The sequence below is a fragment of the Mycolicibacterium parafortuitum genome (assembly GCF_002086815.1).
Classification (GTDB): domain Bacteria; phylum Actinomycetota; class Actinomycetes; order Mycobacteriales; family Mycobacteriaceae; genus Mycobacterium; species Mycobacterium parafortuitum.
Window position 1 is genome coordinate 343,293 of sequence record NZ_MVID01000002.1, and the last position, 56,039, is coordinate 399,331.

57 protein-coding genes (2 of these 57 cut by a window edge) are annotated in these 56,039 nt (G+C 69.5%); 20 read left to right on the plus strand and 37 right to left on the minus strand.

Translation table 11 applies throughout. The features are described 5' to 3' along the window. The 3 genes in view from BST38_RS04255 to BST38_RS04265 are tightly spaced (each overlapping or abutting the next) and all read right to left on the minus strand, a layout consistent with a single transcriptional unit that may run on beyond the window. On the minus strand, positions 1-670 hold the 5' portion of the coding sequence (locus tag BST38_RS04255) for a metal ABC transporter permease (protein WP_083141995.1). It extends 230 nt beyond the left edge of the window; the window shows 670 of its 900 coding nt (coding positions 1-670); it begins with the start codon at positions 668-670; the stop codon falls past the left edge of the window. Beyond that, the gene (locus tag BST38_RS04260; RefSeq protein ID WP_083141996.1) at positions 667-1,446 is read right to left on the minus strand and encodes a metal ABC transporter ATP-binding protein; all 780 of its coding nucleotides are present in this window, start codon (positions 1,444-1,446) and stop codon (positions 667-669) included. Before BST38_RS04260 ends, BST38_RS04255 begins: the two co-directional genes overlap by 4 nt. Further along, positions 1,433-2,368, minus strand: coding sequence for a metal ABC transporter solute-binding protein, Zn/Mn family (locus tag BST38_RS04265; RefSeq protein WP_083142107.1), 936 nt, complete (start codon positions 2,366-2,368; stop codon positions 1,433-1,435). The genes BST38_RS04260 and BST38_RS04265 overlap by 14 nt, the downstream gene beginning before the upstream one ends. 203 nt (positions 2,369-2,571) lie before the next feature. Here BST38_RS04265 and BST38_RS04270 point away from each other — a divergent pair, with 203 nt between their 5' ends. Further along, the gene (locus BST38_RS04270; RefSeq protein ID WP_083141997.1) at positions 2,572-3,687 is read left to right on the plus strand and encodes a GGDEF domain-containing protein; all 1,116 of its coding nucleotides are present in this window, start codon (positions 2,572-2,574) and stop codon (positions 3,685-3,687) included. Positions 3,688-3,691: 4 nt separating this feature from the next. Here BST38_RS04270 and BST38_RS04275 read toward each other — a convergent pair whose 3' ends face one another. Further along, complete coding sequence (locus BST38_RS04275; RefSeq protein ID WP_083141998.1) at positions 3,692-4,531, minus strand: sulfurtransferase; 840 nt, start codon at positions 4,529-4,531, stop codon at positions 3,692-3,694. Positions 4,532-4,589: 58 nt separating this feature from the next. Between BST38_RS04275 and BST38_RS04280 the strand changes: the two genes are divergently transcribed. Next, the gene (locus tag BST38_RS04280; protein WP_083141999.1) at positions 4,590-5,348 is read left to right on the plus strand and encodes a LamB/YcsF family protein; all 759 of its coding nucleotides are present in this window, start codon (positions 4,590-4,592) and stop codon (positions 5,346-5,348) included. On the opposite strand, the gene BST38_RS04285 is transcribed toward BST38_RS04280, so the two are convergent. Further along, positions 5,341-5,673, minus strand: a complete 333-nt coding sequence (locus tag BST38_RS04285) for an ArsR/SmtB family transcription factor (protein WP_083142000.1) — start codon at positions 5,671-5,673, stop codon at positions 5,341-5,343. The two genes, BST38_RS04280 and BST38_RS04285, sit on opposite strands and share 8 nt — an antisense overlap. A 112-nt stretch (positions 5,674-5,785) precedes the next feature. Here BST38_RS04285 and BST38_RS04290 point away from each other — a divergent pair, with 112 nt between their 5' ends. From BST38_RS04290 to BST38_RS04300, 3 genes are read left to right on the plus strand one after another with little or no spacing between them, the layout of a single operon-like run. Beyond that, positions 5,786-6,988: an MFS transporter gene (locus BST38_RS04290; protein ID WP_083142001.1), complete on the plus strand. Its 1,203-nt coding sequence runs from the start codon at positions 5,786-5,788 to the stop codon at positions 6,986-6,988. A gap of 9 nt (positions 6,989-6,997) precedes the next feature. Further along, entirely contained in the window at positions 6,998-7,912 is a 915-nt protein-coding gene (locus tag BST38_RS04295; RefSeq protein WP_083142002.1) for an MBL fold metallo-hydrolase, read from the plus strand. After that, on the plus strand, positions 7,903-9,144 hold the full coding sequence (locus BST38_RS04300; RefSeq protein WP_083142108.1) for an SLC13 family permease: 1,242 nt from the start codon (positions 7,903-7,905) through the stop codon (positions 9,142-9,144). The genes BST38_RS04295 and BST38_RS04300 overlap by 10 nt, the downstream gene beginning before the upstream one ends. Here the strand turns inward: BST38_RS04300 and rlmB are convergent. From rlmB to carD, 5 genes are read right to left on the minus strand one after another with little or no spacing between them, the layout of a single operon-like run. Continuing rightward, entirely contained in the window at positions 9,141-10,085 is a 945-nt protein-coding gene (gene rlmB, locus BST38_RS04305; protein WP_083142003.1) for a 23S rRNA (guanosine(2251)-2'-O)-methyltransferase RlmB, read from the minus strand. The two genes, BST38_RS04300 and rlmB, sit on opposite strands and share 4 nt — an antisense overlap. Continuing rightward, positions 10,085-11,476, minus strand: a complete 1,392-nt coding sequence (gene cysS, locus BST38_RS04310) for a cysteine--tRNA ligase (protein WP_083142004.1) — start codon at positions 11,474-11,476, stop codon at positions 10,085-10,087. Before cysS ends, rlmB begins: the two co-directional genes overlap by 1 nt. A 35-nt stretch (positions 11,477-11,511) precedes the next feature. Next, a complete protein-coding gene (locus BST38_RS29595; protein ID WP_237160659.1) occupies positions 11,512-11,763 on the minus strand; it encodes a hypothetical protein in 252 nt (83 codons plus the stop codon). A 4-nt stretch (positions 11,764-11,767) separates the two neighbouring features. Then, complete coding sequence (gene ispF / locus BST38_RS04320; protein ID WP_083142005.1) at positions 11,768-12,247, minus strand: 2-C-methyl-D-erythritol 2,4-cyclodiphosphate synthase; 480 nt, start codon at positions 12,245-12,247, stop codon at positions 11,768-11,770. Between the two features lie 8 nt (positions 12,248-12,255). Further along, complete coding sequence (gene carD / locus BST38_RS04325) at positions 12,256-12,744, minus strand: RNA polymerase-binding transcription factor CarD (RefSeq protein ID WP_011892341.1); 489 nt, start codon at positions 12,742-12,744, stop codon at positions 12,256-12,258. A gap of 298 nt (positions 12,745-13,042) precedes the next feature. On the opposite strand from carD, the gene BST38_RS04330 reads away from it, so the two are divergent. The 3 genes from BST38_RS04330 to disA all read left to right on the plus strand — a co-directional run bounded on the left by BST38_RS04330 (position 13,043) and on the right by disA (position 16,240). Further along, positions 13,043-13,588: a copper chaperone PCu(A)C domain-containing protein gene (locus BST38_RS04330; protein WP_165761554.1), complete on the plus strand. Its 546-nt coding sequence runs from the start codon at positions 13,043-13,045 to the stop codon at positions 13,586-13,588. A gap of 89 nt (positions 13,589-13,677) precedes the next feature. Next, a complete protein-coding gene (radA, locus tag BST38_RS04335) occupies positions 13,678-15,084 on the plus strand; it encodes a DNA repair protein RadA (protein ID WP_083142007.1) in 1,407 nt (468 codons plus the stop codon). A 34-nt stretch (positions 15,085-15,118) separates the two neighbouring features. Then, complete coding sequence (gene disA / locus BST38_RS04340; RefSeq protein ID WP_083142008.1) at positions 15,119-16,240, plus strand: DNA integrity scanning diadenylate cyclase DisA; 1,122 nt, start codon at positions 15,119-15,121, stop codon at positions 16,238-16,240. On the opposite strand, the gene BST38_RS04345 is transcribed toward disA, so the two are convergent. Then, positions 16,237-17,019, minus strand: coding sequence for a hypothetical protein (locus BST38_RS04345; RefSeq protein ID WP_179963914.1), 783 nt, complete (start codon positions 17,017-17,019; stop codon positions 16,237-16,239). The genes disA and BST38_RS04345 overlap by 4 nt on opposite strands. A gap of 56 nt (positions 17,020-17,075) precedes the next feature. Continuing rightward, entirely contained in the window at positions 17,076-17,696 is a 621-nt protein-coding gene (locus BST38_RS04350; protein ID WP_083142110.1) for a carbonic anhydrase, read from the minus strand. A gap of 28 nt (positions 17,697-17,724) precedes the next feature. On the opposite strand from BST38_RS04350, the gene BST38_RS04355 reads away from it, so the two are divergent. Next, a complete protein-coding gene (locus BST38_RS04355; protein ID WP_083142109.1) occupies positions 17,725-18,594 on the plus strand; it encodes an iron-sulfur binding domain-containing protein in 870 nt (289 codons plus the stop codon). Here BST38_RS04355 and BST38_RS04360 read toward each other — a convergent pair. Further along, the gene (locus tag BST38_RS04360; RefSeq protein ID WP_083142010.1) at positions 18,591-19,571 is read right to left on the minus strand and encodes a GlxA family transcriptional regulator; all 981 of its coding nucleotides are present in this window, start codon (positions 19,569-19,571) and stop codon (positions 18,591-18,593) included. The two genes, BST38_RS04355 and BST38_RS04360, sit on opposite strands and share 4 nt — an antisense overlap. A 72-nt stretch (positions 19,572-19,643) precedes the next feature. On the opposite strand from BST38_RS04360, the gene BST38_RS04365 reads away from it, so the two are divergent. Next, a complete protein-coding gene (locus BST38_RS04365) occupies positions 19,644-19,895 on the plus strand; it encodes a hypothetical protein (RefSeq protein ID WP_083142011.1) in 252 nt (83 codons plus the stop codon). On the opposite strand, the gene BST38_RS04370 is transcribed toward BST38_RS04365, so the two are convergent. Continuing rightward, positions 19,869-20,639, minus strand: a complete 771-nt coding sequence (locus BST38_RS04370) for an alpha/beta fold hydrolase (protein ID WP_083142012.1) — start codon at positions 20,637-20,639, stop codon at positions 19,869-19,871. The two genes, BST38_RS04365 and BST38_RS04370, sit on opposite strands and share 27 nt — an antisense overlap. Positions 20,640-20,663: 24 nt before the next feature. Between BST38_RS04370 and mhuD the strand changes: the two genes are divergently transcribed. Both mhuD and BST38_RS04380 read left to right on the plus strand, forming a co-directional pair. Continuing rightward, entirely contained in the window at positions 20,664-20,981 is a 318-nt protein-coding gene (mhuD, locus tag BST38_RS04375; RefSeq protein ID WP_083142111.1) for a mycobilin-forming heme oxygenase MhuD, read from the plus strand. Continuing rightward, a complete protein-coding gene (locus BST38_RS04380; RefSeq protein WP_083142013.1) occupies positions 20,956-22,314 on the plus strand; it encodes a serine hydrolase in 1,359 nt (452 codons plus the stop codon). The genes mhuD and BST38_RS04380 overlap by 26 nt, the downstream gene beginning before the upstream one ends. Positions 22,315-22,321: 7 nt before the next feature. Here BST38_RS04380 and BST38_RS04385 read toward each other — a convergent pair whose 3' ends face one another. The 6 genes from BST38_RS04385 to lysS form a co-directional block, all read right to left on the minus strand. After that, positions 22,322-22,879 carry a histidine phosphatase family protein gene (locus tag BST38_RS04385; RefSeq protein WP_083142014.1) on the minus strand — a complete coding sequence of 186 codons (558 nt, stop codon included), beginning with the start codon at positions 22,877-22,879 and terminating at the stop codon, positions 22,322-22,324. Further along, positions 22,876-23,673, minus strand: a complete 798-nt coding sequence (locus tag BST38_RS04390) for a CbtA family protein (protein ID WP_083142015.1) — start codon at positions 23,671-23,673, stop codon at positions 22,876-22,878. Before BST38_RS04390 ends, BST38_RS04385 begins: the two co-directional genes overlap by 4 nt. A 27-nt stretch (positions 23,674-23,700) precedes the next feature. After that, positions 23,701-23,910, minus strand: coding sequence for a CbtB domain-containing protein (locus BST38_RS04395; RefSeq protein WP_083142016.1), 210 nt, complete (start codon positions 23,908-23,910; stop codon positions 23,701-23,703). Between the two features lie 202 nt (positions 23,911-24,112). Continuing rightward, the gene (clpC1, locus tag BST38_RS04400; protein WP_083142017.1) at positions 24,113-26,656 is read right to left on the minus strand and encodes an ATP-dependent protease ATP-binding subunit ClpC; all 2,544 of its coding nucleotides are present in this window, start codon (positions 26,654-26,656) and stop codon (positions 24,113-24,115) included. Positions 26,657-27,007: 351 nt separating this feature from the next. Continuing rightward, entirely contained in the window at positions 27,008-27,349 is a 342-nt protein-coding gene (gene lsr2 / locus BST38_RS04405) for a histone-like nucleoid-structuring protein Lsr2 (protein ID WP_083142018.1), read from the minus strand. A 106-nt stretch (positions 27,350-27,455) separates the two neighbouring features. Then, entirely contained in the window at positions 27,456-28,961 is a 1,506-nt protein-coding gene (gene lysS, locus BST38_RS04410) for a lysine--tRNA ligase (RefSeq protein ID WP_083142019.1), read from the minus strand. Between the two features lie 23 nt (positions 28,962-28,984). Here lysS and BST38_RS04415 point away from each other — a divergent pair, with 23 nt between their 5' ends. Further along, positions 28,985-30,262 (plus strand): alanine racemase, encoded by a 1,278-nt coding sequence (locus BST38_RS04415; protein ID WP_083142020.1) that lies wholly within the window; start codon positions 28,985-28,987, stop codon positions 30,260-30,262. A gap of 1 nt (position 30,263) precedes the next feature. Here the strand turns inward: BST38_RS04415 and BST38_RS04420 are convergent, their stop codons facing one another. The 10 genes from BST38_RS04420 to ftsH form a co-directional block, all read right to left on the minus strand. Then, positions 30,264-31,076 (minus strand): type III pantothenate kinase, encoded by an 813-nt coding sequence (locus BST38_RS04420; RefSeq protein ID WP_083142021.1) that lies wholly within the window; start codon positions 31,074-31,076, stop codon positions 30,264-30,266. Positions 31,077-31,122: 46 nt separating this feature from the next. Continuing rightward, a complete protein-coding gene (gene panC, locus BST38_RS04425) occupies positions 31,123-32,067 on the minus strand; it encodes a pantoate--beta-alanine ligase (protein WP_083142022.1) in 945 nt (314 codons plus the stop codon). Next, positions 32,067-33,011, minus strand: coding sequence for a Rossmann-like and DUF2520 domain-containing protein (locus BST38_RS04430; RefSeq protein ID WP_083142023.1), 945 nt, complete (start codon positions 33,009-33,011; stop codon positions 32,067-32,069). Before BST38_RS04430 ends, panC begins: the two co-directional genes overlap by 1 nt. 78 nt (positions 33,012-33,089) lie before the next feature. Continuing rightward, positions 33,090-34,313 carry a DUF6779 domain-containing protein gene (locus BST38_RS04435; RefSeq protein WP_207569348.1) on the minus strand — a complete coding sequence of 408 codons (1,224 nt, stop codon included), beginning with the start codon at positions 34,311-34,313 and terminating at the stop codon, positions 33,090-33,092. Positions 34,314-34,390: 77 nt separating this feature from the next. Next, a complete protein-coding gene (locus BST38_RS04440; RefSeq protein WP_083142025.1) occupies positions 34,391-34,867 on the minus strand; it encodes a DUF3180 domain-containing protein in 477 nt (158 codons plus the stop codon). After that, positions 34,867-35,394 carry a 2-amino-4-hydroxy-6-hydroxymethyldihydropteridine diphosphokinase gene (folK, locus tag BST38_RS04445; protein WP_083142026.1) on the minus strand — a complete coding sequence of 176 codons (528 nt, stop codon included), beginning with the start codon at positions 35,392-35,394 and terminating at the stop codon, positions 34,867-34,869. Before folK ends, BST38_RS04440 begins: the two co-directional genes overlap by 1 nt. After that, a complete protein-coding gene (gene folB, locus BST38_RS04450) occupies positions 35,391-35,768 on the minus strand; it encodes a dihydroneopterin aldolase (RefSeq protein ID WP_083142027.1) in 378 nt (125 codons plus the stop codon). The genes folK and folB overlap by 4 nt, the downstream gene beginning before the upstream one ends. After that, positions 35,761-36,567 carry a dihydropteroate synthase gene (gene folP / locus BST38_RS04455; protein WP_083142112.1) on the minus strand — a complete coding sequence of 269 codons (807 nt, stop codon included), beginning with the start codon at positions 36,565-36,567 and terminating at the stop codon, positions 35,761-35,763. Before folP ends, folB begins: the two co-directional genes overlap by 8 nt. Positions 36,568-36,584: 17 nt before the next feature. Further along, on the minus strand, positions 36,585-37,193 hold the full coding sequence (folE, locus tag BST38_RS04460) for a GTP cyclohydrolase I FolE (protein WP_083142028.1): 609 nt from the start codon (positions 37,191-37,193) through the stop codon (positions 36,585-36,587). A 19-nt stretch (positions 37,194-37,212) separates the two neighbouring features. After that, positions 37,213-39,552, minus strand: coding sequence for an ATP-dependent zinc metalloprotease FtsH (gene ftsH, locus BST38_RS04465; protein ID WP_083142029.1), 2,340 nt, complete (start codon positions 39,550-39,552; stop codon positions 37,213-37,215). A 153-nt stretch (positions 39,553-39,705) separates the two neighbouring features. Here ftsH and BST38_RS04470 point away from each other — a divergent pair, with 153 nt between their 5' ends. Together BST38_RS04470 and BST38_RS04475 are read left to right on the plus strand one after the other, a co-directional pair. Then, the gene (locus BST38_RS04470) at positions 39,706-40,680 is read left to right on the plus strand and encodes an alpha/beta fold hydrolase (RefSeq protein ID WP_420872557.1); all 975 of its coding nucleotides are present in this window, start codon (positions 39,706-39,708) and stop codon (positions 40,678-40,680) included. A 21-nt stretch (positions 40,681-40,701) separates the two neighbouring features. Then, positions 40,702-41,436 (plus strand): SIMPL domain-containing protein, encoded by a 735-nt coding sequence (locus tag BST38_RS04475; RefSeq protein ID WP_083142031.1) that lies wholly within the window; start codon positions 40,702-40,704, stop codon positions 41,434-41,436. On the opposite strand, the gene BST38_RS04480 is transcribed toward BST38_RS04475, so the two are convergent. Genes BST38_RS04480 through dacB form a run of 5 tightly spaced genes read right to left on the minus strand, consistent with a single transcriptional unit; the run spans position 41,433 to position 47,658 of the window. Then, the gene (locus tag BST38_RS04480) at positions 41,433-43,652 is read right to left on the minus strand and encodes a molybdopterin-dependent oxidoreductase (RefSeq protein ID WP_083142032.1); all 2,220 of its coding nucleotides are present in this window, start codon (positions 43,650-43,652) and stop codon (positions 41,433-41,435) included. The genes BST38_RS04475 and BST38_RS04480 overlap by 4 nt on opposite strands. Positions 43,653-43,673: 21 nt before the next feature. Beyond that, complete coding sequence (gene hpt, locus BST38_RS04485; RefSeq protein WP_083142033.1) at positions 43,674-44,249, minus strand: hypoxanthine phosphoribosyltransferase; 576 nt, start codon at positions 44,247-44,249, stop codon at positions 43,674-43,676. A gap of 9 nt (positions 44,250-44,258) precedes the next feature. Continuing rightward, positions 44,259-45,227 carry a tRNA lysidine(34) synthetase TilS gene (gene tilS, locus BST38_RS04490; RefSeq protein WP_083142034.1) on the minus strand — a complete coding sequence of 323 codons (969 nt, stop codon included), beginning with the start codon at positions 45,225-45,227 and terminating at the stop codon, positions 44,259-44,261. After that, a complete protein-coding gene (locus BST38_RS04495; protein WP_083142113.1) occupies positions 45,206-46,279 on the minus strand; it encodes an Rv3626c family coenzyme F420 biosynthesis-associated protein in 1,074 nt (357 codons plus the stop codon). Before BST38_RS04495 ends, tilS begins: the two co-directional genes overlap by 22 nt. After that, on the minus strand, positions 46,279-47,658 hold the full coding sequence (gene dacB, locus BST38_RS04500) for a D-alanyl-D-alanine carboxypeptidase/D-alanyl-D-alanine endopeptidase (RefSeq protein ID WP_083142035.1): 1,380 nt from the start codon (positions 47,656-47,658) through the stop codon (positions 46,279-46,281). The genes BST38_RS04495 and dacB overlap by 1 nt, the downstream gene beginning before the upstream one ends. 118 nt (positions 47,659-47,776) lie before the next feature. Between dacB and BST38_RS04505 the strand changes: the two genes are divergently transcribed. From BST38_RS04505 to alc, 3 genes are all read left to right on the plus strand, one after another. After that, positions 47,777-48,262 (plus strand): inorganic diphosphatase, encoded by a 486-nt coding sequence (locus BST38_RS04505; RefSeq protein WP_083142036.1) that lies wholly within the window; start codon positions 47,777-47,779, stop codon positions 48,260-48,262. A 139-nt stretch (positions 48,263-48,401) separates the two neighbouring features. After that, positions 48,402-48,923 (plus strand): 2-oxo-4-hydroxy-4-carboxy-5-ureidoimidazoline decarboxylase, encoded by a 522-nt coding sequence (locus tag BST38_RS04510; protein WP_083142037.1) that lies wholly within the window; start codon positions 48,402-48,404, stop codon positions 48,921-48,923. Between the two features lie 62 nt (positions 48,924-48,985). Beyond that, positions 48,986-50,005 (plus strand): allantoicase, encoded by a 1,020-nt coding sequence (gene alc, locus BST38_RS04515; RefSeq protein WP_083142038.1) that lies wholly within the window; start codon positions 48,986-48,988, stop codon positions 50,003-50,005. 55 nt (positions 50,006-50,060) lie between these two features. Here the strand turns inward: alc and BST38_RS04520 are convergent, their stop codons facing one another. Together BST38_RS04520 and BST38_RS04525 are read right to left on the minus strand one after the other, a co-directional pair. Further along, positions 50,061-50,471 carry a hypothetical protein gene (locus tag BST38_RS04520; protein ID WP_083142039.1) on the minus strand — a complete coding sequence of 137 codons (411 nt, stop codon included), beginning with the start codon at positions 50,469-50,471 and terminating at the stop codon, positions 50,061-50,063. 68 nt (positions 50,472-50,539) lie between these two features. Beyond that, positions 50,540-51,595, minus strand: a complete 1,056-nt coding sequence (locus tag BST38_RS04525; protein WP_083142040.1) for a TerC family protein — start codon at positions 51,593-51,595, stop codon at positions 50,540-50,542. Between the two features lie 220 nt (positions 51,596-51,815). Here BST38_RS04525 and BST38_RS04530 point away from each other — a divergent pair, with 220 nt between their 5' ends. Together BST38_RS04530 and BST38_RS04535 are read left to right on the plus strand one after the other, a co-directional pair. Beyond that, positions 51,816-55,799 (plus strand): Pls/PosA family non-ribosomal peptide synthetase, encoded by a 3,984-nt coding sequence (locus tag BST38_RS04530; RefSeq protein WP_083142041.1) that lies wholly within the window; start codon positions 51,816-51,818, stop codon positions 55,797-55,799. After that, on the plus strand, positions 55,796-56,039 hold the start of the coding sequence (locus BST38_RS04535; RefSeq protein WP_083142042.1) for a M1 family metallopeptidase. Its footprint extends 1,100 nt past the window's final position; only the first 244 of its 1,344 coding nucleotides appear in the window; it begins with the start codon at positions 55,796-55,798; the stop codon falls past the right edge of the window. The genes BST38_RS04530 and BST38_RS04535 overlap by 4 nt, the downstream gene beginning before the upstream one ends.

A 56,039-nucleotide genomic window follows, 5' to 3' on the forward strand; every position in this document is an offset into this window, starting at 1 on the left:
TGACCATCAGTGCCGTCGCCGCAGGAGTCACCACCAGAGCGAACAGCAGCAGCGTCCCCACGGCTTGCACCGCCATGGTCACGGTCAGCCCGAGCAGCACCATGAACGCGATGGACAGACCGCGGACCGGAACACCTTTGGCCTCAGCGACTTTGCTGTTGACCGAGGTGAACAGCAAGGGCCTGAACATGAACGCGATGGACAGCGCGGTGACCAGCAGCAGCACGAAGAACGACAACAGCTGTTGCGAGCTGATCGCCAGCAGGTTGCCGAACAGCACGTTGGTCAGCGTCGAGGAGTTCTTGGTCGCCAGCGAGTTGAAGAACAGTCCCAATCCGGTCGCGAACGCGAGCACCGTGCCGGTGGCGACCTCGCGATCCGCGGCCCGCTTACCCAGCGCGCCAATGACGAGCGCTCCCCCGATACAGAACACGCCGAGACCGACCGCGACCGGCACCCCGACGAGCACCGCGCCGGTGGCCCCCGGCAGCCCGATGTGGGCCAGCGCGTGCGTCGCGAACGCGGTCTGGCGCACCACGATGAAGTACCCCATCAGGCCTGCGGCCAGCGCGACGATCGTTCCGCCCAGCCAGGCGTTGCGCATGAACGACGACCCCAGGATGTGCAGCCAGTTGTCCTGGTAGCCCAGCGCGAGCAGCGTCTCGGTCATCCCTGGCTCTTCATGTACAGCTCGCCCTGCAGGGTGTAGGCCACCTGGATGGTGGTGCCGTACATGTGTGTCAGCAGCTCCGAGTCGACGACCTTGTCCAGCGGGGCATGGTGGGCGTGCCCATCGAGCAGATAGATCGCGCTGTCCAGGACACCGAGCAGCGGATTGAGGTCGTGGGCGACCACGAGCACGGTGACCCCGAGTTCCTTCTTGAGCCGGGCCAGCACGCCGACGATCTCGTGCTGGCTGCGCACGTCCAGGGAGGCCAACGGCTCGTCGAGGATCAGCAGCCGCGGCCTGGCCACCAGCGCGGCAGCCAGCGCGATGCGCTGCCGCTGCCCGCCCGACAGGTCCGACAGGCGGCGGTCGGCGACTGCCAGCGCATCCACCCACCCCAGGGCTTCCTCGACGCGACGCCGCTCCGCGGCGCTGGTGCGCCCGAAGCCCCAGCGGTGTCCGGTCAGGCCCAGCAGCACCGCGTCGCGCGCCCGGATCGCCTCATTGGCGTCGGCGTCGTAGTGCTGTGGCACGTAGCCGATTTCGTCGTTGGCCGCGCCCGGAACGCGACCGAAGACCCGCACCGTGCCCGACGCAGGCGGCACCAGCCCCAGGATCACGTGCAGCAGGGTGGTCTTACCGGAACCGTTGGGGCCGATGACCGCGACGAAACGGCCCGGGTCGACGCTGAACGTCGACTCCGACCAGACGAGTCGGCCGCCGCGTTCGGCGCTGACGTCCTCGAAGGTCAGTGCCGCGACGGACTCAGGCGCCGACACCGAGCGCCCTGGCCAAGGAATCCAGTTGTCCCACCTGCCAATCCTGGAACGACTCGGCCCCCGGCGGCAACGTTTCGGTGACCTCGACGACCGGGATGCCGGCCTGTTCGGCCGCCGCGCGGATCTGCTCGGGGACCGAACCCTCGGTCTGGACGTTGTAGATCAGCACGTCGACACCGCGGTCCGCCAGCAGGGTCAGGAACGCGTCGAGGTCGGCAGGCGACGGCTCGCCCTCGTTGTTCGAAGCGACCTGATAGCCCTGCGGGGTCCTGTTGACCAGCCCCAGCGCGGCGGCCATGTCGTCGAAGACACCCTCGACGGCGGCGTAGCGCTTGCCCGCCGCGCCTGTTCTGATCGCCGCGACAGCGTCGTCGTAACGCTGCATGGAGGCGGCGAACTCGGCGCGCCGTTCGGTGAAATAGCCTGCCGAGTCGGCGGAGAGCTCGGACAACTTCGCGGTGACCGCATCGGCGACCGCGGTCACCACGTCCGGGCGGTACCAGACGTGCGGGTTGACCGAATGGTCATGATCGTCATGGGCAGGGTCGTCATGGTCGTGATCGTCATGGTCGTCGGCGTGACCGCCGGCCAGGTCCACGGCGTTGACGACCGCGGCGTCCGGCGCGGAGGTCTCGGCCAGTTTGGTCGCCCACTCGTCGTAATGGCCGCCGTTCACCACGACCAGCTGCGCGCCCTCGAAGGCGACGGCGTCCGACGGTGCGGGCTCGAAATCGTGCGGATCGACCGACGACCCGGCCAGCACGGTGGTGACCTCGGTGCACGCGCCGCCCAGCTGCGACACGATGTCCCCCCACTGGTCGACGCTGACGACGACGTCGAGCGGCGAGACGGGGCAGTCGCCCTGCGCGGGCGTCCGATCGCCGGCGCCGGAGTTCTCCGTACCCCCGCAGGCCGCAGCCATCAGCGACAACGATGCGGCGATTCCGACGAACGTACGGGATTTGCGGGTCGATCCGATCACCGCGCAACGATAACCGTTTTCATTACCATGTGCACATCGGGGAGTTCAGTGTCACTGCATTTATTGAAAACGACTGCCATCACAATCAGCGGTTTCGCGCAGCCCAGAGTCCATTAGGGTGAAGTCCCGGGGGGAAGGGTCGCGTGACGAGTTCCAAGGCTTCGAGTGGGCGCGAGAAGCGCCGGGTGGTTCAGCGGTGGTGGAACCAGCCCGACCAGTTCGATTGGCTCAGCGGTTACCTGCACGCGCGCGGACTCGCCCCCGCGACCCGAAGACTCGTCGCCGTCATCTCCGCGGCCCTGGTGCTGATGGCATTCGGGGTGCTGGGTTCACGCGGGCACCCCACCGTCCTGACCTATGTCGTCAGCGCCGCCGCGCTGGTGGTCGGCATCGGCTATGCGACGCTGTGGCTGCGACGCTGGCCCACCAGGCGGCAGTCACTGCTGATGGGCGTCATCGGTGCGACGTTGATCGCAATCGGATCGGCGATGCAGACCGAACCGGTGATCGCGTTGATGGGCTGCACCGGCCTGGCCGTGACCGGCGGCTACCTCGCGTTCTTCCACAACACCCGCGCGGTGATGTTCAACCTCGCCGTCGCCGCCGTCGTCGGCACCTACTGCACGCTGCGACTCTTCGAGATGCACCAGGACGAGGTCAGCGCGATCGCCGGTTTCTGGCTGGTCGTCGAGCTGAACTTCGCGGTTCCGCTGGCGATCCAGACGGTGGTGCGGACCATGGGTGCCGACGTCGTGCGCTCCGACCACGACGCGCTGACCGGCCTGCTGAACCGGCGCGCGTTCTACGAGCGGGCACGCTCGATACTGAGGGAGCCCCGCACCGGCGAGGATCTGGTCGTCGTGATGGTCGATCTCGACCACTTCAAGCACCTCAACGACACCTACGGCCACCTCGCCGGAGACCAGGCGCTCACCGCCGTCGGGTGGGCGCTGCGCAAAGCGAGTCCGGGATCGGCGATCATCGGGCGCACGGGCGGTGAGGAATTCCTCGTCATCGACGTCCTGCCTGCCGAGGAGGCCGTCGAACTTCCCGCCGCGCTGTGCCGGGCCATCGATGCCCTGCCTCATCCGGTCACCGCCAGCGCGGGGGCGGCGATCGTGGAGTCCCACCCGATCCCCGACGCCGCCGCGGCGATCGAGACCCTGATCGGAGCCGCGGATTCCGCGATGTATCAGGCCAAACGGGCAGGCGGAAACCGGGCACTGGCCCAGCGCGCCGCCGAGTTGTTCCGCAGCTGACCCGTCATTCTCCGGTGGCGACCGGTCTTGTCGGATCCGCCGACCACTGCGACCACGATCCCGGGAACAACCGGGCGTCGACGTCACATGCCCGCAGCGCGGCGACCGTCACCGCGGCCGTCACTCCCGAACCGCAGTACACCGCGACGTCCTCGGTCCCGATCCGGTCGAGCAAGCCGGTCAGTTCGGGGCCGGGCAGGAGCGTGCCGTCCGCGGCGAGCAGCGATGTGCTCGGCACGTTCGCCGCGCCCGGGATGTGACCGGCCACCGGATCGACCGGCTCGGTCTCCCCGCGGAATCGTTGCGGGGCGCGCGCGTCGAGCACCACCCCGGCGAACCCGGCGACCTCATCGGCGGTCAGGGTCGGCAGGGCGCCGTCGTACAGATCCGGAAACCGCACCGTGACGTCGCCGGGCGGCGGGGTCACCGGGCCGGATTCGAGCGCGCCCCCGCCGGCGGTCCACGCGCCGAGCCCGCCGTCGAGAATCCGGACGTCCTCGATCCCGGCCGCGGTCAGCACCCACCAGGCCCTGGCTGAGCCGGCCCGGTTCCAGTCGTCGTACACGACGGTCGGCACACCGTCGCGCAGTCCCCACCGGCGGGCGGCCTCCTGCACCGCGACTCCCGTCGGCAACGGGTGCCTGCCGCGACCTCCCACGCTGTGGTCGGTCAGCTCGTCGTCGAGCGAGACGTAGACCGCACCGGGCACGTGGCCGCGCTCGTGCGCGTCGCGACCGTCGGGCGCCGTCAACTCCCAGCGCACGTCCAGGATCGCGACGGGCGCGCCCTCGGCGAGCATCCGGGACAGCTCGGCGGCGGTGATGAACACATCTGAGCGCGACATCTGACCATGGTCGCATCGGTGCGCCTGCCGCTGCCGCTCACCGCACTAGGGTGGGGCCATGACGTCCGTCGACCTCAACGCCGACCTCGGCGAGGGGTTCGGCGTGTGGACGCTCGGCGACGACGACGCGATGCTCGACATCGTCACCTCTGCCAACGTCGCGTGCGGTTTCCACGCAGGCGACCCGGCGAACCTGGCCGCGGTGTGCCGTGCCGCCGCCAAGCGTGGCGTCCGCGTCGGCGCCCAGGTCAGCTACCGCGACCTGGCAGGCTTCGGCAGACGCTTCATCGACGTCAGCAGCGAGGATCTGACCGCCGACGTGATGTATCAGATCGGCGCTCTCCAGGCGCTTGCACGCGCCGCGGGGACCGCCGTCTCCTACGTCAAACCACATGGGGCGCTGTACAACTCGATCGTGACCAACCGCCACCAGGCGCAGGCCGTCGCCGACGCGGTACATGCCGTCGACCCGTCGCTGCCGGTCCTCGGCCTGGCTGGCTCGGTATTCTTCGGCGCCGCAGACGAACTCGGGCTACGCACGGTGCCCGAGGCGTTCGCCGACCGCGCCTACCGGCCCGACGGCCAGCTGGTGTCGCGGCGCGAACGCAATTCGGTTCTGCACGATGTCGACGAGATCGCCGATCGGGTGATCTCGATGGTCACCAAGGGCCGAGTGGACGCCGTCGACGGATCCACGATCCCGGTCACGGTCAGTTCGGTTTGCGTGCACGGGGATTCACCCGGGGCGGTGCAGATCGCGACCGCGGTGCGCGCGCGACTGGTCGACGCCGGTGTCACGTTGACGCCGTTCAGCTGACCCCGGCCTCGGCATTGGCGGTGCGCACCACGCTGTCGAGCAGGCCCGGCATCGCCGCGTCCACCTCGGCCCGGCGCAGCTTCTGGTGGGTGAGCCCGTCGATGACCAGCCGCTCGGTCAGGCCCGCATCGCGCAGCGTCTTGAAGTGATGCGTGGCCGTCGACTTGTTGATGCCGTCGTAGAGCGCGCCGCACTGCACTGCCGACCCGGCGTTGTACAGCCGGCGGACGATCTCCAGACGGACCGGGTCGTGCAACGCGGCGAGCACCTGCTGCACCGGGGCGACACCCTGCTCCGGCCCTGCCACCTGCACGTCGTCGGCCATGGGAATAACCCTCGTCTTATCCGGTTTGATCTACGTCGAACCCAGCGTACGGTCGATCGGGTTCGAGGACGTCGAAACGACTGTCATGACGCACGACTGGAGGTGACACCGCATGGTCGCGCTCGAGCGCTCGATCGGAGAGACACAGCGGTGGGCCTACCCACTGCTGCTGGTTCTCAGCGGCGTGGCCCTCGGAGTCTCGGGGCTGCCCGCCCCGCTGTACGGCATCTACGAGTCGAATTGGCACTTGTCGCCGCTGGCCACCACGATCGTGTTCGCGGTCTACGCGATCGCCGCGCTCGGGGCGGTTCTGGTGTCGGGCAAGATCTCCGACGTCGTCGGCCGTAAGCCCGTCCTGGTCGGGGCGCTGATCGCGCTGCTGGTCGGGCTCGGGGTGTTCCTGATCGCCGACAGCATGGCGCTGCTGCTGCTCGCACGCACCATCCACGGCGCCGCGGTCGGTTCGATCGTCGTCGCCGGGGCGGCCGCCCTGCTGGACCTTCGCCCCGACCACGGCGTGCGGGCCGGCCAACTCAGCGGCGTCGCGTTCAACATCGGGATGACCGTCGCCATCCTCGGCTCGGCACTGCTGGCCCAATACGCACCGCACCCGCTGCGCACGCCGTACGCGGTGGTCGCGGTCATCTGCCTGATCGTCGGCGTCGGCGTCCTCGCGCTGCGCGAACCGCACACCGAGCGCACCCGCGGCCCGATCCGGATCGCCCGGCCGGCCGTACCCGCCGAGATCCGCGCCGACTTCTGGTTCTCCGCACTCGGCGCGATGGCGTCCTGGTCCGTGCTGGGCGTGCTGCTGTCGCTGTATCCGTCGCTGGCCGCCCGCCAGACCCACATCGACAACCTCGTCTTCGGCGGCGCGGTGGTCGGCACCACGGCCTTCGCCGCGGCGCTGGCCCAGCTGGCCGCCACCCGGGTCCCCGCGCGATACGCGGCGATCATCGGTGACGCCGGCATGGCCGTCGCATTGCTGGTGACCATCCCGGTGCTGCTGACCCACCAGTGGCAGCTGGTGTTCGTCGCCGCCGCGCTGCTCGGCGCGACGTTCGGGCTGGGTTTCGGCGGCTCACTGCGACACCTGTCCGACGTGGTGCCCGCGGGCAGGCGCGGCGAGACGATGTCGGCGTTCTACCTGCTGGCGTACTCGTCGATGGCGGTGCCCACGCTGGTCGCCGGCTGGGCCGCGACTCGGTGGGACATCGCGTCGGTGTTCCCGTGGTTCGCCGGCACGGTGGCGGCGGCCTGCCTGGGCGCCGCGCTCGCCGGGCGGCGCAGTGTGCGGGCGGCACGCACTGCTTAAAGTGGCGAGATGCGCCTCAAGCACGGGCGGCCCGATCTCGCCGCCTACGCACGGTTCTTCGACCTGGCACCGGCGGCGCCGTCGGCGCCGGTGACGGTGTCGTGGGCCGGGGTCACCACCCTGCTGATCGAGGACGGCTCCTCCGCCGTGATGACCGACGGATTCTTCAGCCGCCCAAACCATTTCAGGGTCGCAACACGGCCCCTGGCGCCGTCGGACACGCGGGTCTCGGCCGCGCTGCGCCGGCTCGGGGTGGAGCAGCTCGACGTCGTGACCCCGCTGCACACCCACTACGACCACGCGCTGGACTCCGCCGAGGTGGCCCGCCGCACCGGCGCCCTGCTGCTCGGTGGGCGGTCGACCGAGAATCTCGGCCGCGGATACGGCCTGAACCGGGTCGAGGTCGCCGCCCCCGGAGTACCCGTGAGCGCCGGATCCTTCGACATCACGCTGATCGAGGGTGCGCACTGCCCACCGGACCGGTTCCCCGGCGCGATCACCGAGCCCGTGACTCCCCCGGCGCGTGCGTCGGCATACCGCTGCGGGGAGGCGTGGTCGACGCTGGTCCGCCACCGTCCGACGGGACGCTCCCTGCTCGCCGTCGGCAGCGCCGGTTTCGTCCCGGGCGCGCTGGCGGGCTACACCGCCGACGTCGTGTATCTCGGGGTGGGAGGCCTCGGGCTGCACCCCGAACGCTATGCCGTCGACTACTGGACCGCGACGGTGCGGACCGTGGGCGCCCGCCACGTGGTGCTGTTCCACTGGGACGACTTCTTCCGGCCGCTGGACAAGCCGCTGCGGGCGTTGCCGTTCGCCGCCGACGACCTCGACGTGTCCATGCGGATCCTGAGCCGGCTCGCCGGCGAGGACGGTATCGCGCTGCACCTACCGACGCTGTGGCAGCCGGCGGACCCGTGGCGCTGATCCTCTCGGTTGCCGCGCTGGCCGCGGTGCTCGGGTTCGCGCTGCTGCGCCCGCACCGCTGGCCCGAGGCGGTGGTCGCGGTGCCCGCCGCGAGTCTGCTCATCGCGGCGGGCGCGATCTCCTGGGACGATGCCGTCGAGCAGGTCGCCGGCCTCGCCCCCGTGGTCGGATTCCTCGCCGCGGTTCTCGTGCTGGCCCGGTTGTGCGACGACATCGGGCTGTTCCACGCCGCGGGCACGCTGATGGCGCGGGCCACTGCGGGAGGCCAGAACCGTTTGCTGGCTTCGGTGTTCGCGATTTCCGCGGCGGTGACCGCGGTGCTGAGCCTGGACGCCACCGTGGTGCTACTGACCCCCGTGGTGCTGGCGACTGCGCGCGTGTTGTCGGTTCCGGCCCGCCCGCACGCCTATGCGACGGCGCACATGGCCAACAGCGCGTCGCTGCTGCTTCCGGTGTCCAACCTGACCAACCTGCTGGCATTCAGCGCGGCCGGGCTGTCCTTCCTGCACTTCACCGCGGCGATGACGCTACCGTGGATCGCCGCGATCGCCGTCGAGTTCCTGCTGTTGCGTTGGCTTTTCGCCAAGGACCTGGCGGTGGCCCCGCGGCCGCGGACCGCCCCGGAGCCGGTGGAGATCCCGGTGTTCGCGCTCGTCGTCGTCGGGCTCACACTGGCCGGGTTCGCCGTGACATCGCTGCTCGGCCATTCGCCGGCCTGGGCGGCACTGGCGGGTGCGGTGGTCCTCGGGGTGCGGGCACTGGCGACCCGGCGCACCACCGTCCCGAAAATACTGGCGGCGCTGGATGTTCCGTTCCTGGCGTTCGTGCTGTGCCTGGGTGTGGTGGTCGACTCGGCGATGCGCAACGGCCTGGAACCGGCGATGCACCGGATCATCCCCGACGGGACCGGGCTGGTGGCGCTGCTCGGCATCGCCGCGGTCGCGGCCGTGCTGTCCAACATGGTGAACAACCTTCCCGCCGTGCTGGTGCTGTTGCCGCTGGTGACCGCCGCGGGACCGGCGGCGGTGCTGGCGGTGCTGATCGGGGTCAACATCGGGCCCAACCTCACCTACGTGGGATCATTGGCGAACCTGTTGTGGCGCAGCGTGGTTCGGCGTGACCTGAAAGCGGGGTTCGCCGAGTTCAGCCGGGTGGGGCTGATCACCACCCCGGTGGCCCTGATCGCCGCCGTACTCGGCCTGTGGGCGTGGATCCAGTTGGTGGGGCTCTAGCCGGCCCGGCGCTGACGGGCGATCTCGGCGAGCACCACGCCCGCGGCGACGGAGGCGTTCAGCGACTCCGTCGGGCCCGCCATCGGGATCGACACGATGTGGTCGCAGTTCTCCCGCACCAGCCGCGACAGCCCCTTGCCCTCGGATCCGACCACGACCACCATCGGTGCGGTGCCGTCGATCTCGTCGATGACGGTGTCACCGCCCGCGTCGAGGCCGACCACCAGCAGCCCGGCGTCGGCGTACTGCTTGAGCGTGCGGTTGAGGTTGGTCGCGCGCGCGACGGGAGTCCTGGCCGCCGCACCCGCGCTGGTGCGCCACGCGACCGCGGTGACCGATGCCGACCTGCGTTGGGGCAGCACGACGCCGTGGCCACCGAAAGCCGAGACCGAACGCACGATCGCACCCAGGTTGCGCGGATCGGAGATGTTGTCGAGGGCGACCAGAAGTGCAGGCGCCGCATCGGATTTCGCGTCCCGCAGCAGATCGTCGGGGTGCGCGTAGTCATACGGCGGGACCTGCAGTGCGATGCCCTGATGCAGGCCGTTGGCTGCGATCCGGTCCAGATCGTGTCGCGGCACCTCCAGAATCGAGATGCCTCTGTCGGCGGCCATCTGCACCGACTCGGTGAGGCGCTCGTCGGAGTCGGTGCCCAGCGCGACGTACAGCGCCGTCGCGGGCACACCCGCACGCAGGCATTCGACCACCGGGTTGCGGCCGAGCACGATCTCGGTGTCGTCGGTCTTCTTGTGTCTGCCCTGTGCCTGACGCGCCGCCTTGGCCGCCCGCTTGCCGGCGGGGTGGTGCGGACGTTCGTGGGCGGGCGGGGTCGCGCCGCGGCCCTCAAGCCCCCGGCGACGTACGCCCCCGGATCCGACGGTGGGCCCCTTCTTGGTGCCTGCCTTGCGGACCGCTCCGCGCCGCTGCGAGTTTCCTGCCATTACTTGTCCGCTCCGTCCACCAGTGACCATTGCGGACCGTCGGCGGTGTCGGTCACTTCGATACCCGCCTCCTTGAGGCGGTCGCGGATGGCGTCGGCCTCCGCCCAGTCCCTGTTGGCCCGGGCTTCCTCCCGGCGCCGCACCTCGGCATGCACCAGCACATCCACCGCGGCCAGCGCCGCCGACGTCTCGTCGCGGCTCTCCCAGCGCTCGTCGAGCGGGTCCGCACCGAGAATGCCCATCATCGCGCGGATCGACATCGCATGGCTCAGCGCGCTCTCGTGGTCGCCGGCGTCGAGCGCCCGGTTCCCCTCGGCACGCGCGGCGTGCACCTCGGCCAGCGCAGCCGGCACCGCGAGGTCGTCGTCGAGCGCCGCGCCGAACTTCGGCGTCCACTCCCCCGGAACCACCGCACCGACGCGCACCCGCACCCGCTGCAGGAAATCCTCGACGCCGCTGTAGGCCCTCGCGGCGTCCTGCAGCGCGTTCTCGGAGAACTCCAGCATCGAGCGGTAATGCGCGCTGCCCAGGTAGTAGCGCAGCTCGGCGGCCCGAACCCGTTGCAGCACAGCAGGAATCGCCAGCACATTGCCCAGCGACTTGCTCATCTTCTCGCCACCCATGGTGACCCAGCCGTTGTGCAGCCAGAACCGGGCGAAGCCGTCACCGGCGGCCTCGGCCTGAGCGATCTCGTTCTCGTGGTGCGGGAACACCAGATCCATACCGCCGGCGTGGATGTCGAACTCGGACCCCAGGTAGCACTCGCACATCGCCACGCATTCGGTGTGCCAGCCGGGACGGCCCCGGCCCCACGGCGTCGGCCACGACGGCTCACCCGGTTTCGCGCCCTTCCACAGCGTGAAGTCGCGCTGATCGCGTTTACCGGTCGCGACGCCCTCACCCTGGTGGACGTCGTCGATACGGTGACCCGAGAGCTTGCCGTAGTCGGGCAGGGTCGAGACGTCGAAGTAGACGTCACCGTCGCCGGTGTAGGCGTGACCGCGCTCGATGAGCCGCTCGATCAACTCCACCATCTGCGTGATGTGCCCGGTGGCGCGTGGCTCCGCAGACGGCGGCAGCACGCCCAGCGCGTCGTAGGCGGCCGTAAACGCCCGCTCGTAGGTCGCGGCCCACTCCCACCACGGACGGCCGGCGTCGGCGGCCTTGTTGAGGATCTTGTCGTCGATATCGGTGACGTTGCGGATGAACGCGACGTCCAGGCCCTTGGCGGTCAGCCAGCGCCGCAGCACGTCGAACGCGACACCACTGCGGACATGCCCGATATGCGGCAGGCCCTGCACCGTGGCGCCACAGAGGTAGATCGAGACATGGCCGGGCCGCAGTGGCGCGAAATCGCGCACACCGCCAGACAAAGTGTCATAGAGCCGCATGACAGCTGCGGGGCGTTCGGTCACGACGGGCCAGCTTACCGGCCAGTTCGCCTTAAACCCGCATCGGTGCTCGTCGGCTCTTCGCGCGAGCGCTCATCGGTGCTCGTCGGCTCTTCGCGCAAGCGCTCATCGGTGTTGGTCTGCTCTTCGCGCAAGCGCTCATCGGTGTTGGTCTGCTCTTCGCGCAAGCGCTCATCGGTGTTGGTCTGCTCTTCGCGCAAGCGCTCATCGGTGTTGGTCTGCTCTTCGCGCAAGCGCTCATCGGTGTTGGTCTGCTCTTCGCGCAAGCGCTCATCGGCGTTCGTCTGCCACCACCAGCGACGTGGCGATCGCCGCCAGCCCCTCCCCGCGACCGGTCAACCCGAGACCGTCCGTCGTGGTGGCCGACACCGAGACCGGCGCATCCAGCAACTCGGAGAGGACGCGCTGCGCCTCGGCACGGCGCGGACCGATCTTCGGGCGGTTGCCGATCACCTGTACCGCGGCATTGCCGACGCGCAGCCCCTGCGCGCTCAGCAGCGAATGAACATGCCGCAGCATCTCGGCGCCGCTGACACCGCGCCACTCCGGCTGGTCGGTACCGAAGACCTCGCCGATATCGCCCATGCCCGCTGCGGAGAGCAATGCATCGCAGAGGGCATGGGCGGCGACATCTCCGTCAGAGTGTCCGGCGCAACCGTCTGCATCGTCGAACGACAGACACAGCAGCCGGCACGGACGACCGACCTCGATGGGATGAACGTCGGTCCCGAGACCGACGCGGAACGTCATTACCGCCTTCAGGAGGCGGCGGCCAGAACCTCGTCCAGGATCGTGGAGGCCTTGGCGTCATCGGTGTTCTCGGCGAGTGCGAGCTCACCGACGAGGATCTGCCGGGCCTTGGCCAGCATCCGCTTCTCACCTGCGGACAGGCCACGCTCCTGGTCACGACGCCACAGGTCGCGGACGACCTCGGCGACCTTGTTCACGTCACCGGAGGCGAGCTTCTCCAGATTTGCCTTGTACCGGCGCGACCAGTTGGTCGGCTCTTCGGTATGCGGGGCGCGCAGCACTTGGAAGACCTTGTCCAGGCCCTCCTGTCCGACGACATCGCGCACGCCGACATATTCGGCATTGTCCGCGGGTACTCGAACCGTGAGATCGCCCTGGGCGACCTTGAGGACGAGATACTCCTTCTGCTCGCCTTTGATGGTCCGGGTTTCGATCGCTTCGATCAACGCAGCACCGTGGTGTGGATAGACAACGGTGTCTCCGACCTTAAAAATCATCAGTTTCGAGCCCCTTTCACCCGTCAATGTTAACACGGGCGGCTTCAGGGCGCGGAACAACAATGCAGGTCAGGGGCACAGTCGGCGAACACTAGGGGTTGACAGGCCAAAGAATCCGTGCTTCGCGCGGGGGTCTTTCGGCGTCAGTCCGACCTCGGCTACCGCGCCGTTTCACGACCTACTACTCTGCATAGTCGAACCGCCGGGACACGTGTGCCCGGCACGCCACGTCGTTTCGTCGGCCGAGCAGGAGGCCCCAGTGAACCCCTTCAAACGGCGCTCAACTGTCGTTGCCGCAATGGCGACCTGCGGGCTGGCCGCGTCCCTCGTGCTGAGCGGATGCAGCGCGGGCCAGGTCTCCCAGACCGCGACGCAGGAACCGGCGATCAACGGCACGTCGGGCCACGCCGGCCCGATCGTGCTGCGCAACATCCACATCAGCGCGACGCAGACCACCGCCTACATCGAGCCCGGCAATGAGGCCAAGCTGGTCTTCGTCGCCGCGAACACCTCGCCCGACGTCGCCGACAAGCTGGTGTCGATCAGCTCCGACATCGGCAACGTGACGCTGACCGGCGGACGCGAGCTCCCGGTCAACGGCGTGCTGGTGGTCGGGTCGCCCGACGGGCAGACCGCGCTGTCGGCAATCGAGCCCGCCGACGCCGCCGAGGCCAACATCGAGCTGAGCAAGGCGATCACCAACGGCCTGACCTACGAATTCACCTTCGAGTTCGAGAAGGCCGGCAAGACCACGGTCGACGTGCCGATCTCGGCCGGTGAGGCACCGCGTCGCGAAGCCGTGCAGACCGGCAACGGTGGCGGCCATTCCGGCGGAGGCCACTAAGTACTCGGCGACACTGAGTACTCGGCGACACGGCCCCGTGAGCGCCGGGGTTGTCCCGGTTTGTCGGAGCGTGCGGCTACGGTCAGCCCGTGGCCCGGACAAATTCGAAAGTACGTTCGCAATATCGCTGTTCTGAGTGCCACCACGTCACCCCGAAATGGGTGGGTCGCTGCTCCGAATGCGGCACCTGGGGCACCGTCGACGAAGTCGCGCTGGCCGCCGTCGGCGGGACGGCGATACGGCGTGCCATCGCCCCGACCTCTCCGGCGGTGCCGATCAGTTCGATCGACCCCGGCACCACCCGCCATTACGCCACCGGCGTAACCGAACTGGACCGCGTCCTCGGAGGCGGCCTGGTCCCGGGTTCGGTGACGCTGCTGGCTGGCGATCCCGGCGTCGGAAAATCCACGCTGCTCCTTGAGGTCGCGCACCGCTGGGCATCGACCGGACGCCGTGCGCTGTACCTGTCCGGCGAGGAGTCGGCCGGCCAGATCCGGTTGCGCGCCGAACGCACCGGCTGCAGCCACGACGAGGTCTTCCTCGCCGCCGAATCCGATCTGCAGACCGCGCTCGGCCACATCGACGCGGTGAAGCCCAGCCTCGTGGTCGTCGACTCGGTGCAGACCATGTCGACCACCGAGGCCGACGGCGTCACCGGCGGGGTCACCCAGGTGCGCGCGGTCACCACCGCGCTGACGATGACGGCGAAGACGACCGGGGTGGCGATGCTGCTCGTCGGTCACGTGACCAAGGACGGCGCGATCGCGGGCCCACGTTCACTCGAGCACCTTGTCGACGTGGTGCTGCACTTCGAGGGGGATCGCGCGTCGGCGCTGCGCATGGTCCGCGGCATCAAGAACCGCTTCGGCGCCGCCGACGAGGTGGGCTGTTTCCTGTTGCACGACAACGGAATCGAGTGTGTGTCGGACCCGTCCGGGCTGTTTCTCGACCAGCGGCCGAAGCCGGTGTCGGGGACCGCGGTGACCGTCACCCTCGACGGTAAGCGCCCGATGATCGGTGAAGTGCAGGCGCTGATCGGGGCCCCGGCCAGCGGCAGCCCGAGACGCGCGGTCAGCGGGATCGACTCGTCGCGCGCGGCGATGATCACCGCGGTGCTGGAGAAGCGCGCCCGGCTGCCGGTCGGCATGAACGACATCTACCTGTCCACCGTTGGCGGCATGCGCTTGACCGATTCGTCGTCCGACCTCGCCGTCGCCCTCGCGATCGCGTCCGCGTTCACCGACCTCGCGCTGCCGACCACCGCAATCGCGATCGGCGAGGTGGGCCTGGCCGGCGACCTGCGTCGCGTCACCGGGATGGACAAGCGGCTGGCCGAGGCCGCCCGGCTGGGGTTCACCGTGGCGGTGGTGCCGTCGGGAGTCAGCACCGCACCGCCCGGCCTGCAGGTGTGCCAGGCCGACAACATCGGCTCGGCATTGCAGGTGCTGCGCCGTATCAGCCAGAATGGCGCCAACCAGGACAGAGCCGGCACCTGACCGGCGCGGTGAGCGTGGGGAGCGTGGGGTTCAGATGGCCGTGAAGTCGTCGGCAGCCCGGTCCACACGGACAGTCGTGCCGATGAACCGTCCCACGCTGCGCGAGACCATCGCCCGGCTCGCGCCCGGCACCCCGCTTCGCGACGGCCTGGAACGGATTCTGCGCGGGCGCACCGGCGCGCTGATAGTCATCGGCTACGACGACAGCGTCGAGGCCATCTGCGACGGCGGGTTCTCGCTGGATGTGCGCTACGCGCCGACCCGGCTGCGGGAGTTGTCGAAGATGGACGGCGCCGTGGTGCTCTCCAGCGACGGCAGCCGCATCCTGCGCGCCAACGTGCAGCTGGTGCCCGATCCGTCGATCCCGACCGAGGAGTCCGGTACCCGGCACCGCTCGGCGGAACGGACCGCGATCCAGACCGGCTACCCGGTGATCTCGGTCAGCCATTCCATGAGCATCGTGACGGTGTACGTCGCAGGCGAGCGGCACGTCGTCCCCGAATCGGCGACCATCCTGTCGCGCGCCAACCAGACCATCGACACCCTTGAGCGCTACAAGACGCGCCTCGACGAGGTCAGCAGGCAGCTGTCGGCGGCCGAGATCGAGGACTTCGTGACGCTGCGCGACGTGATGACGGTGGTGCAGCGCCTGGAGATGGTGCGTCGGATCAGCCTGGAGATCGATTCCGACGTCGTCGAACTCGGCACCGACGGCAGGCAGCTCAAGCTCCAGCTCGACGAGCTGGTCGGCGACAACGAGACCGAGCGTGAGCTGATCGTGCGCGACTACCACGCCAATCCCGACCCACCCACGTCGGCGCAGGTGCAGGCCACCCTCGAGGAGCTGGACAGCCTCTCGGACAACGAGCTACTCGACTTCACCACGCTGGCAAGGGTTTTCGGTTACCCGTCGACAGCAGAGGCGCAGGACTCGGCGATGAGCTCACGCGGCTACCGCGCGATGTCGGGGATCCCGCGGCTGCAGTTCGCCCACGTCGACCTTCTGGTCCGCAACTTCGGCTCGCTGCAGGGGCTGCTCGCTGCCAGTGCCAGCGATCTGCAATCGGTCGACGGGATCGGCTCGATGTGGGCCCGCCACATCAGGGAGGGCCTGTCCCAGCTCGCCGAGTCGACGATCGCCGACCGGCTCGCCTAGCCGACGGGCGCCGGGGCCGGTCCCGGCGGCGGAGGCCCGGCACCGTCGACCGGCGGCGGCGCATGGACCGCCTCGGCGAGGATGAACGGCACCGGCGCCGATCTCAGATTGCCGAGCTGGACGACCAGGTTGTAGGTGCCGGGTCCGATCGGCTGCCGGGGCAGCGGACAGTTCGGGGCCGACCCCATACCGGTCCAGGTCACCTCGGTGGTGACCTGTTCACCGGGCTGGAATGTCTTGATCAGCGTCTCGTTCGACGGTGCGCAGTCGAGGTTCGACCACAGCCGCTGGTTGTCGAGGGAGTACACGTAGGCGGCGAGCACCGCCGCGCCGACATCGCGCTGGCACGCGACCAACCCGATGTTGGTGACCACCATGGTGAACTTCGGCTGGTCACCGACGATGAACTGCGGCTGGTTGGTGATGCCCTTGACCGCCAGCGTCGAATCGGGGCAGTCGTCGCCCTCCTTGAGGATCGGCGGCGGCACCACCGCGGCCGTCGGCGTCGCGGTGGGCGGAGGTGCATTCTGCGCCGGGGGCTGGATCGGCGACTTGACGTCCGGGTTCTCGCCGGGCAACGGCGGAGGAGGAGCGGCCTCCGCCGACTCCGACTGGGACTCCGCGGCGGTGGGCTGCTCGGTGCTCCTGGTGTTGACCACCACGACGGTGATCACAGCAGCAACGATGCCGATGACCAGCGCGGCGATCCCGAGCGCGAGCGCGCGGCGTCGCCAATAGATTTGCCTGGGCAACGGCCCATGCGGTTCCAGATCCAGCACGTCCTCACGGTAAGGGCAGGTCACGCCGCCCTGTTCGAGGTTGCCCGGCGTGTCGTCTAGCTTTCGCCGATGTCACCGATATGGTCGCGCAGGTCGACCTTTCCGTCCCGGAGGTGGTAGGTCACGCCGACGATCGCGAGCGTGCCGTCGGCCACCGCCTCGGCGATCGCGGTGGACCGGCTCAGCAGCTGCTTTCCGGTCTCGATGACGTGCCTGGCCTCGAACTCGTCGACCCGGGACATGCCTTCCCGGCGACCCACCAGGATCGACGGCATCACGCGCTCGACGACGTCGCGAACGTATCCGCCCGGCACCTCACCGTCGTCGAGGGCCGACAGCGCCGCCTTGACCGCGCCGCAGCTGTCGTGGCCGAGCACCACGACCAGCGGCACCTTCAGCACCGACACGGCGTACTCGATCGAACCGAGCACCGCGGAGTCGATCACATGGCCGGCGGTGCGGACCACGAACATGTCACCGAGGCCCTGATCGAACAACAACTCTGCGGCCACGCGGCTGTCGCCGCAGCCGAACACCACGGCCGTCGGCTTCTGCGCGGCCGCCAGGCTGGCGCGGTATTCGGCGTTCTGGCTCGGGTGCAGGGGTTTGCCGGCAACGAAGCGCTCGTTACCCTCTCTGAGTGCTTTCCAGGCGGACAACGGGTTCGTATTCGGCATGGCCGCCATTGTGCCTGAGCGCGCCGCGATGATTGAGCCGAACGAGTTGATCGGTTGGTACGGCCGTGCACAACGCGACCTACCGTGGCGCCGTCCCGGGGTGTCGGCCTGGCAGATCCTGGTCAGCGAATTCATGTTGCAGCAGACACCCGTCGCCCGCGTCGAGCCGATCTGGCTGGACTGGGTCGCTCGCTGGCCCACCCCGTCGGCGACCTCGGCCGCCGGCGCCGCGGACGTGCTGCGCGCCTGGGGCAAGCTCGGTTATCCGCGGCGGGCCAAGCGTCTCCACGAGTGCGCGACGGTGATCGCCACCGAGCACGACGACGTCGTCCCCGCCGACGTCGAGACATTGCTGACGCTGCCGGGAGTCGGCACGTACACCGCGCGTGCGGTCGCGTGTTTCGCCTACCGCCAACGCGTTCCGGTGGTCGACACCAACGTGCGCCGGGTGGTCGCCCGCGTCGTGCACGGCCTGCCCGACGCCGGATCGCCGTCGGCCCGCGATCTTGCCGACGTCGAGGCACTGCTGCCCGACGACGACACCGCACCGCAGTTCTCGGTCGCGGTGATGGAGTTCGGCGCGACCGTGTGCACCGCCCGCGCGCCGCGTTGCGGGCTGTGCCCGCTGCAGCACTGCGCCTGGCGGGCGAAGGGCTTCCCGGCGGGCACCGGCCCGGCCAAACGGGTGCAGCGCTACGCCGGAACAGACCGTCAGGTCCGCGGCAGACTACTGGATGTGTTGCGCAGCAACGCTTCTCCGGTCACCCGTGCGGAGCTGGACGTGGCGTGGACCACCGACACCGCCCAGCGGGACCGGGCATTGCACTCGCTGTTGGTGGACGGGCTGGTGGAGCAGACCGCCGACGGTCGCTTCGCGCTGGCCGGCGAGGGCGATTAGGCGATCTCGGCGACCCGCGGCGCGCTGGTGTTGAAGCGCTTCCGGTAGTCCGACGGCGTGACGCCGATGATGCGGCGGAAGTGGTGGCGCAGCAGCGTCGCGGTCCCGAACCCGGACTGCTCGGCGATGGTGTCGACGTCCAGGTTCGTCTCCTCGAGCATGCGCCGCGCGTAGAGCACCCGCTGGTCGGTGACCCACTGCATCGGGGTGCGGCCGGTCTCCTCGACGAAGCGGCGCGCGAACGTCCGTCCTGACATGTGCGCGCGACGCGCCAGCGTGGTGACGGTATGTGGCTTGTCGAGGTTGGCCAGAATCCAGTCGAGGTGCGGCGCGAACCGCTCCGAACACTTCACCGGGATCGGCTGGTCGATGTACTGGCGCTGGCCGCCGTCGCGCTGTGGCGGCACCACCATGCGCCGGGCGATCTTGTTGGTAACCTCGCTGCCCAGTTCCCGGCGCACCAGATGCAGGCATGCGTCGATGCCCGCGGCAGTGCCCGCGCTGGTGATCAGGTTGCCGTCGTCGACATAGAGCACGTTGCGGTCGACCTTCGCGGTCGGATACATCTCGGCGAGCGCGTCGGCGTGCATCCAGTGCGTGGTGCACGGACGACCGTCGAGCAGGCCCGCCGCCCCGGCGACGAACGCCCCCGAGCACACCGTCAGGATGATCGACCCCGTCTCCGCGGCCCTGCGGACCGCATCCAGCGCCGCGGGCAGGTATCCGCCGTTCTGGCTGGCGATCGCCGGGATCGCGACCAGGTCCACCCCGACCAGGTCGTCGAGACCGTGCTCGGGGGTCAAGGTGGCCCCGATCGAGGTGCGCAGCGGCTTCCCGGGTTCCGGGCCGCACACCTTGAACTCGAAGTTCGGCACGCCGTCGCCGGACCGGTCGATGCCGAACACCTCGCATACGACACCGAACTCGAACATCGCGAGACCGTCGAGCGCGAGCACCGAGACCGTCTTCAACGTCATGGCAGCATCTTATCGAGAGTTGTCGCTGCTGCCACTGTTGGCGGAATGTTACCCGAGCGCAGCATTACTGCCATGAGCACGGTATTGGCCTTCCTGATTCTCCTGTCGCCGTTCGCCGTCGCGGCGTTGTTGACCTGGGCCGCACACACCGACGGCGTACTGCGTATCCACCTCGACCAGTTCCGCTGGGCGGCACCGATGGGCGGCCGGTTGTTCGAGGACCGCGACGCCGACCGGGTGCGACACGACGTGGACGCCATCCGCACCCGCTTCGAGGAACACCCCAGCTGGCCGGTGTCAGGTATCTCGAGTGAACGTCGTTAGAAACGCCTCGACGACCTCCCGGTATTTCCCGGGGGCGTCGTCGTGGACGAGATGACCGGCGCCGGGCACGTGCAGATACGTCGCCCGGCGCGCTCGTTCCGCCATCGAGCGCATCTGGCCGGGCGGGGTCACCGAATTGCCGGCCTCAATGAGCAGGGTCGGCACCGCCACCGCATCCCACTGCGCCCAGTAGTCCCGCATCCCCCACTCGGCGGCGATCTCGATCCACTTCTGCGGGTGGCCGTGCAGCCGCCACCCCGTCGGGGTGCGGTCGAACGCCTCGAGGAAGTACTGGCCCGCCACCGGACCGAACTCGGCGTACACCTGTTCGGCGGTACCGAATTCCACCGGTAGCGCGTGCACCCACGGCTCCCACGGCCCGGTGGTGCGGCCCCGGAAGTCCGGGGCCATGTCCTCGACCACGACGGCGTCCACCAGTTCCGGCCGGGCCGCGGCAAGACACCACGAGTGCAGCGCGCCCATCGAATGGCCGACCATGATCGCAGGCTCCCCCAGGGCCTCGACGGCGTCACCGAGGTCGTCGACGAAGCGCTCGGTGCCGATCGGATGCGGGTCGGTGACCTCGCGGCCGCGGTGCCACGGCGCGTCGTACGTGTACACCCGCCCGAGCCGGCTCAGCCACGGCAGCTGACGCGACCAGGTGGTCCCCCGGCCCATCAGCCCGTGCACCAGAACCAGCGGGCGGCCCACACCACCGCGTGGGGTCAGCAGGTCCGCGGGCATGAATCGGCACGGTAACCTAACGGCATGTCAGTGGTGAAGATCAACGCCATCGAGGTTCCGCCCAACGCAGGTCCGGAACTGGAGAAGCGATTCGCGCACCGCGCCCACGCGGTCGACAACCAGCCCGGTTTCCTCGGCTTCCAGCTGCTCCGCCCGGTCAAGGGCGAGACCCGCTACTTCGTCGTCACCCAGTGGGAGTCCGAGGAGGCCTTCCAGGCCTGGGCCAACGGGCCGGCCCACGAGGCCCACGCCGGGGAACGCCAGAATCCCGTCGCCACCGGAGCCTCGCTGCTGGAGTTCGAGGTCGTACTCGACGTTGCGGGGACTGACAGCAACGGGTGAGGCGGTCAGGGCCCGGCACCGGGTGACCGTCCTCGTCGCACTGGTCTCTGCCGTGGCCCTGGCCTGCGGGTGTACTGCCACACGTCCAGCACCTGCTGACGCCGCATACGGCGTGCCGATCCAGATCAACACACCGCAGGGTCTGCGGGCGAAGCAGACCATGGACATGCTCAACAGCGACTGGCCGATCGGCGAGGTCGGTATTCGTACGATGGCCGTCCCCGAGCTCGTCGAGCACGTCGGCGTCACCATGGACCGGATCTGGTGGGACCGGCCGTTCACCGTCACCAACGTCGACGTCGGCGCCGGCTGGGCCACCCTCGACGTGCTGACGTCCTACGGCGTCGCCCAGACCATCAAGCTGCGCACCGACGAGGCCGGCATGGTCGACCGGTTCACCGTCGACCTGGTACCTCCGCAGATCGACACCTGGTCCGACATCGACGAACAGCTGACCAGCACGGGCGCGCGGTACTCCTACCAGGTGGCCAAGGTCGTCGACGGCCGGTGCGAGAAGGTGGCCGGCTCGAACACCGAGCTGTCGCTGCCGCTGGCGTCGATCTTCAAGCTCTACGTGCTGCTCGCCGTCGCCGACGCCGTCAAGGCGGGCACGGTGAAATGGACCGACCCGCTCACGATCACCGAGGAGGCCAAGGCCGTCGGCTCGTCGGGATTCGACGAACTGCCGCCGGGCTCGACGGTGACGGTGCGTGAGGCCTCCCAGCAGATGATCTCGGCCAGCGACAACATGGCCACCGATCTGCTGATCGAGCGGCTCGGCCCGGGCGCCATCGAACGCGCGCTGGTCGAGGCCGGCCACCACGACCCGGCGAGCATGACCCCGTTCCCGACCATGCACCAGCTGTTCTCGGTCGGCTGGGGCACCCCGGATCTGCGCGAGCAGTGGAAGCAGGCCACCCCCGAAGGCCGGGTCCAGCTGCTGCAGCAGACGAACTCGCGCCCCTACGAACCCGACCCGAAGCGCACCCACGAGCCCGCGTCCGGTATCGGCGCCGAGTGGTACGGCAGCGCCGCCGACATCTGCAGGCTGCATGCCGCACTGCAGACAGGCGCCGTCGGCGAGGCCGCCCCGGTGAAGGACATCCTGTCGTTCCTGCCCGGCATCGACCTCGACCGCACCGAATGGCCCTACATCGGCGCCAAGGCGGGCAACCTCCCCGGCGATCTGACATTCAGCTGGTACGCCGTCGACGAGTCGGGCCAACCGTGGGTGGTCAGCCTGCAGTCGAACTGGCCCGAGTACCGCAGCCAGACCGCCGCGGCGTGGCTGATGTCGATCGCGCGGCAGACGTTCGACCTGATCCCGAACTGAGTCGGCGCTAGGAGTTCGGCCCGGCGGCCCGCACATTCCACGCGTGCCCGCGGCAGTGCAGCACCGTGCGGCTGACCGGGGCGACGTCGATGCGCCAGAACGACTTCGGCGGCGCGTCCAGGGCGACGACGACAGCCGCGCGCACCACCGCGGGATGGGTCACCGCGACGACGCGCATGCGGTGCGCCGACAGCGAATCCATCCAACGCCCGACGCGACCGACCAGGTCGACGACGGACTCGCCGCCGTGCGGCGCGCTGGCCGGATCCGTCAACCAGATCGTCATCTCGTCCGGGGACACCGCGCCCAGCGGGCTGCCGCGCCAGCGGCCGCAGTCCAGATCCGCGATCGCCGGCTCGATGTCGGGCCGCAGGCCCAGCATCGCGGCGGTCTGTTGCGCCCGTGACTCCGGCCCGCACACCGCGCGCTCGACAGACTCCAGCATGACACCGTCGAGCTGGCGCCTGCCGAGCGCGTTGACCGGTTCATCGGTGGGGAATCGTCCGGCCGCCATCGCATCCGTCATGGCGTGTGACACGAGGGTCAGCCGGACGACCTCACTCACGCGATCGCAGAATGCTTCCGCTCACCGAGCAGCCGCGAGATCAGCGCACCGAAGACCAGGCCGATCGTCGCGTAGATGATCACCTGTGTGCCGAGCGCGTAGAGCCGGAACTCGTAGAGCAGATCGGCCGGGAAGCCCTCGTAGACGATCACGCCGTTGTCGTCGACCAGCGGCGCGGGGGTCTCGCTGATCGACGGCAGGACCAGCATCACCACCGCGATCGCGACGACATAGGCGCCCGCCGCGGCCAGGGTGGCGTTCCAGTTGCCGATCTTGGCGGCCCACTGCCTGCCCAGATACACCGCAGCGACCAGCAGCGCCGCGGAGAGCACCACGACCGCCAGGTAGAGCAGCGTGCGCTGGCGGATCGTCTCGTCCAGGCTCAGTGCCGGCGGGCTGGCCGGATACTTCAGCGACGGGACGATGTAGAGGCTCAGCAGCATGCCGCCTGCGATGTACAGCGACAGCAGCCGGGCCGAGATGTCGCCGACCCGGCCGTAGGCGACCGCGAACACGACGGCGAACAGCGCGCTGATCGCGAGGCTGAACAGCAGCACCCCCATACCCATGCCGATGTTCATCTGCACGGCGCGGGTGAACCCGCCGCCGTCACCGTGGCTGTGCCCGGCGACCCCGGCGGCTTCCTCCATCGCCTCATGTGCGGCGGCGATGCCGTCCTCGTAGCCGATCGCGAGTTCGATCTGGGGCTCGACGAAGATGCGGGCGAAAACGAACGCCAGCACGCCGGCGACGGCGCCGGCCAGAAGGCCGCGCCCGATGATGTGTTTCTCCATGTTCACTTATCCCTTGTGCCGCTTTACTCAGTGGCAGGGGAAGCCGAGGAGATGGCGTGCGTCGTGCACGAATTCGTGGATGTAGGTGCTGTTGCCGAACACCGATGTCGCGCCCTGATCCATACCGATGAAATAGAGGACCACCAGAGCGAAGAACGCGGTGAGCGAGAGCCAGAGCACTGCTTTGGTCGCGGAGAAATCTATGGCGCGGGTCTTGCTCACGTCAGGTGACGTCATGGTGGTTCCTTTCCCGGGAATTCGCGTCCCTACGAATGGCCGACGGACCCGGGTCTGACTTTCACAGTGGCGCGACCGTCTGGATTTCCACCAGCTTCCGACGCCCGTCGATTACCACTGCATCGTAAGCCAAACGAAGCGGCCACCCTCCCCCGGTTCGCAAATTGGAGAAGGGTGGCCGCTTCGTCGGTGTCGTATCCGGTTATTCCGTCACGGCCGCGGCGCCACCGGCACCGGCCTGCGCCAGGTCCGGCTCGGCGCCCTCGGCGGGCTTGCGGGAGCCGGCGAACGTGAACCGCGCATCCTCGCCCTGACCCTCGCCGTCCCAGTTCTCGACGTCGACGGTGACGAGCTGGCCGGGTCCGAGTTCCTCGAAGAGGATCTTCTCCGACAGCTGGTCCTCGATCTCGCGCTGGATGGTGCGGCGCAGCGGCCGCGCACCCAGCACCGGATCGAAGCCGCGCTTGGCCAGCAGCGACTTCGCCTTCGGCGTCAGCTCGATGGCCATGTCCTTGGCCTTGAGCTGGTTGGCGACCCGGCCGACCATCAGGTCGACCATCTGGATGATCTCGTCCTGGGTCAGCTGGTGGAAGACGATGATGTCGTCGATGCGGTTGAGGAACTCCGGACGGAAGTGCTTCTTCAGTTCGTCGTGAACCTTCTGCTTCATCCGCTCGTAGTTGTTCTCGCCGCCACCCTGGGTGAAGCCCAGCCCGACCGCCTTGCTGATGTCGCTGGTGCCGAGGTTCGAGGTGAAGATCAGCACGGTGTTCTTGAAGTCCACCGTGCGGCCCTGACCGTCGGTCAGGCGGCCGTCTTCGAGGACCTGCAGGAGGCTGTTGTAGATCTCCTGATGGGCCTTCTCGATCTCGTCGAACAGCACCACCGAGAACGGCTTGCGGCGCACCTTCTCGGTGAGCTGGCCGCCCTCTTCGTAGCCGACGTACCCGGGAGGGGCACCGAACAGCCGCGATGCGGTGAAGCGGTCGTGGAACTCGCCCATGTCGATCTGGATGAGCGCGTCGTCGTCGCCGAACAGGAAGTTGGCCAGCGCCTTGGACAGCTCGGTCTTACCGACACCGGACGGGCCGGCGAAGATGAACGAACCGGACGGGCGCTTGGGGTCCTTCAGGCCGGCACGGGTGCGGCGGATCGCCTTCGACACTGCACGGACCGCATCCTCTTGCCCGATGATCCGCTTGTGCAGCTCGTCTTCCATGCGCAGGAGACGGGTGGTCTCCTCCTCGGTCAGCTTGAACACCGGGATACCGGTCCAGTTGCCGAGCACCTCGGCGATCTGCTCGTCGTCGACTTCCGCCACGACATCGAGATCACCTGAGCGCCACTGCTTCTCACGCTCGGCACGCTGCGCGACGAGTTGCTTCTCCTTGTCGCGCAGGCTCGCTGCCTTCTCGAAGTCCTGCGCGTCGATCGCGGACTCCTTCTCCCGGCGCGCGTCGGCGATCTTCTCGTCGAACTCGCGCAGGTCCGGCGGAGCGGTCATCCGGCGGATGCGCATCCGGGCGCCGGCCTCGTCGATCAGGTCGATCGCCTTGTCCGGCAGGAACCGGTCGTTGATGTAGCGGTCGGCCAGCGTCGCGGCCGCCGCGATGGCGCCGTCGGTGATCGAGACGCGGTGATGCGCCTCGTAGCGGTCGCGCAGCCCCTTGAGGATCTCGATGGTGTGCGCGACGGTCGGCTCGCCGACCTGGACCGGCTGGAACCGGCGCTCGAGCGCGGCGTCCTTCTCGATGTACTTGCGGTACTCGTCGAGGGTGGTCGCACCGATGGTCTGCAGCTCACCGCGGGCCAGCTTCGGCTTCAGGATGCTGGCGGCGTCGATCGCGCCCTCGGCGGCACCTGCGCCGACGAGCGTGTGCAGCTCGTCGATGAACAGGATGATGTCGCCGCGGGTGTTGATCTCCTTGAGCACCTTCTTCAGGCGCTCCTCGAAGTCACCGCGGTAGCGGCTGCCCGCGACCAGCGATCCGAGGTCGAGGGTGTAGAGCTGCTTGTCCTTCAGCGTCTCGGGGACGTCGCCGTGCACAATCGCCTGCGCGAGGCCCTCGACGACGGCGGTCTTGCCGACGCCGGGCTCGCCGATCAGCACCGGGTTGTTCTTGGTGCGGCGGCTCAGCACCTGCATGACCCGCTCGATTTCCTTCTCGCGGCCGATGACGGGGTCGAGCTTGCCCTCCATCGCGGCGGCGGTCAGGTTGCGGCCGAACTGATCGAGGACCAGCGACGTGGACGGATTGCCCGCCTCGCCGCCGCGGCCTCCGGTGCCCGCTTCCGCGGTCTCCTTGCCCTGGTAGCCGCTCAGCAGCTGGATGACCTGCTGGCGCACCCGGGTCAGTTCGGCGCCGAGCTTCACGAGCACCTGGGCGGCGACACCCTCACCCTCGCGGATGAGGCCGAGCAGGATGTGCTCGGTGCCGATGTAGTTGTGGCCGAGCTGCAGCGCCTCGCGCAGGCTCAGCTCAAGCACCTTCTTGGCCCGCGGGGTGAAGGGGATGTGCCCGGACGGCGCCTGCTGGCCCTGGCCGATGATCTCCTCGACCTGGCTGCGGACTCCCTCCAGGGAGATGCCCAGCGACTCGAGCGACTTGGCGGCTACGCCCTCACCCTCGTGAATGAGTCCCAGCAGGATGTGCTCGGTGCCGATGTAGTTGTGATTGAGCATCCGGGCCTCTTCTTGGGCCAGGACGACAACCCGACGCGCACGGTCGGTGAATCTTTCGAACATCCGTGGTTACCTGCTCTCCATCGCATTGGTAAGTGCCCGCACCGGCAGTCTCGACGGCCGCAACAACACGGCCATACCCAGTGCCGTACACCTACGTCGTCCACTCTAATGGGCGACAGCTTCGGGTGCCCCGCCTGGCGGTCCCTAAAGGGGTGACAACAGGAGCTACAGATGGCAATACGGATGACATCTGCCCGACGCTGCTAGAGCAACGCCGCAGATGCGCAAAACGTTTCCCGCCCGGCCACGAAAATGGTTCGCCGCCAGCGAACGAACGCGGGAATCCGCGCCGGGCGCGAAAAACGGCCGGAATCGGCTACAAAAACGGCCGGACGACGGCTACGAAAACGGTTACGTCGCGGCGTGGAAGGCGTCGATCACGTCGGCCGGGATCCGGCCGCGGGTCGACACGTTGTGGCCGTTGCGACGGGCCCATTCCCGGATCGCGGCGCTCTGCTCGCGGTCGATGGCGGCGCGCCCCCGACCGGTGGCCGCGGCGCGGCCGCGTCGACGGCCCCCGACCCGGCGGCCCGCCTCGACCCACTGCTTCAAATCATTACGAAGCTTTGCGGCGTTCTTGGCAGAGAGATCGATCTCGTAGCTCACGCCGTCGAGACCAAATTCGACGGTCTCGTCAGCGGCACCCTCACCGTCGAAATCGTCGACCAAGGTGACGGTCACTTTCTTCGCCATTTCTCACTGCCCTTCCCAAGTACCAGAAGAGCGGAATGCCGCTCAACTACGGCACCAATGTGCCATATTCAGGCGGGCCATTCAACAACGCCTGATTAGGCGCAGATCAGTTTGCGTGTCGGCGAACAATCGGAAATAAAACGGTCTCTCTAATGTTCAGTCCGGTCAGCGCCATCAGCAGCCGGTCGATGCCCATTCCCGTTCCCGTCGTGGGCGGCATGCCGTACTCCAATGCGGCCAGAAAATCCTCGTCGAGCGCCATTGCCTCGTCGTCGCCGGCGGCCGCCGCACGTGCCTGGGCCTCGAATCTCTGGCGCTGGATGATCGGGTCGATCAACTCCGAGTAACCGGTGGCCAATTCGAAGTTGCGCACGTAGAGATCCCATTTCTCGGTGACGCCGTCGATACTGCGATGCGGCCGCGTCAGCGGGGTGGTCTCGACCGGGAAATCCCGGACGAACGTCGGGCCCCACAGCTTGTCGCCGACGGTGTGCTCCCAGAGTTCCTCGACTAATTTCCCGTGCCCGTAGCCGCGATCCCGCGGAATCTCGACACCGAGCCCGTCGGCGATCTGCCAAAGCCGCTCGGCGGAGGTCTGCGGGGTGATCTCTTCACCCAAAGCCTCGGACAATGACGGATACATTTGAATGCTCTGCCATTCCCCGTCGAGGTCATACTCGGTGCCGTCGGCCAAAGTGACCTGTCGGGTGCCGATCGCTTCGTCGGCAACCTCTTGAATTAGTTCGCGAGTGACGATCGCCGAATCATCGTAGGTGCCCCACGCCTGATAAGTCTCCAGCATCGCGAATTCCGGCGAATGAGTGGAATCGGCGCCTTCGTTTCGGAAGTTGCGATTCAACTCGAAGACGCGGTCGAATCCGCCGACCACACACCGCTTGAGGAAAAGCTCCGGCGCGATGCGCAGGTACAGGTCGGTGTCGAGCGCATTGGAATGCGTGACGAACGGCCGGGCCGCCGCGCCGCCGGCCAGGGTCTGCAACATCGGCGTCTCGACTTCGAGGAATCCACGCCGTTCCAGCGCATTGCGCACCGCACGCACGACCGCGACGCGCTGCCGTGCGATGGCACGCGCCTCCGGACGCACGATCAGGTCGACATAACGCTGCCTGACCCGCGTCTCCTCGTTCAGTTCCTTGTGCGCGACGGGCAGCGGCCGCAGCGACTTCGACGCGATCTGCCAGGAGTCGGCGAGCACCGACAGCTCGCCGCGGCGGGAGCTGATGACCTCACCGTGCACGAAGACGATGTCGCCGAGGTCGACGTCGGCCTTCCAGGCGTCGAGGGAATCCTGGCCCACCTCGGCGAAGCTGATCATCACCTGCAGCTGCGTACCGTCACCCTCCTGCAGGGTGGCGAAGCACAACTTGCCGGAGTTTCGGGCGAAGATCACTCGACCGGCGACGCCGACGAACTGCCCGGTCTTGGTGTCGGCTTCCAGATCGGGGTAGGCCTCGCGCAGTTCGGCGAGCGTATGGGTGCGGTCGACGTGCACCGGGTACGGGTCGCGTCCCTCGGCGAGCAGCCTCTCGCGCTTGGCCTGACGGATGCGGAACTGCTCAGGGATGTCGTCAGGAGAATCTGGGGACGTCACGACGTGCCAGCTTAAATGAACAGATGACCGGGCCCGGAATCGCGCCGATCGACGACGCCGTCTACCGCGCCGCGGCGCGCCGGGAGTCCGGGCGTCCGCTGGACTGGCGGTTCAAAGGGGTGCCGCGCGCGTGGTGGGGGCGGTCGCCGGCACAGATCACCGCCGAGGCGCCCGTGTTCGACCCCGCCGGTCCGGAGGCCGCCCCCGGGCCGGTGTGCGTGCTGCGCGCCGACGCGGTGGCCCACAACGTCGCGACGATGGCCGAATGGTGCCGCGGCCACGGCGTCGAGCTGGCCCCGCACGGCAAGACGCACATGTCGCCGCGGCTGGCGGCGCGCCAGCTGGCCGCCGGCGCCTGCGCGATCACGGTGGCGACGGTGAGCCAGGCGGCGGTGTTCCGCGCGTTCGGTGTCCGCAGCCTGGTGCTGGCCAACGAACTGGTCGACGCCGCGGGGTTGCGCTGGGTGTCGGCCGAGCTGGACCGCGACCCGGCGATGCGGTTCGTGTGCTGGGTCGACTCGGTGCGTGGTGTCGAGCTGATGAACGCGGCGCTGGCCGGTGCCCAGCGACCGGTGCCGGTGTGCGTCGAACTCGGGCTACCCGGCGGGCGCTCCGGCTGCCGCGGGGCCGATGAGGTCGACGCCGTGGCCCGCGCCGTGGTCGCGTCCGGCCGGCTGGAGCTGGTCGGGGTGGCCGGGTACGAAGCCGCGATCGCGCAGTCGCTGGCTCCGGAGGCGATGGCCGCGGTCGCGGCGCACCTGCGCGAGGTGCGGGCGGCCGTGCTGCGCCTGGCGGCGCTGTTCGAGACCGACGAGGTCGTCGTCACCGCGGGCGGCAGCACCTATTTCGACGACGTCGCCGACGTGTTGACCGGCTGGCCCGCCGATCTGGCGGTGCGCACGGTGCTGCGCAGCGGCTGCTACGTGACCCACGACCATGGGTTGTACGCGCGCACATCGCCGTTGACCCGGCACGGCGGCGCCAGGCTCCGTCCGGCGCTGGAGGTCCACGCGCAGGTCACGTCGCGTCCGGAACCCGGGCTGGCGATCGTGGCGATGGGCCGGCGCGACGTGTCCTTCGACCAGGGGATGCCGACGCCGCTGGAACCGGCCGGGTCCTCGGTGACCAAGCTCAACGACCAGCACGCGTTCCTGCAGCTCGACGGCACCGGCTCGGCCGACGTCGGTGACTGGCTGCGGTTCGGGATCTCGCACCCGTGCACCGTGTTCGACAAATGGCGGCTGATCCCCGAACTCGACGACCGGGGCCGGGTGGTCGACCTGATCCGGACGTATTTCTGAGTCAGCGGGCCTGTTTGAGCTTGCGCTGGTTGTCGCGGTTGCGTTCGTAGACCAGGCGCAGCCCGTCGAGGGTCAGGTGGCGGTCGTAGTGCTGCACGGTGCTCAGGTCGTCGAGCACCAGCGGCGCCCCGTGCCCGGTGGCGACCACGTTGACGTCGTCACCGCCGAAACCGTCGACGTCCTCCCGGATCCGGGTCACCAGACCGTCGACCAGACCGGCGAATCCGAACACCGCACCGGCCTGCATGCACTCGACGGTGTTCTTGCCGATGACCGACCGCGGCCGGGTCAGCTCGACGCGCCGCAGCGCCGCCGAGCGCGCCGCGGCGGCGTCGGAGGACACCTGCACGCCCGGGGCGATCGCACCGCCGAGGAATTCACCCTTGGCGGACACCACGTCCACACAGATCGACGAACCGAAGTCGACCACGATCGCCGCGGTGCCGTACTTGTGGTACGCCGCAAGACAGTTCACGATGCGGTCGGCGCCGACCTCTTTCGGGTTGTCGACCAGCAGCGGTATCCCGGTGCGCACCCCGGGTTCGATCAGCACATGCGGCACCGACGGCCAGTACTGCTCGAGCATCACCCGGACCTCATGCATCACCGACGGCACCGTCGACAGTCCCGCGGCGCCGGTCAGGCGCTCGGCGTCGTCACCGATCAGCCCGTCGATCGTCAGCGCGAGTTCGTCTGCGGTGACCTCGGATTCGGTGCGGATGCGCCAGTGGTGCACGACCTTGGCGTGCTGGCCGGAGCCGGACACCAACCCGACGACGGTGTGGGTGTTGCGGACGTCTATCGCCAGCAGCACGACATCACCCCGGCGCCCGTCGTGGACGTCAACACGACCCGTGACATCAGTTCCTCCAAGGCAATTCGTGGCTCTGCCCATTCGCGGAGCGGGGATGGCCGTCGATGCCGGCGCTGGCGCCGATGTCGATGGCGATGTTGTCGATCAACCGGGTCCGCCCGAGCCGCGCGGCGACGAGGATGCGGCCGGGGCCCTCGACCGGTGCGGGCCCCAGCATCGGATCGCGTACCTCCAGATATTCCAGCTGCAGGGCCGGTACCTCGTCGAGCACCGCGCGCGCCGCGTCCAGCGCCGCGGGCACCCCCGCCGACGCGGCGTACATGCCGGCCAGCAGGGCCGCCGACAGCGCGCCGGCCTGCTCGCGTTCGTCGGCGTCGAGATAGCGGTTGCGCGAGGACATCGCCAGTCCGTCGTTCTCGCGTACCGTCGGCACACCCTGGATCTGGATGTCGAGGTTCAGGTCGGTGACCATCTGCCGGATCAAGGCCAGCTGCTGGTAGTCCTTCTCACCGAAGTAGGCGCGGTCGGGGGCCACGATGTTGAACAGCTTCAGCACCACGGTCAGCATTCCGGCGAAATGCGTTGGCCGAACCGCACCTTCGAGCTCCGCGCCGATCGGTCCGGGGTGCACCGTGGTACGCATCCCGTCGGGGTACATATCGTTGGCGGTCGGGGTGAACGCGATCTCGACGCCTTCGGCACGCAGCAGCGCAAGGTCGTCGTCCAGGGTGCGTGGGTACGCGTCGAGGTCCTCGCCCGCCCCGAACTGCAACGGGTTCACGAAGATCGAGACGACGACGACCGCACCCGGTGCCCGCTTGGCGGCGCGCACCAACGCCAGATGACCGTCGTGCAGCGCACCCATCGTCGGCACCAGGATGACGCGTCGCCCGGTTGCGCGCACCGCCCGGGTCACGGCGGACACGTCATTGGGGCGGTGGTAGACGTTGAGCTGTCCTGCGGCGAACTTGGGTGCGTTACGTGGGTTCATCACTGTCCTGATTCTGTCAACACGTCGAACACGGCCTTCGGGGCGTGCGCGCGTTGCGCGGTACGCCACGAGTTGGCCCGGTAAGCCTGCGCCACATCGGGATTCACCTCCGCCAGAGCCTGCAGATGGCCCGCCACCGCCGCGGCGTCACCGCGCGCGACCGGCCCGGTGAGCGCCGTCTGTCCGCGTTGCAGCGCGTTGTCCAGCGCCGCGCGTGCCAGCGGGGCGATGATCCGCTCGGCGATGCCGCCCGGTTCGTCACCGACGGTCTCCTGGCCGAGGAGTTCCTGGCCCCACAGCGCCGCGCGCAGCGCCTCGACCGCGTCGAGCAGGACGGTCACGACGTGGTTGCTGGAGTGCGCAAGAGCCGCATGGTAGAGCGTGCGGGCGTCCTCACGGACCCGGAACGGTTCGCCACCGATCTCGAGCACCAGCGATTGCGCGATGGCGTAACCGATTTCGTCCCCGGCGGTGATACCGAAGCAGGTCTCGCGCAGCCGGTCGACGTCCTCGTCGGTGCCGGCGAACGTCATCGCCGGATGGACGGCCAGGGTGATGCAGCCGATCTCGGCCAGCGGCGCGAGCACGCCGATGCCGTTGGCACCGGAGGTGTGCATCACGATGGTGTTGGGCCTCACCGCGCCGGTGGCAGCCAGACCGCTGACCAGGCCGGGCAGTTCGGCGTCGGGCACGGCGAGCAGCAGAAGTTCGGAGCGGCGCGCGACCTCGTCGACGGCGAGCACCGGGGTGTCGGGAAGCCAGCGCTGCGCGCGGGTGCGGGAGGCGTTCGACACGGCGCTGCATCCGACGACGACGTGTTCGGCGCGCTCGAGCGCCACACCCAGTGCGGTACCGACCCGGCCCGCGGAGATCACGCCGACCGTCAGCCGGGCCGGCCGGAGTCCGTCGTGCGGGGTCGCACCGCCGCCGGAGGGCTGCACCATCGCAGTCGACCTCGCTGTTCTCGTCCACGTCGTTCCGGTCCCGCGCTGCGGGTACCGGACGGTCGCCCCGAGCCTAGCTCAGTCCTCCCGGCGCCTTCGCCGGCCGCCGCCGGACGGGGTCGCCTGCAGCCGGGCCAGCAGTTCGGCGACGGACTGGCCGCCGGTGTGCGCACCGCCGCCTTCGTCCTCGGGTTCGGGGGCTTCCTCTTCCTGAGGCTGCGGCGCAGGTGCGGGCTGCGGTTCCGGCGCCGGCTGCTCGCCCGGCCCGTAGTGCTTGCCGCGGGGTGTCTCCAGCGGCTGGTCAGGGGCGGACTGTTCGGGCGCGCGGCGCCGCCCGACGTACTCGTCCTCGGTCCCGTTGGGAGACACCCAGTTACTTCCCGGGTGCCCGGCCGGGATGTACTGCCCCTCGGCGGGCACGGGCTGCCACCCGCCCGCCGGAGCGGGCTCGGGACGCTGCGGTGGCTGCGGCGCCGGCTGTTGGGGCGGCGGCGGCAGCCACGGGAACTGCGGTTCCGGCGCGACGGGCGGGGCCGGTGCTGGTGGTGGTGGTGGTGGTGGTGGTTCCGGCTGCTGGGGCGCCGGAGGCGGCGGCGCCCATTGCGGAGGCGCGGCGTCGTCGGCGCGGCGACGACGTCCGGCCGCCTCCCGCTCCCCCGCCCTGCGGTGCGCACCGCCGTGTTCGGCGACGAACGCGGCCCACTCGTGCTCGGGCGGATGCGGTTCGGCGGGCACGTCGATGATCGGGCTCTCTTCGGTCACCGGGGCGTCGGGCTCCGGCGCGACGGTGACGAAGTCGTCCTCGGTGTCGATGCGGCTGCTGCTGACCCGGCCCGCGGTCCGCTCGGTCTCGATCGCCGGGCGATGCGACAGGTCGGCGTCGAACAGGTACTCCAGGTTGGCGCGCAGCGCGGCGAGCTCGGCGCGCAGCGAGGCCACCTCGTCGGCGGACTGGGCGCTGAGCTCGGCCGCCAGCTCGCGGCGCAGATGCGACTCGACGGTGAGTTCGTACTCCCGCCGAGCCGAGATCTCCCGTTCCAGCTGCAGGTCGTAGACCAGCTTGAGATCGCGCACCTTGGCCTGGTCGCTGTCGCTCTGCCTGCGATAGATCACGGACACGAACGCGGCGACCACCGCGGCCCACAGCGCGAGAATCACTGCGAGCTTGAGCAACTCGACGCGATTGGTGAAAACCAGAGCCGAACTCGCAACGATGGCGAGCACCAGCAACACCGTCATCAGGATCCAACCCGGCCTTCGGGTGCCACGTCTGAGGCGGCCGCCGCGGGTCGGATCGGTCATGGGGCGACTGTACCTGGCACAGGTCATCTCGCGTGTCGACCTTGACGGCGATTCTGCCCCGGTCGCGCAGAATCGCGTCAGCCTGGCGCGGGGTCGGCGTTCTGCGACGGGTCGTCCGGGGAGGTGCAGCAATGCTGCAGCCACATCGCGGCGATCACCAGGGCCAACGCGCACAGCGCGGCCACCACCGCGCCCGGGGTGTCCTCGGCGGCCACCCGCAGGCTGCCTCTCCGCGGCAGCAGGTAGACCACCACCGCCAGCCACCACCCGAGCACGACGCTGCCCATCCACGCCGCCGCCTTCGCGATGACGACCGAGCGGGCCACCGCCAGCGGATGCAACCGGCCCCCGCCCAGTCCGATCTGGCCGTCGCGGATCTTGGACCGCACGAAGAACGCCCAACCTGCCAGCGCCACTGCGACACCCAGCAGCGACATGCCCGTCCACAGTGTGATCGGCGGGAACACCCGGTACAGCACGAACATCAGCAGATAGCCCGCGACCGCCGTGGCCGCGACGGCCCCGGCGAGGTCACGCTTGCGGGTCACGCCCATCAGCCGGGCGTCCCGATCCGCAGCGCCAGGTCGGTGGGCCGGACCCCGGCGCGTTCGCCGGAGTCGACGCCGGCGAGCAGTTCGGCCGCCGCGGCCGTCCGACCGTCGACGGTGAGCCACGCGGCCGGGTCCACGTCGAGCCACGGGATCAGCACGAACGCGCGCACGTGCGCGTACGGATGCGGCAGCGTCAGGTCCGGGTCGGCCAGCACCACATCGCCGTCACCGTCGCGGCACGCCACCAGGTCGACGTCGAGGGTGCGTGGGCCCCAGTGCTGTTCCCGGGTGCGGCCCGCGGCGTCTTCGAGCTCATGGGCGCGCCTCAACCAACCGTGGGCGTCGAGTCCCGGGTCGTCGGCGAGCACGACGGCGTTGAGGAACGGGCCCTGCTCGACACCGCCCCAGGCGTCGGTCTCGTACACCGGCGACACCGCCGTGACCGTGTTCCCGAGACCGTCGAGCACGGATTGCAGATGCGCCAACCGGTCACCCATATTGGACCCGATGGACAGCACAATCGCCGTCATCTGCCCCGCCCGCCGCGGCGTGACCGCCGCGCTGTGACCGCGACATCGTTGAACTGCAACGGAATCGGCGCCGACGGTTTGTGCACAACCACCTCGACGGCGTGGGCGCGTTCGTCGCTCATCACGTCGTCGGCGATCTCACCGGCGACGGTCTCGATCAACTGCCGCGGCGGTCCGGCGACGATGTCGGCGGCCCGCTGCGCGAGCACGCCGTAGTCCAGCGTGTCGGCGAGGTCGTCGCTGGCCGCGGCGGCGGCCAGGTCGATCCACACCGTGATGTCGACGACGAAGTCCTGACCGTCGCGGCGCTCGTGGTCGAACACGCCGTGGTTACCGCGAACCCTCAAGCCCCGCAACTCGATCCGATCAGTCATGTGCTCCCGCCCGCCATGCCGCCGCCACCGCGAGGGCGTCCACCGACGCCCGCACGTCGTGCACCCGCACCCCCCAGACGCCGTGCCACCCCGCCAGCGCGGAGATCACCGCGGTGGCGGTCTCCCGCCCGGCCGGCGGGCGCGGCTCGCCGTCGGCCCCGGCCAGCAGGGTGCCGAGAAAACGCTTGCGGGACGCGCCGACGAGCACCGGGATCCCGGTTGCGACGAGGTCCGGCAGCGCGTTGAGCAGCGCCCAGTTGTGTTGTGCGGTCTTGGCGAATCCCAGTCCGGGATCGATGATCAGCTTGTCCGGGCCCACCCCGGCCGCGACCGCCGCGTCCACCCCGGCGAGCAACTCGTCGCGCACCTCGGCGACCACGTCGCCGTACGGCGGGACGGTGTGCGGCCGCTCGGCGTCCACCGAACGCCAGTGCATCAGGATCCACGGAGCGCCGGCCTCGGCGACCACCCGCACCATGTCGGGGTCGGCGCGGCCACCGGAGACGTCGTTGACGATCGCGGCGCCGTTTTCCAGCGCGGCCCGTGCGACCGCGGCGTGCATCGTGTCGATGCTGACGGTGATCCCTTGCTGGGCAAGCTCTTTGACGACGGGAAGCACCCTGGAGGTCTCGACCTGCGGGTCGACACGGGTCGCGCCGGGCCGGGTCGACTCACCGCCGACGTCGACGATGGCCGCGCCCTGGGCGACGAGCTCGACCCCGTGGGAGACGGCGCGATCACGGTCCAGGAACAGCCCACCGTCGGAGAACGAATCGTCGGTGACGTTGACAACCCCCATCACCTGCACGGCGCACGTCACTTCCGCAGGATCAGGTCCAGCGCTTCGGCACGGGATGCCTTGTCGGTCTTGAACTGTCCGCGCACCGCGGACGTCGTCGTCACCGCGCCGGGCTTACGGATGCCGCGCATCGCCATGCACAGATGCTCCGCCTCGATCACGACGATCGCGCCACGCGGATTGAGCTTGCGCATCAGCGCGTCGGCGATCTGCGCGGTGAGCCGCTCCTGCACCTGGGGCCGCTTGGCGTACAGGTCCACCACCCGAGCCAGCTTCGACAGACCGGTGACGCGACCGTCCACCCCCGGGATGTAGCCGACGTGGGCGACCCCGTGGAACGACACCAGGTGGTGCTCGCACGTCGAGTACATCGGGATGTCCTTGACCAGCACCATCTCGTCGTGCTGCTCGTCGAACATCGTGGTGAGCACGTCGTCGGGATCGGTGTAGAGCCCCGCGAAGATCTCGCGGTAGGACCGCGCCACCCGGGCCGGCGTGTCGAGCAGGCCCTCCCGGTCCGGATCCTCACCGACAGCGATGAGTAGTTCCCGCACCGCGGCCTCGGCACGGGCCTGATCGAAATCGCGGGCGGTGAGCGTGGCCGTGTGGTTGTGCGACCGCGTCATCGAGATCTCCGTTCGGGTGTCAGCGATCCTGGTCCGGCGGGCCGGTACGCCCGTTGTCCCTGCCACCGTCGCGGCTGGGCTCTTCCGTCGGGTTGTACGCGGGTGCACCACCGCGGGCGTGCTGCCCGGGCGGCGGCGGGTAGGGCTGATACGGCGGATACCCGGGATAGGCCGGCGTCGGGGGTTGCCCCTGCCAGCCCTGCTGTTGCTGCGGGCCCGGATACCACTGACCCTGCGGGTGCTGGGGGGTGCCCGCAGGCGGCGGCCAGCCGGGCGCATGCCAGCCCGCCGGGGCGCCGTAGTCCGGCTGCGTGGGGCCGCCGGCCGGGGCGCCGTTGGACCCGTTGCCGCCGTTGCGGTGGGCGGCTTCGGCGGCGGCCTTCGACGCCTGCGCGATCGCGGTCTTAAACGCGGGTTCCGGGACCGGCTTGGGCCACGGCTCGCCGCGCTCCATCGCCAACTCGCCCGGCGTCTTGATCGGCGGCTTGTCCGACGGCACCCGGCCGCCGAAGTCGTCGAACATGGTCAGCCGCGGGCGCTTCTTCACGTCGGCGAAGATCGCTTCGAGCTCGACCCGGTGCAGGGTCTCCTTCTCCAGCAGCTGCAGCGCCAGCGTGTCGAGCACGTCGCGGTACTCGGTGAGGATCTCCCACGCCTCGGTGTGGGCGGCCTCGATCAGCTTGCGGATCTCGTCGTCGATGTCGCGCGCGACCTCGTGGCTGTAGTCGGCCTGGTTGCCCATCGTGCGGCCCAGGAACGGGTCGCCGTGTTCGGTGCCGTACCGGACGGCCCCGAGCTTGGAGCTCATGCCGTACTCGGTCACCATCGCGCGGGCGATCTTGGTGGCCTGGTCGATGTCGGACGACGCGCCGGTGGTCGGCTCGCGGAACACCAGCTCCTCGGCCGCGCGCCCACCCATCGCGAACACCAGGCGGGCGATCATCTCGGAGCGGGTCATCAGACCCTTGTCGTCCTCGGGCACCGCCATCGCGTGACCGCCGGTGCGGCCGCGCGCCAGGATCGTCACCTTGTAGATCGGTTCGATGTCGGGCATCGCCCACGCGGCCAGGGTGTGCCCACCCTCGTGGTAGGCGGTGATCTTCTTCTCGTGCTCGCTGATGATGCGGCTCTTGCGGCGCGGACCGCCGACGACGCGGTCGACGGCCTCCTCGAGCGCGGCACCGGTGATGATGGTGCCGTTCTCGCGGGCCGTCAGTAGCGCAGCCTCGTTGATCACGTTGGCCAGGTCGGCGCCGGACATGCCGACGGTGCGCTTGGCGAGGCCTTCCAGGTCGGCGTCCTCGGCGATCGGCTTACCCGCCGAATGCACCTTGAGGACCGCACGCCGGCCGGCCAGGTCCGGGCTCGACACCGGGATCTGGCGGTCGAAGCGGCCGGGCCGCAGCAGGGCCGGGTCGAGGATGTCGGGCCGGTTGGTGGCCGCGATCAGGATGACGCCCTGCCGGTCGCCGAAGCCGTCCATCTCGACCAGCAGCTGGTTCAGTGTCTGTTCGCGTTCGTCGTGACCGCCGCCCAGGCCGGCGCCGCGCTGGCGGCCGACGGCGTCGATCTCGTCGACGAAGATGATGCACGGGCTGTTCTGCTTGGCCTGCTCGAACAGGTCACGCACGCGCGAGGCGCCGACGCCGACGAACATCTCGACGAAGTCCGAACCGGAGATCGTGAAGAACGGGACACCGGCCTCACCGGCCACGGCGCGCGCCAGCAGGGTCTTGCCGGTGCCGGGCGGGCCGTAGAGCAGCACACCCTTGGGGATCTTGGCGCCGAGAGCCTGGTAGCGGCTCGGGTTCTGCAGGAAGTCCTTGATCTCGTAGAGCTCCTCGACCGCCTCGTCGACGCCCGCGACGTCGGCGAAGGTGGTCTTGGGCATGTCCTTGGACAACAGCTTGGCCTTGGACTTGCCGAACCCGAAGCCCATCCGGCCGCCGGACTGCATCCGGGAGAACATCACGAACAGCGCGACGAGCAGCAGCAGCGGCAGCATGTAGATCAGCAGCGTGCCGAGGATGCTGCTCTGGTTGACCACGGTGTTGGTCTTGACGTTCTTGTCCTGCAGCGCCTCGAACAACGTCACCCCGTACCCGGTCGGGTACTTGGTGATGACCTGCTTGCTGTCCTCGGTGTCGCCGTTGCCGTTCTTCAGCTCAAGACGCAACTGCTGTTCGCGGTCGTCGATCTGTGCGCTGTCGACGTTGTCGGCGGTGATCTGCGCCATCGCGACCGACGTGTCGACGGGCTTGTAGCCGCGCGTGTCGTCGCTGAAATAGAAGAATGACCAACCCAGCAGCAGCACCACGGCGATCACCGTGAGAGTGCGGATCACATTTTTTCTGTTCATTCGTGATTCCGGTTCATCAAATATGTGCAGCCGGCATTGCGGTGCGCCGGCCAAATCCTTCCAATACGCGCAGCTGGAAACCTCAAGGCTACCGCTAGACCAACGTTCGGCAGTTCCCGGTTACGACTGACCGTGACCTGGCTCTCAGGGAAAGTGGGGGGCATGCGGTCGCGAATGGTCCAGACGAACGGTGTCACGCTGCGGGTGATCGAGGCCGGCGACCCCGGCGCACCGCTGGTGGTGTTGTGCCACGGCTTCCCTGAGCTGGCGTTTTCCTGGCGTCATCAGATCGCCGCGCTCGCCGAGGCCGGCTATCACGTCCTGGCCCCCGACCAGCGCGGCTACGGCGGCTCCGACCGCCCCGACGACGTCGACGCCTACAACGTGCGCGAGCTCGGTGCCGACATCGTCGGGTTGATCGACTCCGAGGTCGGCGGCGGCGCGGACAAGGCCGCGCTGATCGGCCACGACTTCGGGTCCGTCGTCGCCTGGGGTGCGCCGCTGTTCGCGCCGGAGCGGTTCTGGGCGGTCGGTGGGCTGAGCCTGCCACCGGTGCCCCGCCCGCAGGTGCCGACGACGCAGGCGTTCCGCCGGATGGCCGGAGAAGGCGACCGGGGCGACCGATTCGTCTACATCCTGTACTTCCAGGAGCGGGGTCCGGCCGACGCGGAACTCGCACGCGACCCGGCGGCGACGTTCCGGCGGCTGTTCTCGATGGGCGCCGGCGGAGGCGCCGCGCTGACCGGGGACCCCGACGCCGGCGGCTTCCTCGACCGCATCCCCGACCCGGGAACGCTGCCGGACTGGCTCGGCCCCGACGACTTCGCCGTCTACGTCGACGAGTTCACCCGCACCGGTTTCACGGGCCCGCTGAACTGGTACCGGTGTTTCGACCTGAACTGGGAGCTGACCGCCCAGCCCCCGACGGCCACGATCGACGTGCCCGCACTGTTCGTCGGCGGCACCGCCGACGCGACACTGGCCTACACACCGACCGACCGTGCCCGCGAGATCGTGACCGGCGACTACCGCGAGGTGATGCTCGACGGTGCGGGGCACTGGCTGACCGAGGAGCGACCCGCGCAGGTGTCGAGCGTGCTTGTCGACTTCCTGGACTCGGCCCGCTGACCGGACGCTACTGTGCCAGGCATGCCGATCTCAGCGTGTGCGAAGACCGTCAGGAACACCCTCATCGCCCTTGCCGCCGCGGGTTTCGCGGCCGCCGGCGTATCCGCCTGCGACGCGCAGCAGGGCCTGTCGGCGTCCGGCGCCGACGCCCGCCAGGTCACCGTCGTCGGTGCCGGGCAGGTGCAGGGCACCCCGGACACCCTCACCGTGAACGCGTCGATGGAGTTCCTCGGCCCGGACGCCACCGCGGCGATGAACCAGACCAACGAACGCCAGCAGTCGGTGATCGACGGTCTGGTCGACCTCGGCATCGACCGCAAGGACATCGCGACCACCGCCGCCGACCTGCAGCCCCAGTACGGTTCGGACGGCACCGCGATCTCCGCCTACCGGGCCACCAACACCGTCAACGTCACGATCCGCGATCTGGCCAAGGCCTCCGACACGATCGGATTGATCGTGTCCACCGGCGGCAACGCGACCCGGATCAACTCGATCGCGTACTCGATCGAGGACGACTCCGAACTCGTCCGCGACGCCAGGGCGCGGGCCTTCGAGGATGCCAAGGACCGGGCCGCCCAGTACGCCGAGCTGTCCGGACTGAGCCTCGGCAAGGTCATCTCGATCTCCGAGGAGGGCGGCGCCGGCCCGCCGATACCGGTCCAGGCGCCGCGGGCGATGGAAGCCGCGGTGCCGCTGGAACCGGGCCAGCAGACGGTCGGGTTCTCGGTGACCGTGGTGTGGGAGCTGACCTAACCGGCCGGCGCCACCACCACCGGGATGCCGTTGAGCACCGCGGTTCCCGACAGCGGATCCAGCATGGATCCGTCGTTGAGCTGATTGACGTTGACGCCGGGCCGGCTCGCGGCCAGCTTCTGGCCGGTGCCGGGCCGGTCGTGTCCCCAGCCGTGCGGTAGGGACAGCACACCGCGGCGGATGTCCTCGGTCACCTCGACCGGCACCACGAGCTCGCCACCGGGGCCCTTGACGACCGCGGAGTCGGTCAGTCCGAGGTCGGCGGCGTCGTCGGGGTGGATTCGCAGCGTGCACCGGTTGGTGCCGCCGGCCAGCGCGGGCAGGTTGTGCATCCAGCTGTTGTTCGACCGCAGGTGCCTGCGCCCGATCAGCACGAAACCGTCGGTGTGCCGGTGCAACGCGTCGCGCAGCCGCCCGGCATCCGAAATCAGTTGCGGCGGAGCGAGTTCGACAAGACCCGACGGGGTGCGCAGCAGGTCGGGCAGCCTGGGCTGCAGCGGTCCGAGATCGATCCCGTGCGGCGCGTCCTTGAGCTTGCGCAGCGTCAGCCCGTCGGGCCGGGTACCGAACGCGTCGCCGTAGGCACCGAGGCGCAGCATCATGTCGAGGCGCCGCTCGTAGCCGGGCCCGGCGGGCAGCATCGCGGTCAACTCGTCGACGGACCGACCTGCCACGGGGGACGACGCGTCGGCGGTCTCCTTGGCCAACGTGGTCGCGACGACCTGGTCGTCCACCAGCGCCGGATCGGCGTCGTGGCCGAGCCCGTACAGCACCAACGCGATCCGCGACAGGATCTCGGCCTCGTCGGGGCGGCCGTCGAGCGGCAGCGCCGGCGGTGAGTACCGGGCGTTGTTGCGCACGGCCAGCGCGTTGAGCGCGACGTCGAAGTGCGGGGAGCGCGACGGCGGCGGCGGCGGCAGGATCACATCGGCGTGCCGGGTGGTCTCGTTGAGATACGGGTCGACGCTCACCATGAACTCGACCTGGTCCAGCGCGCGGTCCAGCCGGTCGCCGTCCGGCGCCGACAGGACGGGATTGCCCGCGACGGTGATCATCGCGCGGATCTGGCCCTCCCCCGGCGTCTCGATCTCCTCGGCCAGGACCGCGGTGGGCAGTTCGGACAGCACCTCGGGACGCCCGGAGACCCGGCTGCGCCAGCGCCCGGTGCTGAACCCGCGGCCGGGGCGGTGCCCGCGCGGCGCGGGCGCGACCGGTGACAGCGGGAACATCGCCCCGCCAGTCCGGTCCAGATTTCCGGTCAGGACGTTGACGACGTCGACCAACCAGCTGCCCAGCGTGCCGAACTCGACCGTCGACGTGCCGATCCGCCCGTACACCGCCGCGGTCGGGGCCGCGGCCAGTCCCCTTGCCAGAGTGCGGATCTCGTCGGCATCGAGACCGCAGAACGCCGCGACGGCGTCGGGCCCGAAATCCGCGGCGAGGTCACGCACGTCGTCGACCCCGGTGACGAACTCGCCCACCGCGCCGAGGTCGACGAGGCCCTCGTCGAACAACACGTGCACGACCGCCAGCAGCAGCGCCGCGTCGGTGCCGGGGCGCGGCGCGAGATGACGATCGGCCAGTTGCGCGGTGCGGGTGCGGGCCGGGTCGACGACGACCAGCCGCCCACCCCGCTCCCGCAGCCTGCGGAGTTTTCCGGGGAAGTCCGCGGCAGTGGCGAGGCTGCCGTTGGACACCATCGGGTTGGCGCCGATGACCACCAGATAGTCGGTGCGGTCCAGGTCGGGCACCGTGAACGCGGCCGGGCTGCCGAACATCAGGCCCAGCGACACGTGTTTGGGCATCTGGTCCAGCGTGCTGGCCGAGAACACCTGGCGGGTGCCGAGGCCACGGATGATCAGCGGCGGGTACAACGCCCCTGCGACGGTGTGGGCGTTCGGGTTACCGAGGTAGACCCCGACGGCGGGCCCGCCGTGCTCACGTACCGCGGCCGACAAACCCTCGGCCATCGCGGCGAATGCCTCATCCCAGGATGCTTCGGTCAGCACACCGTCACGCCGGACCAGCGGCGCGCTCAGCCGGTCGGGGTCGTTGTCGAGTTCGGCGAAGCTCGCGCCCTTGGGGCAGATGAAGCCCGCCGAGAACACGTCGTCCCGGTCCCCGCGGGCGCCGACCACACGTCCGTCGTCGATGGTCAGGGTCAGACCGCAGGTTGCTTCACAGAACGGGCAGATGCGCAGGGCGGTTTCGGCCATGCCTGCATCATGCGCCGGTTTCTACTGCGCGTACACCTTTGGCTCGAGAGTGCCGATGTAGGGCAGGTCGCGGTAGCGCTCGGCGTAGTCGAGCCCGTAACCGACGACGAATTCGTTCGGGATGTCGAAACCGATGTATTCGACGTCGAGGTCCGCGCGGACGGCCTCGGGTTTGCGCAGCAGCGTGCACACCTTCAGCGAGCGGGGCCCGCGGGTGGCCAGGTTGCGCAGCAACCACGACAGGGTCAGGCCCGAGTCGATGATGTCCTCGACGATCAGCACGTCGCGTCCGCTGATGTCGCGGTCGAGGTCCTTGAGGATGCGCACCACCCCGGACGACGAGGTCGACGAGCCGTAGGAGCTGACGGCCATGAACTCCAGTTGGGTGGGCAACGGGATCGCCCGCGCCAGGTCGGTGACGAACATGACCGCACCCTTGAGCACGGTGATGAGCAGCAGGTCCTGACCGGATTCGCGGTCGCGGTAGTCGTCGGCGATCTGCGCCGCCAGTTCCGCGGTCTTGGCTTTGATCTGGTCTTCCGACAGCAGAACCGACTTGATGTCCCCGGAATACAAGTCGGCGGTCTGCGCAGGCACACCGACAGCCTAGCGTTGCCGCGGCGCGACCGGTTCGCGGTACAGCGTCAACGCCCCCGCATCGCGGCGGGCGAAGAGTCGTTCGCGGGTCAGCCCGCCCGCAACCGCGACGCCACCCTGCCCGCGCCAGTCGGTGATCAGCGCGTCGACCGCGCGAATCTGCTTGTCGGTCAGGTCCTGCGCGCCGCCGGCGAGCAGCCAGGCCCGGATCGCGCGGCGCCGCAGCGCGCCGGGTAGGGCGGCCGCCGCGGCGACGTCGAAATCCGCGCCGGGGGCGGGGACGGCGGGCGCGGCGAGCGCGTCGAGGGCATCGGTGTCCTCGCGGAGCGCGGTCGCCGTGCGGGCCAGCGCCTCGGCCACCCCGCCGCCGAGGACGTCTTCGAGCAGCGGCAGCACCTCGGTGCGCAACCGGACCCGGGTGTAGCGCGGGTCCCAGTTGTGCGGGTCCTGCCACGGTGTGAGCCCCAACTCGGCGCACGCGCGGTGGGTGGTGGCGCGGCGCACGCCGAGCAGCGGCCGGCACCACGGCGGGTCGTGAGCGCGCATACCCGCGATCGACCGCGGCCCCGAGCCGCGGCCCAGCCCGAGCAGCACCGTCTCCGCCTGGTCGTCGAGAGTGTGGGCGAGCAGCACCGGCGCGCCGTCGCGTGCCGCGTCGAGGGCGTCGTACCGCGCGGCGCGGGCCGCGGCCTCGGGGCCGCCCCGAGAGCCGACGGTCACCGAGATAACCTGTGCTGCTTGACATCCCAGGTTCATCGCCTGGTCGCGCGCGGCGGCTGCGACGTCGGCGGAGCCGGGTTGCAGACCGTGGTCGACGATCAGCGCCCTCGTCGGGCGCAGCCCGGCGGCCACGGCGGTCAGGGCCAGTGAGTCGGGACCTCCCGACAACGCGACACACCACGGCGCATCGGGGAGGTGACTGCGCGCGAAGGCCGTCAGCGCGGCGCGCAGCTCGGCTAAAGCACCCGGTCGATCCATTGCTGCGGCTCGTCGATTTCCCTTGGCAGAGGCAGGGTTTCGGTGTCGGTCCAGATCGTGTTGAAGCGTTCCATGCCGACCTTGCCGACCACCTCGTCAACGAACGCCTTGCCCAAGGTGTACTGGCTCATCTTCGCGTCGACTCCGAGCAGCGCCCGCAACAACCGTTGCAGCGGAGGCTGTTTACGCTTCCTGCGCTGGTCGAAGCGATTGCGGATGGTCGCGACCGACGGCACCACGGCCGGGCCGACCGCGTCCATCACGTGCTCGGCGTGGCCCTCCAACAGGGTGCCGAGCACCAGCAGTTGGTCGAGTGCGGCACGCTGCGGTTCGGACTGCACCGCGCGCAGCAGGCCCAGCACGCCCGTCGAACCCATCTCGGGCTCACCGTTTCTCACCACCACCTGGCGGTCGCGCACATAGTCGGCCAGCCGGCCCACCATCTTCGGCAGGTCGTCCCCGGCGTCATCGGTCAGCACCGCCAGTGCGCTCGACATGTGGTCGGCCAGCCAGGGATTGGCCCGGAACTGCACCCGGTGGGTGACCTCGTGCAGGCACACCCACATCCGGAAGTCCTTGGGCACCACCCGGAGTTGGCGCTCGACGGCGATCACGTTCGGGTACACCAGCAACAGCTCGCCGCCGCCCGCGGAGAACGGGTCGTACTGGCCGAGGATCCCCGACGACACGAACGCCAGCACCGCCCCGGTCTGCAGCCCGGCGACCCGGCCCGCGACCACCGGCACCCGGCCGCGTGCACCGTCGCCGCCGCCCCCGGTCATCGCCCGCATCGACTGGGCGGCCGCACGAATCCAGTCCGGGCGGTTGACGATTCGGGCCTCGGGAATCTCTCCGCCCTCGATCAGCCCGGTGACCTCCCGGACCGGCACCTCCGACGCCCGCGCGGATTCGGCGAGCTGGTCGATCGCCTGCGTGCGGGTGTAATCGGTGGTCTTCGGCTCCTGGCGGGCCAGTTTGCCGCCGACGGTGGCGGCCAGGTCCCAGTCGACGGCGTTGCCGACGCTGAACCCGGACTTGGTGGTGGTCGTCATCATCGGCATCCGCAGGATCGAAGGGTGGCGGCGAACGCGTCCAGCGAGGTCCGCCCGGTCGGGCCGGCGTCGTTGGACATCAGCGCGAAGGTCAGGACCCGTCCGCTCCGGTCGGTGACGATGCCGGCAAGGGTGTTGGTTGCAGTCAGTGACCCGGTCTTGGCCCGCAGATATCCGAGCGCCGCCTTGCCTGGCTCGGTGTCGTGGTACCGGTTCGACATCGTGCCGCTGCCGCCGGCGATGGCCAGCAGGTCCACCAGCGGCCGCAGCTTCGGCGTGTCCTCCCCCGCCGCGGCCTGCACGATCTCGTCGAGCGTCTCGGCGGTGAGCCGGTCGTCCACGGACAGTCCGCTGTTGTCGAACAGTCGCGCGCCGGTGGTGTCGATGCCCGCGTCGCGCAGGCTCTGCAGCACCGCGTCGGCGGCGCCGGCGAAACTCCTGGGCCGGCCCAGCGCCTCGGCGACCTCGCGGCCGATGGACTCGGCCATCACGTTGTCCGAGGAGTGCATCATCTGGCGTAGCCGCTCCATCAGCGGTGCCGACTGCACCGACGCGATCTCGGTCCCGGTGACCGTGGCACGGCCCGGCGGCAGCACCGTGACCTTCTCCGGATCGACGCGCAGCGCCGCGGCGAGAGCGCGGCCCGCGTCCAGCGCCGGCGTACGCGACCGGCGCGATTCCACGCTGACCGGCTGGGTGCGCCCGGCGTCGAGCATGACCGCCTCCATCGGGGCGATGTCGCCGCCGTCGATGTCGAGCGGGTCCCAGCCCGGCGCCATCGTCGGCCCGGAGTAGGCGCTGATGTCGACCTGGACGGATTTCACGTCGGTCCCACTGCGCCGCACCTGGTCGGCCAGATCGGAGATCCGCGCCGCATCGCGGTACCAGGTCTGCTCGCCGCGGCGCGCCGCCGACAGCGTCTGGTCACCACCTCCGACCAGCACGACGACCCCCGGCGACGTCGACACCACCCGCGTCGTCAGCCGGGCGTCGCGCTCCAGGGTCAGCAGCGCGGCCGCGGCGGTGAGCACCTTGTTCGTCGACGCCGGCTGCATCGGCACGTCGGCGCCCTGGGCCCACAACTGCTCCCCGGTCAGCGCATCGGTGATGCGCCCGGTGAACTTGCCGAGGTTGGGGTCGGCGGCGACCACGCGCAGCGCGTCGGCCAGGCCCGTGCGGGTCGGCATATCGGCGGAGTCGGACACCGGGACCACACCGGGGTCGGCGGTGGCGGGAGCCGGAAGCGCCGGGACAGCGATCTGCTCGCCGGACTGCCGGTTCGCCACCAGCGCGGCCGCGGCGACGACGAGCACCACCAGCAGCAGAACGGCCGCCCCCACCGCGACATACGTCGACCGCCGCCACCTGGTGGGCCGCATAAATCTCCTGCTCTCGAACGACTGGCCAGAGCCACCCCTGTAGTGCAGCGTATCCCTCGTTTAATGTTGACCCGCGTCGTCAGCCGACGCCCCTGTCCCAGCGCACAAGGAGCCACGCGTGCAGTTCGACGTCCTGATCGAGATCCAGAAGGGTTCCCGTAACAAGTACGAGGTGGACCACGAGAGCGGCAAGGTCAAGCTGGACCGCTACCTGTTCACGGCGTTCGGCTACCCGACGGACTACGGCTACATCGAGGACACCCTCGGCGAGGACGGCGATCCGCTGGACGCGCTGGTGCTGCTGCCCGAGCCGGTGTTCCCCGGCTGCATCGTCGAGGCGCGCCCGGTCGGCATGTTCCGGATGGAGGACGAGAAGGGCGGCGACGACAAGGTGCTGTGCGTGCTCGCCGACCCGCGCTGGGACCACATCCAGGACATCGGCGATGTGAATCAGTTCGAGCTCGACGCGATCAAGCACTTCTTCGTGCACTACAAGGACCTCGAGCCCGGCAAGTTCGTCAAGGCGGCCGACTGGGTGGGCCGCGAGGAAGCCGAGGCCGAGGTGAATCGGTCGGTCGAGCGCTTCAAGGCCGAGGGCCACTAGCTCCCGCCCGGCGAGCCTGGGCACACTTCCGCTTGCCGGGGAACCACTCGACGCGTTGTCCCGACGTTGTCGCGCTTTATTTTGCGTCGCTGTAACACGGTGTAACCCGGGTGCCGCGTGACGACTCGATCATGGCGATGTGCTGCTGCATCAGGGGATCGGGCTGGAGGCGTTCAACGCGCTGCCGACGCGGCGCGCGGTGCACGCGGTGTTCGAGTGCTGCTACAGCGTGCCGCTGGCCGCCGACCTGTGCCGGTCCCGCCCGTTCGCAAACCACGAAGACCTGTTCCGCTGCGCCGACGCACTGCTGTTCGGGCTCTCCGAGGAGTCGATCGACTCGATCCTGCAGGCCTACCCGGACGTCGGCCGCCGCCCCGGCAGCGAGAAGTCGCAGGCCGAACAGTGCGCGATCGCCGACAAGCGGCCCGAGATCATGGCCGAGCTGGCCTCGGCGTCGAAGGAGTATCTGGACCGTTTCGGGTTCGGCTTCGTCATGTACATCAACGGCTACTGCGCCGACGACGTGCTGGCCACCATGCGCGACCGTATGCACAACGAGTTCGAGACCGAACGCAAGGTGGTGCGCAACGAGCTCGCGCGGATCAACCGGACCCGACTCGAGCGCATGCTCGGACCCGAGGGCGGCTACGACAACTGGTGACCGACAACTGGTGAGCTCACCAGGCACGGACAACCGGCCCGTCCCGCAATAGGCTCGCCCGGGTGAGCACCGCGCCGGCCCAAACCCATTTCCTCTCGCTACCCGATCTCGCCGCCCGCTCCGCGGGTGGGGCCGTGCTGTGGGCCAACGACGACCTGTTCGCCGAGAAGGAGAACCTGATCAAGCCGGGGCCCGCCGAGCACCGGCCCGCCACTTTCGGCCACAAGGGGCAGGTGTACGACGGCTGGGAGACGCGCAGGCGCCGCGGCGCGACGGCCGATTCCCATGATTTCGCGATCGTGCGGCTCGCGGCTCCCGCGGTCATCCGCGGCGTCGTCGTCGACACGGCGTGGTTCACCGGGAACTACCCGCCTCAGATCTCCGTCGACGCCGCGTTCGTGGAGGGCTACCCGTCCGCCGAGGAGCTCGCCGAGACGACCGAGTGGACCAGGATCGTGGACCGCCGAGATGTCAACGGGGACACCAGGAATCCGTTCGAGGTGGACTCGCCGAGGCGCTGGACACACGTGCGGCTGGCGATCTATCCCGACGGCGGGGTCGCGCGTTTCCGCGTCCACGGCGAAGGCCTGCTGGATCCCCGCTTCACCGAGATCCCGTTGGATCTGGCCGCCCTGGAGAACGGCGGCCGGATCACCGCGTGTTCCAACATGTTCTACAGCTCGCCGAACAATCTGCTGCTTCCCGGCTCGGCGCGGACCATGGGCGAGGGCTGGGAGACGTCGAGACGCCGCGATTCGGGCAACGACTGGGTGCAGGTGCACCTCGCGGGGCAGGGCGTCGTCGCGGCCGCCGAGATCGACACGTCCTACTTCATCGGTAACGCACCCGGCGCGGCGCGGCTGCGGGGCCGCGACGGCGACGGTGAATGGTTCGACCTGCTCGAGACCACCGAACTGCGACCGGACACCCGGCACCGGGTGCTGCTGGATTCCGGCCGTCCGGTCACCGAGGCGCGGCTGGACATCTACCCCGACGGCGGGCTTGCGCGGCTACGGCTGTTCGGCCGGTTGACCGCCGACGGCCTGCGCGTGGTGAACGAGCGCTGGGAGGCCAGCGCCTAGCGTCTGTGGGGGTTATGTACGCGAATCTGGCCGATTGCGTGCACAAGGCCCACAGTCAGGAGGCCTGAGGCTGCTCGCGCAGCGCGCCGAGCACATCGCGCCCGACGGTCCCGATGTCCTGGCGCGGGGAGGCCGGAATCAGGGTCACGCCGTCGGCCACCTCGGCCGAGGCGATGTCGGCGATCAGACCCGCCAGACCGTCGACGGTGCCCGCGTAGTGCACGGTGTCGGCCTCGGCCGGGCCGAGGACCTGCTGGGCCGAGCGGAAGTCGCCGGCCACCGCGACGGTGACGTCGAGTATCACCGCGACGTCGTCGGCGCCGGCCCGGATCCTCGCCCGGACCTTGCGGGCGTGCTGGAGATCGTGCGCCGCGACCCGGACGATTCGCCGGTCGTTGCGCTGGTCGGGATCGGTGAGTTCACTCACCCCGTCGGGGTCATTGGGATCAGCCAGAAAGAGCCGCACCCGGCCAACGTAGCCAGCCGGCCGGGTGCGGTGAAGCGTTGCGATCAGCGCGAGTGCAAAACGTCCGCTCAGCGGGAGTGGTCGTTCTGCGGATCGGCGGGAGCACCGGAATCTCCGGATTCCCCACCGGATCCTTCGTCGGATCCACCGTTGTTCTTGCGCACATCGTGCACCCGGGTCTTGTACAGGCTGGCGACGGTGGTGATCAGCAGGGTGACGATGATGACGCCGAGGGACAGCAGTGTCGGGATCTCGGGCACCGGCACGTTCTCACCGCCGTTGATGAACGGCACCTCGTTCTCGTGCAGCGCGTGCAGCACCAGCTTCACGCCGATGAAGAACAGGATGAACGCCAGCCCCTGCGACAGGTACACCAGCCGTTTGAGCATGTCGCCGAGCAGGAAGTACAGCTGGCGCAGGCCCATCAGCGCGAACACGTTCGCGGTGAACACCAGGTACGGCTCGCGCGTCAGCCCGTAGATGGCAGGAATGGAGTCGAGCGCAAAGATCAGGTCGGTGGTGCCGAGCGCGACGATCACCAGGAACATCGGCGTCATCAACCGCTGGCCGTTCTCGTGCACCCACAGCCGCAGGCCGTCCCAGGTGTCGGTGAACTTCATCCGCTTCTGCGCGAACCGCACCACGGCGTTGTCGCCGTCGTCGTCGTGGTCGGTGTCCTTGACCAACTTGATCGCGGTGTAGAGCAGGAACGCGCCGAAGATGTAGAACACCCACGAGAACTGCTCGATCGCCACGGCGCCGAGCGCGATGAAGATTCCGCGGAAGATCAGCGCCAGGATGATGCCGACCAGCAAGGCCTGCTGCTGATAGATCCTCGGCACGTTGAAGCTGGCCATGATGATCAGGAAGATGAACAGGTTGTCCACCGACAGGCTGTATTCGGTGAGCCAGCCCGCGAAGAACTCGACACCGTACTGGCTACCGTGGAAGAACCACGTCCACAGCCCGAACGCGACGGCCAGCGCGATGTAGATCGTCAACGCCGTGCCGGTTTCCCGCCGCGAGGGTTCGTGCGGCCGCCGCCCGATCACCAGGACATCGAAGAGCAGGATGCCGATTGTCACGGCGAGCGTGATGCCCCATTCGAGCCCACTGACGTTCATCTAACCTCCGGTCGTCGTGCAACGCCGGAGGTCTCTTCCACCGCCCGCCGAGGCGGTAGGCCCGCAGCACCGGTCGTCCGATGACGGACGACGTGCTGACGACGCTGCGGCGAAGGAATACTCCCCTCCAAGCCGCCCATTGTGCCAGTCGGGCAGACGACACGCGAAGGCAGAGCCTGGCGGCGAGAGCACGCCCCTGACGCTTAGTAGCTTTGTACCCGTGACGACCGCGGATCGAACCCCAGAGATCCCCAGTCAGTACCTGCTGTCGGCGTACGCGTCGGCGCCCCGCACGCTGATCGACATCCTGCACGAGACGGCGCGGCGGTTCCCTGACGCACCGGCCATCGACGACGGAACGGTGCAGCTCACCTACGCCGAACTGCTGTCCGACATCGAGGACAGCGTCGCGTGGCTGGGCGCGCGCGGAATCGGCCGCGGCGACCGGATCGGGATCCGGATGCCGTCGGGCAGCTACGCGCTCTACGTGGCGATTCTGTCGGTGCTGGCCGCGGGTGCCGCCTACGTCCCGGTCGACGCCGACGATCCACCGGAACGCGCCGAGCTGGTGTTCACCGAGGCCGAGGTCGTCGCGATCATCACCGAGCGCGGGATGGTCCGCGGCCCGGGAACCTCGCGTGGCTGGCGCGCGACGGCGCCGCTGAGCCGAGACGACGCGTGGATCATCTTCACGTCCGGCTCCACCGGCACCCCGAAGGGTGTCGCGGTCACCCACCGCAACGCGGCAGCCTTCGTCGACGCCGAGGCCAAGATGTTCCTGCAGAACAATCCGCTCGGCCCGGGCGACCGTGTGCTGGCCGGACTGTCCGTCGCGTTCGACGCGTCCTGCGAGGAGATGTGGCTGGCTTGGCGGCACGGCGCCTGCCTGGTGCCCGCACCGCGGTCGCTGGTGCGCAGCGGCATGGACCTGGGCCCGTGGCTGGTCTCCCGCGACATCACCGTCGTGTCGACGGTGCCGACGCTGGCCGCGCTGTGGCCCGCCGAGGCGCTGGAGTCGGTGCGGCTGCTGATCTTCGGCGGCGAGGCGTGCCCGCCGGAACTGGCCGAACGCCTCGCGGCCGGGCCCGACTCGACCGGGCGTGAGGTGTGGAACACCTACGGCCCGACCGAGGCGACGGTGGTGGCGTGCGCGGCCCGGCTGGACGGGTTCGGAGGGCAGGAGCGCAGCGACCCGGGAATGAGAACGGGTGCGGTCAGCATCGGTCTGCCGCTGCCGGGCTGGGATCTGGCCGTCGTCGACCAGGACGGCCGCCCCGTGGGCACCGGCCAAGTGGGCGAGCTCGTCATCGGCGGTGTCGGGCTGGCCCGATACCTCGACCCGGACAAGGACTCCGAGAAGTACGCCCCGTTCCCCACCCTGGCCTGGAGCCGGGCGTACCGCAGCGGTGATCTGGTCCGGCTGGAGACCGACGGCCTGTACTTCGTGGGCCGCGCCGACGATCAGGTCAAGGTGGGCGGCCGCCGTATCGAACTCGGCGAGGTGGACGCCGCGCTGGTGAACCTGCCCGGCGTCACCGGCGGGGCCACCGCGGTGCGCCGGACCGCCGGGGGGACCCCGCTTCTGGTGGGCTACATCGCGGTGGCCCCGGGAATGGAGAGCACCTTCGACGTCGGCGAGGCACGAGCCCGGCTGGCCGCGGAACTCCCCGCCGCGCTGGTCCCCCGGCTCGTCGTCGTCGACGAACTGCCGACCCGCACGTCGGGCAAGGTCGACCGGGACGCGTTGCCGTGGCCCGTGTCCGGAGCGGGCGGGGCCGGCGACGATGACCACACCGATCTCGGTGGCACCCTCGGCTGGCTGGCCGGTGTGTGGCGCGAGGTGCTGGCCGCCCCGGTCGACGGGCCCGAAGCCGACTTCCACGCCCTCGGCGGGGGCTCGCTCGCGGCCGCGCAACTGGTCGCCGCGCTGCGGCAGCGCTACCCGCAGGTCACCGTCGCCGATCTGTACGACCATCCCCGGCTGGGATCGCTGGCCGGCTACCTCGACGAGCTCGAGCCGCCACCGGCGACGGAAACCCGTGTCGTCAAACCGGTCTCACGGCTGACGCAGGCCGCGCAGGTCGCACTGACGGTGCCGCTGGCCATGCTCACCGGGATGCAGTGGGTGGTGTGGCTGGCGATCGCCAACAACATCGCGGCCGACCTGTCCCTGGTCGACTGGGTGTCGCCGATCGGCTGGTGGTGGGTGCTGGCCGGTTTCCTGCTGTTCGTGACCCCGCCCGGGCGGATGAGTATCGCGGTGTTCGGGGCCCGGGTGCTGATCGGCGAGTTGCAGCCGGGGACCTACCGCCGGGGTGGGTGGGTGCATCTGCGGGTGTGGCTGGCCGAGCGGCTGGCCGCGGCCAGCGGCGCCGAGAACCTCTCGGGCGCACCGTGGCTGGTGTACTACGCCCGCGCCCTCGGCAACCGCGTCGGCACCGGGGTGGACCTGCATTCGGCGCCGCCGGTGACCGGGATGCTGACGCTGGGGCATCGCTGTTCGATCGAACCCGAGGTCGATCTGAGCGGGCATTGGATCGACGGAGACCTGTTCCACATCGGCCCGATCGCCGTCGGCAACGACGCCACCGTCGGTGCCCGCACCACCCTGTTCCCCGGCGCGGTGGTCGGGAAGAACGCCGACGTCGCCCCGGGCTCCGGGGTGGTCGGCAAGGTCAAGAACGGCCAGTACTGGAAGGGTTCACCGGCGGTGAAATCCGGTAAGGCCAAACATCCGTGGCCCGATCACCGGCCTCCGCGCGCGCCGCTGTGGGTGGCGATGTACGGCATCACCTCGATGACGCTCGGCGCGCTGCCGTTGGCGGCGCTGGCCGTCGGCCTTGCCGTGATCGGGTGGGGTGTGCGCGGCACCGCGTCGCTGCAGGACGCGATCGTGCCCGCGCTGCTGTGGCTGGTGCCGGCCACCGCGGCCGCGATGCTGGTGTACGCGGCGCTCACCGTCGCCGGGGTCCGGACGCTGGCCGCCGGCCTGCACGAGGGCTACCACCCGGTGCGCAGCAGGCAGGGCTGGCAGTTGTGGGCCACCGAACGCCTGATGGACGCCGCCCGCACCTACCTGTTCCCGATCTACGCGAGCCTGCTGACCCCGTGGTGGCTGCGCCTGCTCGGCGCGAAAGTGGGCAAGAACACCGAGATCTCGACCGTGCTGCTGATCCCGAAGTTCACCGTGGTCGAGGACGGCGCATTCCTCGCCGACGACACGATGGTGGCGTCCTATGAACTCGGCGGCGGCTGGATCCACGTGGCCCGGGCCACGATCGGCAAGCGTGCGTTCCTGGGCAACTCCGGTATCACCCAGCCCGGACGGCGGGTTCCCGACGACGGTCTGGTCGCGGTGCTGTCGGCGACCCCGCACAAGGCGAAAGCCGGGTCGTCATGGCTGGGCAGCCCGCCGAAGCGGCTGCGGCGCAAGCCCACCGCCGCCGACGCGCTGCGCACCTTCCACCCATCCGCGCGGCTGAAAGTGTTGCGCGCCACCGTGGAGACGTTCCGCTTCGCGCCCGTCGTGGTGAGCTTCGCCGTCGGGGTCGCGGTGCTGTTCGCGCTCCAGGAACTGGCCACACGGTTCGGCTGGCTCTGGGCCGCCCTGGCCGCCGGACCGGTCCTGCTCGCCGCGGGCGCGATCGCGGGCGCGGTCGCGATGGCCGCCAAATGGCTTGTCGTCGGCCGGATCACCGCGATCGAACACCCGCTGTGGTCGTCGTTCGTCTGGCGCAACGAGGTGGCGGACACCTTCGTCGAAACCGTCGCCGCACCGTGGTTCGCGCGCGCCGCATCGGGTACGCCGGTGATGAACCTGTGGCTGCGGGGCCTGGGCGCGAGGATCGGACGCGGCGTGTGGTGTGAGACGTACTGGCTTCCCGAAGCCGACCTGGTGACGCTGGAGGACGGGGCGACCGTGAACCGGGGCTGCGTCGTGCAGACCCACCTGTTCCACGACCGCATCATGCGCATGGACACGGTGGTGCTGGAGAGCGGCGCCACCTTGGGGCCGCACTGCGTCGCACTGCCCGCGGCATGCATCGGCGCCGCGGCGACCGTCGGGCCCGCGTCGCTCGTGATGCGCGGCGACGTGGTGCCGCCCTCCACCCGGTGGCAGGGCAACCCGATCGCGCCGTGGGATCCCGCGCGCAAGAAGCGGGAGTCCTCCGACACCAAGCCCAAGAAGTCTGCGGCGGCGTGACGACCCGCAAGCGGGCGGCCAAGAAGTCCGCAGCCGTCATCGACCCGTATCTGCCCGAGGCGGGCAACTTCGGCTACCGGGTGTCGCGTTACGAACTCGAGCTCGAATACAAGGTCGCGATCAACCGGCTCAGCGGTTCGGCGAGCATCACCGCGGCGACGCTGGCCGAACTCAAGACGTTCAGCCTCGACCTGTCGGCCGCGCTGTCGGTGACGAAGGTGACAGTCAACGGGAAAAGAC

What these genes read in the sequence shown, in the direction of transcription:
- BST38_RS04265 (WP_083142107.1), bottom strand. Translation starts at nt 2,368, where the DNA reads ATGGCTGCGGCCTGCGGGGGTACGGAGAACTCCGGCGCCGGCGATCGG.
- BST38_RS04275 (WP_083141998.1), bottom strand. Translation starts at nt 4,531, where the DNA reads ATGTCGCGCTCAGATGTGTTCATCACCGCCGCCGAGCTGTCCCGGATG.
- BST38_RS04280 (WP_083141999.1), top strand. Translation starts at nt 4,590, where the DNA reads ATGACGTCCGTCGACCTCAACGCCGACCTCGGCGAGGGGTTCGGCGTG.
- BST38_RS04285 (WP_083142000.1), bottom strand. Translation starts at nt 5,673, where the DNA reads ATGGCCGACGACGTGCAGGTGGCAGGGCCGGAGCAGGGTGTCGCCCCG.
- BST38_RS04290 (WP_083142001.1), top strand. Translation starts at nt 5,786, where the DNA reads ATGGTCGCGCTCGAGCGCTCGATCGGAGAGACACAGCGGTGGGCCTAC.
- BST38_RS04295 (WP_083142002.1), top strand. Translation starts at nt 6,998, where the DNA reads ATGCGCCTCAAGCACGGGCGGCCCGATCTCGCCGCCTACGCACGGTTC.
- rlmB (WP_083142003.1), bottom strand. Translation starts at nt 10,085, where the DNA reads ATGGCAGGAAACTCGCAGCGGCGCGGAGCGGTCCGCAAGGCAGGCACC.
- cysS (WP_083142004.1), bottom strand. Translation starts at nt 11,476, where the DNA reads ATGCGGCTCTATGACACTTTGTCTGGCGGTGTGCGCGATTTCGCGCCA.
- ispF (WP_083142005.1), bottom strand. Translation starts at nt 12,247, where the DNA reads ATGACGTTCCGCGTCGGTCTCGGGACCGACGTTCATCCCATCGAGGTC.
- carD (WP_011892341.1), bottom strand. Translation starts at nt 12,744, where the DNA reads ATGATTTTTAAGGTCGGAGACACCGTTGTCTATCCACACCACGGTGCT.
- BST38_RS04330 (WP_165761554.1), top strand. Translation starts at nt 13,043, where the DNA reads ATGGCGACCTGCGGGCTGGCCGCGTCCCTCGTGCTGAGCGGATGCAGC.
- disA (WP_083142008.1), top strand. Translation starts at nt 15,119, where the DNA reads ATGGCCGTGAAGTCGTCGGCAGCCCGGTCCACACGGACAGTCGTGCCG.
- BST38_RS04350 (WP_083142110.1), bottom strand. Translation starts at nt 17,696, where the DNA reads ATGCCGAATACGAACCCGTTGTCCGCCTGGAAAGCACTCAGAGAGGGT.
- BST38_RS04355 (WP_083142109.1), top strand. Translation starts at nt 17,725, where the DNA reads ATGATTGAGCCGAACGAGTTGATCGGTTGGTACGGCCGTGCACAACGC.
- BST38_RS04360 (WP_083142010.1), bottom strand. Translation starts at nt 19,571, where the DNA reads ATGACGTTGAAGACGGTCTCGGTGCTCGCGCTCGACGGTCTCGCGATG.
- BST38_RS04365 (WP_083142011.1), top strand. Translation starts at nt 19,644, where the DNA reads ATGAGCACGGTATTGGCCTTCCTGATTCTCCTGTCGCCGTTCGCCGTC.
- BST38_RS04370 (WP_083142012.1), bottom strand. Translation starts at nt 20,639, where the DNA reads ATGCCCGCGGACCTGCTGACCCCACGCGGTGGTGTGGGCCGCCCGCTG.
- mhuD (WP_083142111.1), top strand. Translation starts at nt 20,664, where the DNA reads ATGTCAGTGGTGAAGATCAACGCCATCGAGGTTCCGCCCAACGCAGGT.
- BST38_RS04390 (WP_083142015.1), bottom strand. Translation starts at nt 23,673, where the DNA reads ATGGAGAAACACATCATCGGGCGCGGCCTTCTGGCCGGCGCCGTCGCC.
- BST38_RS04395 (WP_083142016.1), bottom strand. Translation starts at nt 23,910, where the DNA reads ATGACGTCACCTGACGTGAGCAAGACCCGCGCCATAGATTTCTCCGCG.
- clpC1 (WP_083142017.1), bottom strand. Translation starts at nt 26,656, where the DNA reads ATGTTCGAAAGATTCACCGACCGTGCGCGTCGGGTTGTCGTCCTGGCC.
- lsr2 (WP_083142018.1), bottom strand. Translation starts at nt 27,349, where the DNA reads ATGGCGAAGAAAGTGACCGTCACCTTGGTCGACGATTTCGACGGTGAG.
- BST38_RS04415 (WP_083142020.1), top strand. Translation starts at nt 28,985, where the DNA reads ATGACCGGGCCCGGAATCGCGCCGATCGACGACGCCGTCTACCGCGCC.
- panC (WP_083142022.1), bottom strand. Translation starts at nt 32,067, where the DNA reads ATGAACCCACGTAACGCACCCAAGTTCGCCGCAGGACAGCTCAACGTC.
- BST38_RS04430 (WP_083142023.1), bottom strand. Translation starts at nt 33,011, where the DNA reads ATGGTGCAGCCCTCCGGCGGCGGTGCGACCCCGCACGACGGACTCCGG.
- BST38_RS04435 (WP_207569348.1), bottom strand. Translation starts at nt 34,313, where the DNA reads ATGACCGATCCGACCCGCGGCGGCCGCCTCAGACGTGGCACCCGAAGG.
- BST38_RS04440 (WP_083142025.1), bottom strand. Translation starts at nt 34,867, where the DNA reads ATGGGCGTGACCCGCAAGCGTGACCTCGCCGGGGCCGTCGCGGCCACG.
- folK (WP_083142026.1), bottom strand. Translation starts at nt 35,394, where the DNA reads ATGACGGCGATTGTGCTGTCCATCGGGTCCAATATGGGTGACCGGTTG.
- folB (WP_083142027.1), bottom strand. Translation starts at nt 35,768, where the DNA reads ATGACTGATCGGATCGAGTTGCGGGGCTTGAGGGTTCGCGGTAACCAC.
- folP (WP_083142112.1), bottom strand. Translation starts at nt 36,567, where the DNA reads ATGGGGGTTGTCAACGTCACCGACGATTCGTTCTCCGACGGTGGGCTG.
- folE (WP_083142028.1), bottom strand. Translation starts at nt 37,193, where the DNA reads ATGACGCGGTCGCACAACCACACGGCCACGCTCACCGCCCGCGATTTC.
- ftsH (WP_083142029.1), bottom strand. Translation starts at nt 39,552, where the DNA reads ATGAACAGAAAAAATGTGATCCGCACTCTCACGGTGATCGCCGTGGTG.
- BST38_RS04475 (WP_083142031.1), top strand. Translation starts at nt 40,702, where the DNA reads ATGCCGATCTCAGCGTGTGCGAAGACCGTCAGGAACACCCTCATCGCC.
- BST38_RS04480 (WP_083142032.1), bottom strand. Translation starts at nt 43,652, where the DNA reads ATGGCCGAAACCGCCCTGCGCATCTGCCCGTTCTGTGAAGCAACCTGC.
- tilS (WP_083142034.1), bottom strand. Translation starts at nt 45,227, where the DNA reads ATGGATCGACCGGGTGCTTTAGCCGAGCTGCGCGCCGCGCTGACGGCC.
- BST38_RS04495 (WP_083142113.1), bottom strand. Translation starts at nt 46,279, where the DNA reads ATGACGACCACCACCAAGTCCGGGTTCAGCGTCGGCAACGCCGTCGAC.
- dacB (WP_083142035.1), bottom strand. Translation starts at nt 47,658, where the DNA reads ATGCGGCCCACCAGGTGGCGGCGGTCGACGTATGTCGCGGTGGGGGCG.
- BST38_RS04525 (WP_083142040.1), bottom strand. Translation starts at nt 51,595, where the DNA reads ATGAACGTCAGTGGGCTCGAATGGGGCATCACGCTCGCCGTGACAATC.